This window comes from Pseudomonas sp. KCJK9016 (assembly GCF_046231795.1).
Classification (GTDB): domain Bacteria; phylum Pseudomonadota; class Gammaproteobacteria; order Pseudomonadales; family Pseudomonadaceae; genus Aquipseudomonas; species Aquipseudomonas bananamidigenes.
Genome location: NZ_JBJJMM010000002.1, coordinates 110,408 through 166,101, shown reverse-complemented (window position 1 = coordinate 166,101; position 55,694 = coordinate 110,408). Strand labels below are relative to the sequence as shown.

Sequence of the window (55,694 nt, the reverse complement as noted above, 5' to 3'; positions counted from 1 at the left end):
ATTCATGTACTGGTCATCGGGATCAATCAACAACAGGACTCGACCGCCAGCGCCCAGCACTTCGCCGGGTTCGGCCATGCGCAGCTGGATAACGCCGTCGATCGGTGCGCGCAAGCTGCTGTCATCGATTTCACTGGTCAATTGCGCTACCTGGGCCTGAGCTGCGCCGATGGCCGCGCTGACGGCGGCAACCTGCGCCCGGGCCGCGGCGACGGCTGCGTTGCCGGTGCCGATGCGCGATTGCAGTTGATCGATGACCTGCGCGCTGACAAAACCATGCTTGAACAACGACTGAGAGCGGCCGAGTTCCTGCTGGGCCAGCAGTTGTTCACTTTGGCGCAACTGTACGTTGGCCTGGGCGGCAGCCAGGTTTTCCCGGGCACGGATGACCTCGGCCTCGGCCTGGTTGCGCTGGGCCTCCAGGGTCCGGGTATCCATTCGGGCAAGCAACTGACCTTTTCTGACGTTGTCACCTTCATCGACCAGCACTTCGGCGAGACGTCCGGGCGTTTTACTGGCGATTTGCACTTCGGTGGCTTCCAGGCGCCCGTTGCCGGAGGACAGGCCCTCGGGCAGACGGCTGCTCACGGCCTTCCAGTAACCGAAACCGCCGGCGGCCACCAGCAACACGATGAGAGAACCGGCAAATAAAAGGGAGGAACGGCTGTGCGCTGACATGGGGGCATCCTGCGACTGTAGCGACCAGTTTGACGGTTCAAGGGCAGGTATCGATTGATATCAATCAAATGAGCGGCAAACCTGGTCCTTTTACCTTAAGTCGAGTATCGCCGCCCACTGCTCGGCCGTCACCGGCATCACCGACAGTCGCGAGCCTTTCTGCACCAGTGGCATTTCAGCCAGTGCGGCCTGCTGTTTCAGATAATCCAGCTTCAACACCCGGGAAAACGTCTCGACATGAGCGACGTCGATGGCGCTCCAGGCGTTTTTCTCCGGCGTGGCTTTCGGGTCGAAATAGTGGCTTTCCGGTTCCAGTGCGGTGGGATCCGGGTACGCGGCCTGGATGATTTTGCCGATCCCGGCAATCCCCGGCTCAGGACAGCTGGAGTGATAAAAAAAGAACTCATCTCCAGCCGCCATGGCCCGCAGGAAGTTGCGCGCCTGATAGTTGCGCACCCCGTCCCAGCGCGCTTTACCGAGTTTTTCCAGACCCTTGATCGAGAGTTCGTCGGGCTCGGATTTCATCAGCCAAAAGGCCATGTCGTGTGCTCCTGAAAGGGTCATTGGGCAGGTTGTCGGGCAATTTTATGACAAACCGACAGTCGGTTGACGCCAGCATTTGCGCAGCGGTTCACGTTGTCGCAAAATGCCGGCCTTTAAAGCTTGACGCTGCTGCACGGCCTACGAATGGAAACCGCTGCTGTCATCGTGATGATGTGCCTTGAGGGGGGCAATCGATGAAACGCAAACCGGATTTGCTGTGGACTTTGGTGATTTTGTTCGGCTTGGGCGTCGTGACCACCGGTTATGCGCAAAGCCTGTGGGCCAACAAGACCGATGCTCCGATCGAAGTAGCGCAACAGGTACAGCAGTCAACCGCATTCAAACGCTGAAACCGTCTTTCCGACGCCGCTGACTCCCTCGCGGCGTCTACCCTGCGAAATATCGCGCCCTGTCGGTCACCGTTCCCTGCAACGGTACATCCCAGCTGGCCTGCGCCAGCCGTTCGACTTTCTGACATTCATGGGCCAGGCCCAGCAGCGTCGGCTTGCGCCAGTTCTGGCGGCGGGCCAGATACGCCAGGCTGCGGTCGTAGAAACCGCCACCCATTCCCAGGCGCCCGCCGACGTCGTCGAATCCCACCAATGGCAACAACACCAGATCCAGTGCCCATATCTTGCGCTGGCGGGCCGGGTTGACCCGTGGCTCCAGAATTCGGAAGCGATTGCGCCGCAGTTTCTCGCCGGGGCTGATCTGCTGAAAGACCATTTTGGTACGTGGCCAGGCGCTCAGCACCGGCAGGTAGGTCTTCTTGCCTCGACGCTGGGCGGCGCGCAACAACAGGCGCGGATCGATTTCGCCGTCGGTGGGCAGGTACAGGGAAATGTGCTTCGCCCGGCGAAACTGCGGGTCCTGTGCGAGCTGTTTATACAGACCTTCGGCGGCCGCGCGTTGCTGGCTCGGCGTCAGGGAACGGCGGGCCTTGCGCAGCAGGCGGCGCAGTTGTGGGCGGGGCAGCAGCGCGGGTTCGGTCATGGTCGGCTTCGGCAGGATGGGGACGAAAACGTACGCATAAAAAATCCGATGCCGGCATGCACCGGCATCGGATTCGAATCAGGCTCCCCGGATGAGCCGCTGTCGACTTAGCCCTTGAACCCGAGAGTTCAAGGTGGAGGATGCAGTAGGCTTTAAGGCTTTCCGTCTGGCGGACATGCACACCAGCCCAACGTGCAACCCCCAGGGTAGTGCAAATCGGCTCAGGGACATCGTCAACTGGCAAGCACCCCAGGGAGTGCGGCGAGTATACCTCAAGCGGTCCGGTGAATCAGCCCTTGCTGATGTCCGGATCGTCGGCCAGCGCCAGATCGACACGATCGAGCAAGTCGCGTACCTGTTCACGGGTCGAGCCGCTGGTCTGGATGTCCGGGCGCTCTTCTTTGTGCAAGAGATCGTGGGTGATGTTCAGGGCGGCCATCACGGCGATGCGGTCGGCACCGATGACTTTGCCGCTGCTGCGGATCTCGCGCATCTTGCCGTCCAGATAGCGTGCGGCACTGACCAGGTTGCTGCGTTCTTCCTGGGGGCAGATGATCGAATATTCTTTGTCGAGGATCTGCACGGTAACGCTATTGCTTGAACTCATGAGTCTTGCTCCAGGGCCTTGAGGCGCGAAATCATCGATTCGACCTTACGCCGGGCGATTTCGTTTTTTTCAATGAGGTGAGCGCGTTCCTCGCGCCAGGTCTTTTCCTGAGCTAGTAAGAGTGCGTTTTGACTCTTTAGTTGCTCGACCCGAGTAATCAGCAGCTCGAGTCTGGCCATCAGCGCTTGCAGGTCGGTGTCTTCCATTGTGTCCACTGATTCGGTCTGATGGGTTTGGCCGGGAGGCAGCCTTTAATGGTCTTGGCGTGTCTGTCGATGTAGGATACAAGGCCTTCATTCTAGACATAGCGCCGTCTGGCGCCTAGCTGCCCATGCCCATTCAGAATTCCCCGTACCAAGCCTTTGCCACCCTGCTGACTGCCAGCGGTCACAACGTCTCGCCTGCCGAACTGCATGGCCTGCTGCTCGGCCGCAGCTGCGCCGGTGCCGGCTTCGATAATGAAGGCTGGCTGATCGATGCCGCCGAACTGCTCGAAGGCGACATTCAGGACAACGTCCGCAACGCCCTCGTCGGCCTGCAGGAGATGGTCAAGGGCGAGCTCACCGGCGACGACGTGACCGTCGTGCTGCTGTTGCCGACCGATGACGTGCCGCTGGCCGAACGTGCTGCCGCACTGGGCCAGTGGTGCCAGGGCTTCCTCACCGGTTTCGGTCTGAACTGCCGTGACAGCAGCATGCTGAGCACCGAGGCCACCGAGGTGTTGCAGGATCTGGCGGCGATCTCCCAGGTACAAGATGCTCTGGAAGAATCCGAAGACGGCGAAAGCGACTACATGGAAGTCATGGAGTACCTGCGTGTAGCGCCGCTGCTGCTGTTCTCCGAAACCAGGAAAGCCGACGTGCCGCCAGCGGCCAAGCCGTCGCTGCACTGATCGCGTGCCAGGGAAAGCCATCTGCCCATGATTCATATCCCGAAAGCGGAATACGCCCGTCGCCGCAAGGCGCTGATGGCGCAGATGGAACCCGACAGCATCGCCATCCTGCCTGCCGCCGCGGTTGCCATTCGCAACCGTGACGTCGAGCACGTCTACCGTCAGGACAGCGACTTCCAGTACCTCAGTGGTTTCCCCGAGCCGCAGGCGGTGATCGTGCTGATGCCCGGTCGCGAACATGGCGAGTACGTGCTGTTCTGCCGTGAACGCAACGCCGAACGGGAACTCTGGGACGGCCTGCGCGCCGGCCAGGAAGGCGCGATTCGTGATTACGGCGCCGACGACGCTTTCCCCATCACAGACATCGACGACATCCTGCCGGGCCTGATCGAAGGCCGCGACCGGGTGTATTCGGCGATGGGCAGCAACCCGGAATTCGACCGCCACCTGATGGACTGGATCAACGTGATCCGCTCCAAGGCCCACCTCGGCGCCCAGCCGCCGAACGAATTCGTTGCCCTGGATCACCTGCTGCACGACATGCGCCTGTATAAATCGGCGGCAGAAGTGAAGGTGATGCGCGAAGCGGCGCGGATTTCCGCCCAGGCTCATATCCGGGCGATGCAGGCCAGCCGCGCCGGATTGTACGAGTACAGCCTGGAAGCCGAACTCGATTACGAATTCCGCAAGGGCGGGGCGAAAATGCCGGCCTACGGATCGATCGTCGCGTCCGGGCGCAACAGCTGCATCCTGCATTACCAGCAGAATGACGCGCTGCTCAAGGACGGCGATCTGGTATTGATCGACGCCGGTTGCGAGATCGACTGCTATGCCAGCGACATCACTCGTACCTGGCCTGTGAATGGCAAGTTCTCGGCCGAGCAGAAGGCGATCTACGAACTGGTATTGGCCGCGCAGGAAGCCGCGTTCGCCGAAATCGCCCCGAACAGACACTGGAACCAGGCGCACGAAGCGACGGTTCGGGTCATTACCGCCGGATTGGTGAAGCTGGGATTGTTGCAGGGCGAGGTGGATGAGTTGATCGCTTCCGAGGCCTACAAGGCGTTTTACATGCACCGCGCCGGCCACTGGCTGGGCATGGATGTACATGACGTCGGCGAGTACAGGGTCGGTGGTGAATGGCGCGTGCTGGAGGTCGGCATGGCGCTGACCGTGGAACCGGGCATTTACATCGCCCCGGACAACCAGCATGTAGCGAAGAAATGGCGCGGCATTGGCGTGCGCATCGAGGACGACGTGGTAGTGACCAAGAGCGGTTGTGAAATCCTGACGGGTGGCGTGCCGAAAACCGTCGCCGAGATCGAAGCGCTGATGGCGCAGGCACGGACCGGTGCAGCATGAGCCGGGTCAATCTGGCAATCATCGGTGGTGGCCTGGTCGGCGCCAGTCTGGCGTTGGCGTTGCAGGCCGGGGCCAGGGCGCGTGGCTGGAAAATCGTGCTGATCGAACCTTTCGCCCCCGGCGACAGCTGGCAGCCAAGCTACGATGCCCGCTCTTCGGCGCTGTCATTTGGTTCCCGGCAGATTTATCAACGGCTGGGTGTGTGGCAGGAAATTTCCCGTCGCGCCGAGCCGATCAAGCAGATTCATGTGTCCGACCGTGGTCGTTTCTCCACCGCGCGATTGTCGGCGATGGAAGAGGGCGTACCGGCGCTGGGTTATGTGGTTGAAAACGCCTGGCTCGGTCATTGCCTGTGGCAGCACGTCGACAAGGACGTGATCAGCTGGCGTTGCCCGGCGGAAGTCACTCGCATGGAGCCGCTGCCGGACGGCTATCGCCTGACCCTCAACGATGAGACCACCCTCGAGTGCGATCTGGCGGTGCTCGCCGATGGTGGCCGCTCCGGTCTGCGCGAACAACTGGGCATCAACGTGCGCAAGCGTCCGTACAACCAGAGCGCGCTGATCGCCAACATCACCCCGAGCGAATCGCATAACGGCATGGCCTTCGAACGCTTCACCGACGAAGGCCCGATGGCGCTGCTGCCGCTGCCGGAAAACCGTTGCGCGCTGGTCTGGACCCGTCTGGGCATGGACGCGCAACGTCTGGCGCAACTGAATGAGCGCGACTTCCTCAGTGAGTTGCAAGGCGTGTTCGGTTACCGCCTCGGCACCCTGAAACAGGTCGGTGCGCGGCATCTGTATCCGTTGTCGCTGGTGGAAGCCGAAGAGCAAGTGCGTCCGCATCTGGCCGTGCTCGGCAATGCCGCCCACAGCCTGCATCCGATAGCCGGACAGGGTTTCAACCTGTCCCTGCGCGATGCCGATGCACTGGCCGCCGCACTGCTGGCCAGCGACAAACCGCTGGGGGACTTCGCCACGTTGCAGGCCTATCGCGAGCGTCAGCGTCTGGATCAGGACCTCACAGTAGGTTTCTCCGATCAGGTCACGCGCCTGTTCGGCAGTACCCAGCCACTGGTGTCGCTGGGACGCAACATCGGCCTGCTCGGCCTCGATCTGCTGCCACCGGCCAAACGCTGGTTCGCCCGTCAGGCCATGGGGCTGGGGACGCGGCCGGATGCGTGAGTGGCTGATCAACCGGTTTGGCAAGGCGCGGCTGATGCGCTGGATCATGACGTTCTACCCGCCGTACTTCGGCGCGGGTGTCCGGGTGAAGCATATCAGCGATGACTTTCGGGACATTCAGGTCTCGATGGGCCTGGGCTGGTACAACCGCAATTACGTCGGCACCCAGTTCGGCGGCAGTCTGTATTCGATGGTCGATCCGTTCTTCATGTTGATGCTCATGGAAAACCTCGGCTCGCGGTACATCGTCTGGGACAAGGCCGCCGACATTGACTTCATAGCGCCGGGCAAAGGCCCGGTGTTCGCCCGGTTCCACATCGACGACACGCTGCTCGACGAGATCCGTCGGCAGACCGCCAGTGGCGAAAAGTACCTGCCGCAGTTGCAGGTCGATATTCATGACGGCGCCGGCAACCTGGTGGCGCGGGTCGGTAAAACCCTTTACGTGCGGCTCAAGCCGCCAGCGAGACAGGTTTAAAGCATGGAAATGCGCGCGGATGTGCTGATTGTCGGAGCCGGAATGGTCGGCAGTGCCCTGGCGCTGGCGTTGCAGGGCAGCGGACTGGAAGTGCTGTTGCTCGACGGCAGCCCGCTGAGCGTCAAACCCTTCAATGGCGACGCGCCGTTCGAGCCACGGGTGAGCGCACTGTCGGCGGCCAGCCAGCGCATCCTCGATCGCCTCGGCGTGTGGGACGGCATCGTCAACCGACGCAGCAGCCCTTACACCGACATGCACGTCTGGGACGGCAGCGGCACCGGACAGATCCACTTCTCGGCCAGCAGCGTACACGCCGAGGTGCTCGGCCACATCGTCGAAAACCGCGTGGTGCAGGACGCCTTGCTCGACCGTTTGCACGATTGTGACCTGGGCCTGCTGGCCAATGCGCGGCTGGAGCAGATGCGCCGCTCCGGTGACGACTGGCTGCTGACCCTGGCCGACGGACGCACCCTGCGTGCGCCGCTGGTGATCGCGGCGGACGGCGCCCATTCCGCCGTGCGCCGTCTGACCGGTGTCGCCACCCGCGAATGGGATTATCTGCACCACGCCATCGTCACCAGCGTGCGCAGCAGCAAACCGCACCGCATGACCGCATGGCAGCGCTTCACCGATCACGGGCCGCTGGCGTTTCTACCGCTGGAGCGGGACGGGCAGCAGGACTGGTGCTCGATCGTCTGGTCGACCACGCCAAGCGAAGCCGAACGGCTGATGGCGCTGAATGAAGCGGATTTCTGCCGTGAGCTGGAACGCGCCTTCGAAGGCTGCCTCGGCGAGGTCATCAACGCCGACCCGCGGCTGTGCGTGCCACTGCGTCAACGTCACGCCAAGCGCTACGTGGCTGAAGGCCTCGCGCTGATCGGCGACGCGGCGCACACCATCCACCCGCTGGCGGGGCAGGGCGTGAACCTGGGTTTCCTCGATGCCGCCGTGCTGGCCGAGGTACTGCTGCAAGCCAACGAACGCGGCGAACGCTTGGCGGACGTGAAAGTGCTGAGCCGCTACGAGCGTCGGCGCATGCCGCACAACCTGGCGCTGATGGCGGCGATGGAAGGCTTCGAGCGGTTGTTCCAGGCCGATCCGCTGCCGCTGCGCTGGTTGCGCAATACCGGGTTGAAAATCGTCGAGCAGATGCCCGAGGCAAAGGCTCTTTTTGTGCGTGAGGCCCTCGGATTGACTGGTGATCTTCCGGCACTCGCAAAACCCTGAGATCTTCATCGCGGCTGATAACCTCTTCGCGAGCAGACTCGCTCCCACAGTTTGTAATGCATTCCAATGTGGGAGCGAGCCTGCTCGCGAAAGCGTCAGTCCAGCCACCGCAACATTCGCCCCGTGCAACATCTGGTAACTCCTTGGGAAAGTGATCGATTGAGCTGGTAAATGTGAGTCCTTATCATTTGGGCCACTTTTCCCGACCGAGAGATCACTCCCATGTTGGCATCCAAGCGTGTTCTGACCGCACTTGCCCTGACCCTGATCGGCAGCACCGCCGCCCAGGCCGCCGATGAGGTGGTGGTCTACTCGTCGCGCATCGATGAACTGATCAAACCGGTGTTCGATGCCTACACCGCCAGGACCGGCGTGAAGATCAAGTTCATCACCGACAAGGAAGCGCCGCTGATGCAACGGATCAAGGCCGAGGGCGAGAACGCCACCGCCGACCTGCTGCTGACCGTCGATGCCGGCAACCTGTGGCAGGCCGAGCAGATGGGCATTCTCCAGCCCTTCACCTCGAAAACCATCGACGCCAACATTCCCCTGCAATACCGCTCGTCCAGTCACGCCTGGACCGGCCTGAGCCTGCGCGCGCGGACCATCGCCTATTCCACCGAGCGCGTGAAACCAGGCGAACTGACCACCTACGAAGCGCTGGCCGACAAGAACTGGGAAGGCCGTCTGTGCCTGCGCACGGCGAAGAAGGTCTACAACCAGTCGCTGACCGCCACCATGATCGAAGTCCACGGCGCCGAGAAAACCGAAAAGATCCTCAAGGGCTGGGTCAACAACCTGTCCACCGATGTGTTCTCCGACGACGTCGCGGTGCTCGAAGCGATCAATGCCGGCCAGTGCGATGTGGGCATCGTCAACACCTACTACTACGGTCGCCTGCACAAGCAAAAGCCGGATCTTCCGGTGAAACTGTTCTGGCCGAACCAGGCGGACCGCGGTGTGCACGTCAACCTGTCGGGCATCGGTTTGACCAGACACGCGCCGCACCCGGAAGCGGCCAAGGCGCTGGTGGAGTGGATGACCACGCCTGAGGCGCAGAAGATCTTCGCCGACGTGAACCAGGAATTCCCGGCGAATCCGGCGGTAAAGCCTTCGGAGGAAGTGGCGGCTTGGGGGCAGTTCGTGGCCGATACGTTGCCGGTCGAAGTGGCGGGCAAGCGCCAGGCCGAAGCGATCCGGATGATGGATAGGGCGGGTTGGAACTGACGCCACGTATGGAAGCCTGCCGATTCATGGCAGGCTTCGTCATTTTCTAGAGAGCTTTTCCTTGTCCCACCCCGCCCAACGCCGCTGGTACCCCATCGTCTTCGCCATCGCCGCATTGGTGTTGCTCCCTCTCAGCGTCCTCCTGCTGTCGTGGGAGACCATCGACCAGCAGATCTGGTCGCACCTGTGGGAAACCCAGATGCCGCGCCTGTTGGGCAATACCCTGACGCTGGTCATCGGCGTCGGTGTCGGCGTGACCTTGCTGGGCGTCAGCCTCGCCTGGCTCACCAGCCTCTGCGAATTCCCCGGTCGGCGCTGGCTCGACTGGGCGTTGATGCTGCCGTTTGCGATCCCGGCCTATGTACTGGCATTCGTGTTCGTCGGTCTGCTGGACTTCGCCGGTCCCGTGCAAAGCCTGCTGCGTGAATGGTTCGGAACCGGTCTGCGCCTGCCCCGGGTGCGCTCCACCGGCGGGGTGATTCTGGTGTTGGTGCTGGTGTTCTATCCCTACGTTTACCTGTTGGCGCGTACCGCGTTTCTCGCTCAGGGCAAAGGCCTGATGGAAGCGGCGCGAGTGCTCGGACAATCACCGTGGCAGGCGTTCCGGCGGGTGGCATTGCCGATGGCGCGACCGGCCATCGGCGCTGGCGTGGCGCTGGCATTGATGGAAACCCTGGCGGATTTCGGCGCGGTGTCGGTGTTCAACTTCGACACCTTCACCACCGCGATCTACAAGACCTGGTATGGCTTCTTCAGTCTGTCCAGCGCCGCACAACTGGCCAGCCTGTTGCTGCTGGTGGTGATGCTGGTGCTGTACGGCGAACGTCGCGCCAGGGGCGCCAATCGGGCGAGCAACGAGCGGCCGCGGGTCAAGGCGCTGTATCACCTGCGCGGGGCCAAAGCCTGGGCAGCGGCCGGCTGGTGCGGTCTGGTGTTCGCCTGTGCGTTTGTGATTCCGGTGCTGCAACTGCTGGTGTGGTTCTGGCAGCGCGGGCGTTTCGATCTGGATGAGCGTTACGCCGGCCTGATTCTGCACACCCTGTACCTGGGCGGCATGGCGGCGCTGATCACGGTCAGCGTGGCGATGTTGCTGGTGTTCGCCCGACGTCTGGCACCGACCCCGGCAGTTCGCTCGGGCGTCAGTCTGGCCAACCTCGGCTATGCCTTGCCGGGTTCGGTGCTGGCGGTGTCGATCATGCTGGCGTTCAGTTATCTGGATCGGGAACTGGTGATTCCGTTGTCCGCTTGGCTCGGCGGTGCGGGCAAGCCTTTGTTGCTGGGCAGTCTGGCGGCGTTGCTGATGGCATATCTGGTGCGCTTCGTGGCGGTGGCCTACGGGCCGCTGGAAAGCAGTCTGGCGCGTATACGGCCCTCTTTGCCCGAAGCGGCACGTAGCCTGGGTGTCAGTGGGCCGCGACTGTTTTTCAAAGTGTATCTACCGTTGTTGCTGCCCGGTACGCTCAGCGCCGCGCTGCTGGTGTTCGTCGACGTGCTGAAGGAAATGCCGGCGACCCTGCTGATGCGCCCGTTTGGCTGGGACACGCTGGCCGTACGGATCTTCGAGATGACCAGCGAAGGCGAATGGGCGCGGGCATCGTTGCCGGCGCTGACGCTGGTGCTGGTCGGTTTGTTGCCGGTCATTGGACTTATTCGCCGCTCGGCACATCGAAACACTTAGTCGTCAGTCCTGAATCATGCGGCTACAATGCGCGGCATTCGGTGCGGTCCGTCTGACAGACCCTGTCGCTGAAATCGGCTGAAGGCCTTCTCTTTCGGGGCTTTCAAACCGTGCAGCAGCGCTCCGCACCTTCGCCACGCCCGGAAGGAGAAACCCATGGGACAGCGTACGCCTCTGTATGACCTGCATCTCGCCCTCGGCGCGAAGATGGTCGATTTTGGCGGTTGGGACATGCCACTGCATTACGGCTCGCAGGTCGAGGAACACCACGAGGTGAGACGCGATTGCGGGGTGTTCGATGTTTCCCACATGACCGTGATCGATGTCACGGGCCAACAGGCCAGGGCCTGGCTCCGGCATTTGCTGGCCAACGACGTCGAACGCCTGCACAGCCCGGGCCGGGCGTTGTACAGCACGATGCTCAACGAGCGCGGCGGCATTGTCGATGACATGATCGTCTATCGCCTCGATGAGGGTTACCGGCTGGTGGTCAATGCTTCGACGCGTGATCAGGATCTGGCCTGGATGCAGGCGCACCTTGCCGGCTTCGACGTGCAACTGCGCGAACGCACGGATCTGGCGATGCTCGCCATTCAAGGCCCTCATGCCCGGCAGAAGATTGCCGAACTGGTGACCCAGTCCCGCGCCAATCTGATCCAGATGCTCAAGCCTTTCGAAGGCCAGGTCGATGGCGACTGGTTCATTGCCCGTACCGGGTACACCGGCGAAGACGGGCTGGAAATCGCCCTGCCGGCCGATCAGGCCCCCGGATTTTTCAACGACCTGGTAGGCGCCGGCATTTCCCCCATCGGCCTCGGTGCCCGCGACACGTTGCGAGTGGAAGCCGGCATGAATCTCTACGGTCAGGACATTCATCAAGACGTTTCGCCGCTGGCCTCGAACATGGCCTGGAGCATCGCCTGGGAGCCGGCCACGCGCCGGTTCATCGGTCGTGATGCGCTGGAAGCGGAAAAAAACGCCGGCGTGCAGCACAAACTGGTGGGCCTGGTGCTCGAGGAACGCGGGGTTTTGCGTGCGCATCAGGTGGTTCGTATCGCTGATGTTGGCGAAGGAGAGATCACCAGTGGTAGTTTCTCTCCTACGCTTAGCAAGTCGATTGCCCTGGCGCGCGTACCGATGGCGACAGCCGACCGCGCCGAAGTGGAAATCCGTGGCAAGTGGTATCCGGTACGAGTGGTCAAACCGACCTTCGTCCGCCACGGCAAAACCTTGATCTAATCTTTCCCGGCGGGTACGACCGCTGACAATTTCTTGAGGACACCGAGCATGAGCAATATCCCCGCCGACCTGCGTTTTGCCGAAAGTCATGAATGGGCGCGCCTGGAAGCCGACGGCACCGTCACCGTGGGCATCAGCGATCACGCACAGCAAGCGCTGGGCGACGTGGTGTTCGTCGAGCTGACTGAAGTCGGCAAGGTGTTTGCTGCCGGTGATGCGGCGGGTGTTGTCGAGTCGGTCAAGGCCGCCTCCGACATCTACGCCCCGGTCGGCGGCGAAGTGATCGCAGTCAACGAGGAGTTGGCGGATTCGCCGGAACTGCTGAACGAAGAACCGTATGAGTCGTGGATCTTCAAGCTCAAGCCAAGCGACAAGTCCGAGCTGGACAAGCTGCTCGACGCCGATGCCTACCGGAAGTCCATCGGCGAATAAGCTTCACGCAACACCGAAAAGCCCCGATCCGTCGGGGCTTTTTTCTGGACGCAGCTTTTTATCGGGGACGGCTCAGGCGTTGCCCAGCACCGCTTTGACCGCCGCCACCGAACGCTCGACATCGGCTTTGCTCATGGCGGTGAACATCGGCAACGACACGATCAGCCTTCCGACCCGCTCGGCCACCGGCAACATGCCCTCCTTGAAACCGCGCTCACGGTACAGGCTCAGCAAGTGGATCGGCGGGTAGTGATAACCGATGCCGATGCCCAGCGCCTGCATCTGCTCCATGAATGTGGCCCGCGCCGGCAAACCGTCCTTGCGCTCCGGCAATACCAGCTGGAACAGGTGCCAGTTGCTGTTGGTGAAATCGGCCGGCGGCAGTTGCGCGCCGTATGTGGCTTCGAAGTCGTCGCCAAAGCACTTGAAGTAATGACGCGCCAGTGCCTGACGATGCGCAGTGAGGGCTTCGATGTGGGCGAACTGGCCGAGGCCGATGGTCGCTGCAACGTCGGTCATGTTGAATTTGCCGCCCAGCACATCGACATCCAGGCCGTCGAAGCCAGTGCGGGTGACGCCTTGCAGGCGATATTTCTCCGCCAGACGTGCTTCCTCGGGCGTGTTCAGCACCAGGCAACCACCCTCGGAGCAGGTCACGTTCTTGTTGGCCTGGAAGCTGAACGACACGAAGTCACCGGTGGCGCCGATGCGCTGGCCATTCCAGCTCGAACCGAGGGCCTGGGCGGCATCTTCGACGATGCGCAGGTTGTGCTTTTTGGCGATGGCGTACAGGCGGTCCATGTCCACCGGCAGCCCGGCAAGGTAGACCGGGATGACCGCTTTGGTGCGCGGCGTGATGGCCGCTTCCAGTTTATCCAGGTCGATGTTGCGGGTGACCGGGTCGATGTCGGCGAACACCGGGGTGGCGCCCACTTCAAGAATCACGTTGGCCGTGGCGACCCAGGAGATCGGCGTGGTGATCACTTCGTCACCCGGTCCGATGCCGGCGATGCGCAGGGCGATTTCCATGGTGCAGGTGCCGGAGTTGAAGGTGCGCACCGGGCGCCCGCCAAAATACTCCGACAGTTGCGCTTCGAAGGCCTGGACCTTCGGCCCGCTGGTGATCCAGCCGGAGCGCAGGACATCGCCGACGGCGGCGATGGTGGCTTCGTCGATGACAGGTTTGGAAAACGGCAGAAACGGCAGTTGGCTCATGAGGACTCGATCATCCAAGGGTTGGGCACGTGTTGCTGGTGCCACAGCATGCCCCGTTCGACCACCCGCCGCCAAGCCGTCCGCGACGGTATCGACTGCTATGCTGGTTTGACCGTGTTGCATTGACGCCGAGCGCCAGCCAGGAGAGAGACCGTCATGTCCCAGTTGCCGTCCTTGAGCCAGTTACGCGACCCCCAGGCCTTCCTGCGCCGTCATCTCGGCCCCGATGCCGCCGAACAGCAGGCGATGCTCGACAGCCTGGGCCTGGGCAGCCGGATCGAACTGATCGAGCAGACTGTCCCGCCCGCCATTCGTCTCAATCGTGCACTGGACCTGCCGCGGGCTCTGGACGAGCAGGCTGCGCTGGCGAAACTGCGCGGGTACGCCGAACAGAATCAGGTCTGGACCAGCCTGATCGGCATGGGCTACCACGGCACCCTCACGCCTACGGTCATTCTGCGCAACGTGCTGGAAAATCCCGGCTGGTACACCGCGTACACGCCGTACCAACCGGAGATCGCCCAGGGCCGGCTCGAAGCGTTGCTCAATTTCCAGCAACTGACCATCGACCTCACCGGCCTGGAGCTGGCCAACGCATCGTTGCTCGATGAAGCCACTGCGGCTGCCGAAGCCATGGCGCTGGCCAAGCGTGTGGCGAAGTCGAAGAGCAATCTGTTTTTCGTCGATGAAAACTGTCATCCGCAAACCCTTTCCGTGGTCCGGACTCGCGCCGAAGGCTTCGGTTTCGAGCTGATCGTCGACACTGTGGATAACTTGAAGCAGCACCAGGTATTCGGGGCACTGCTGCAATACCCCGACACCCACGGCGAGGTCCGCGATCTGCGTCCGTTGATCGATCATCTGCATGCGCAACAGGCGCTGGCTTGCGTGGCAGCCGATCTGTTGAGTCTGTTATTGCTGACGCCGCCGGGTGAGCTGGGCGCCGATGTGGTGTTCGGCTCATCCCAGCGCTTCGGTGTGCCGATGGGGTACGGCGGGCCGCACGCGGCGTTTTTTGCCAGTCGCGAGGAATACAAACGGGCGATTCCCGGGCGCATCATCGGTGTCTCGAAAGATGCGCGAGGCAACGTGGCGCTGCGCATGGCCCTGCAGACCCGCGAGCAGCACATTCGCCGGGAGAAGGCCAATTCGAACATCTGCACGGCCCAGGTGCTGTTGGCCAACATCGCCAGTTTCTACGCGGTGTATCACGGGCCGGAAGGGCTGAAACGTATTGCCCGGCGAGTCCATCGGCTGACCTGCATCCTCGCTGCCGGCCTCGAGCGTCACGGTATCAAGCGCATCAACCAGCAGTTTTTCGACACGCTTACCCTGGACGTTGGCGGCGCGCAGACCGCGATTATCGAAAGCGCTCAGGCTGCGCAGATCAACCTGCGTATTCTCGGGCGCGGTCACCTGGGTCTGAGCCTCGATGAAACTTGTGACGAGCGCACCGTCGGCAAACTGTTCGATGTGCTGTTGGGTGTCGATCATGGGCTCAACGTCGAAGAACTCGATGCCGAAGCACTGGTTTCCGGAATTCCCGAGAACCTGCAACGCAACTCGCCGTACCTGCGCCATCCGGTGTTCAACGCCCATCACAGCGAAACCGAAATGCTGCGTTACCTCAAGCAATTGGAGAACAAGGATCTGGCGCTCAACCAGTCGATGATCCCGTTGGGTTCCTGCACCATGAAACTTAACGCCACCAGCGAGATGATTCCGATCACCTGGCCGCAGTTCGCCAATCTGCACCCGTTCGTGCCCCGGGAGCAGGCCGTTGGTTACACGCTGATGATCGAGGAGCTGGAGCGCTGGTTGTGTGCGATCACCGGGTTTGACGCGATCTGCATGCAACCAAACTCCGGCGCTCAGGGCGAGTACGCCGGGTTGCTGGCCATCCGCAAATACCATGAAAGCCGTCAGCAGGGCGGGCGCGACATCTGCCTGATTCCGTCCTCGGCCCACGGCACCAACCCGGCCTCGGCACAGATGGCCGGGATGCGGGTGGTGATCGTCGAGTGCGACGAGGCGGGCAACGTCGATCTTGAGGATTTGAAGGCCAAGGCTGCCGAGGCGGGTGACAAATTGTCGTGCCTGATGGCGACCTATCCGTCGACCCACGGTGTGTACGAGGAAGGCATCAGCGAAATCTGCGACGTTATCCACAGGCACGGCGGTCAGGTGTACATGGATGGCGCCAACCTCAATGCCCAGGTCGGGCTGGCGCGGCCGGCAGATATTGGCGCCGATGTGTCGCACATGAACCTGCACAAGACTTTTTGCATTCCCCACGGTGGCGGCGGGCCGGGCATGGGGCCGATTGGTGTGCGGGCGCATCTGGCGCCATTCGTCGCCAATCATCCGGTGGTGCCGATCGACGGGCCGCAACCGCAGAACAGCGCGGTGAGCGCAGCACCCTGGGGCAGTGCGAGCATTTTGCCGATCAGCTGGATGTACATCGCCATGATGGGGCCGCAACTGGCGGACGCCAGCGAAGTGGCGATTCTCGCGGCGAATTACCTGGCGCAGCATTTGTCCGGTGCCTTCCCCGTGCTCTACACCGGGCGCAATGATCGGGTGGCTCATGAGTGCATTCTCGACCTGCGACCGCTGAAAGCGCAGACCGGCATCAGCGAGGAAGACATCGCCAAGCGCCTGATGGATTACGGCTTCCACGCACCGACCATGTCGTTCCCGGTGCCGGGCACGCTGATGGTCGAGCCGACCGAGAGTGAGTCCAAGGCAGAACTGGACCGCTTCATCGGCGCCATGTTGAGCATCCGTGCGGAAATCACCGAAGTGCAGAACGGCAACTGGCCGGCCGAGGATAACCCGCTCAAGCGGGCGCCCCATACGCTGGCCGATATCACCGGCGTCTGGGAGCGGCCTTACAGCATCGAGCAGGGCATCACGCCGGATGCGCACACCAAGGCGCACAAGTACTGGCCGGCGGTGAATCGGGTGGACAACGTCTATGGCGACCGCAACCTGTTCTGCGCCTGTGTGCCGGTGGACGATTACCGCTGATCGGCGGGCAAAAAAATGCCGCTCGTGTGAGCGGCATTTTTGTGGGCGACAGGTTTATTCCGAAGCCACGGCGTTCTTCGCCAGGATCGCGTTCGCCAGTTCCATGTCCGTGGCCTGCAGGCCCGGGTTGTCGGCGCGGACTTTCTGCATGGCGGCTTCCAGGTACGGGCCACGGATACCGCCATCGCTGGCAACGAAACTGCCGGCGTCGTCCTGGGCGGCGACAATCAGCTTGTGATCCTTGAAGGTCAGGTACGTCGAGCCGGTGGTGGCGCCGGACGAAATGACGTTACGCCAAAAGCTGTCGGCCATTGCCGAACCGACGGGCAGAGACAGCAGGGCGAGGGTGGCGACAGCAAGTTTGAGACGCATGAGGGGTGACTCCACTGGTGTTGAATAACGGCTTGGATTGCCATTTCGTCGATCCGGTTCCGTGCCGGGCTATTTCTGCTCGCTCTGCGGTGTCACCCGCAGCACTTCCTCGATGGTCGTCAGCCCCGCCGCGACTTTTTGCGCGCCGGACAGGCGCAGGCTGCGCATGCCTTCCTTGAAGGCCTGGCGCCGAAGTGCGGTCAGATCGGTATCCGAACTGATCAACGCCTTGAGGCTGTCGGTCAGTTGCATGATTTCGTAAACCCCGGCGCGCCCGTGATAACCGGTACCGCGGCACTCCAGGCAACCGATGGCCCGTTGCGCGTTGCCCGGCAGCGGAGCCTGCCACGGTCGGGTCAGGGTTTGCCAGTCCTCTTCGGCGACCGGCAGCGGCGCCTTGCAGTGCGGACACAGCGTGCGCACCAGGCGCTGGGCCATGACGCCGAGAACCGTGGCCTTGATCAGGTAATGCGGCACGCCGAGTTCCAGCAGACGGCTGATGGCGCTCGGCGCGTCGTTGGTGTGCAGGGTCGAGAGCACCAGGTGTCCGGTCAATGCTGCCTGGATCGCCATTTCGGCGGTTTCCAGGTCACGGATCTCACCGATCATGATGATGTCCGGGTCCTGCCGCATCAGTGCTCGCACCCCGGCGGCGAAGGTCAGGTCGATATTGTGTTGCACCTGCATCTGGTTGAAGGCCGGCTCGACCATCTCGATCGGATCCTCGATGGTGCAGAGGTTCACCTCCGGGGTCGCCAGTTTTTTCAGGGTCGTGTACAGCGTGGTGGTCTTGCCCGACCCGGTCGGGCCGGTCACCAGAATGATGCCGTTGGGCTGGCGGGTCATATCCTGCCAGCGGCGCAGGTCGTCGGCGGAAAACCCGAGCTGGTCGAAATCCTTGAGCAGCACTTCCGGGTCGAAGATCCGCATCACCATTTTTTCGCCGAACGCGGTGGGCAGGGTCGACAGGCGCAGTTCCACTTCACCGCCGTCCGGGGTCTTGGTCTTGACCCGCCCGTCCTGGGGTTTGCGCTTTTCGGCGACGTTCATCCGGCCGAGGCTCTTCAGGCGGCTGACGATGGCCATCGTCACCTGCGGTGGAAACTGATAGACGTTGTGCAGCACGCCGTCGATGCGAAAGCGCACCGTGCCTTGCTCGCGCCGTGGCTCGATGTGGATATCGCTGGCCCGTTGCTGGAAGGCGTACTGGAACAGCCAGTCGACGATGTTGACGATGTGCGCGTCGTTGGCGTCCGGCTCCTGGTCGCTGGCGCCCAGATTGAGCAGTTGTTCGAAGTTGCCGAGGTTGCTGCCCGGCTGGTCGGCGTTGCTGGCGCCGCTGACCGACTTGGCGAGGCGAAAAAACTCGACGCTGAAGCGCTGGATGTCCGTCGGGTTGGCCACCACCCGTTTGACCGGCAATTTCAGGACGTGGGTCAGATCGGCTTCCCAGCCCCTGACGTAAGGCTGGGCGCTGGCGACGGTTACCGCGTCGCGGTCGACCGACACCGCAAGAATCTTGTGGCGCTGGGCGAAGGCGTAGGACATCAGCGGCGTGACGGCGGCGACGTTGATCTTCAGCGGATCGATCCGCAGGTATGGCTGGCCGGCCTGCTGGGCCAGCCACAGGGTCAGGCTTTCGAGGTCCAGGTGTTTGCCCGGACGACTGAGGTCGTCGAGCTGCTGGCCGGCGATGAATTCCAGCGGATGCATCTGACCGTGGGGCGCCTGCCGACGACGGGCATTCAGCGCCTGCTCGGCGGAGTCCTGGCTGATGAAGCCCTGGGCGACCAGTTCACGCAATACATCATTGAGATCCAGCCAGCGGTCCTGAGTGGCAAGTTGAACGGACATGCGGGCTCCTTTTGAACGACAGTCCGCAAAGGATAGTCGCGGCCCCGCCGACCGTTGGGCCACTACCCCGACGAAGGCGTTTCGGCTTTTTTCAGCCGGCTGCCTGAGTCGGCGCATCCCACGCCGCATCGGGGTTTTGCAGATTCACCGAACACACGCAGATCAGGTTACGAAGTTTTTCCGCGATCACTTGGGCGCGGTGCCAGCTCAGGCCACCCATGATGATGTCGATGGACAGCAGGTCGTCCAGTCGCTGGACATTGACCTGTTCCGGGGTGAGGAACTGCAGGGCGAACAGATTCAGCACCCGCACCAGCAAATCCGGTTCGGCCTCGGCCAGTATCTGGTACTGCGCAAGGCAATGAGCGTTGCTGACGTTCCACACATCGGCACGGGGCGCTGGGGTATTGACGGCTTCGAGGTGTGGCATGACAGATCTCCGGAATCAGTGGAGAAATTTTTACATTCGATGCCGGGCATTTCTTGTCTAAGATGAGCCGATTGGCCGGGTTGTCGGGTAGAGCAATTCGGTATTGGCTGATTTTTAGGATTATTTATGCACAGTGAGCTGGACAGTTACGATCGGCGTATTCTCGCCCTGTTGCAAGAGGACGCTTCCCTGTCCAGCGCACAGATCGCCGAACAGGTGGGCCTGTCGCAGTCGCCGTGCTGGCGGCGGATTCAGCGGATGAAGGAGGAGGGGATCATTCGGGGTCAGGTGACCTTGCTCGATCGCAAGAAGATTGGCCTGAACACGCAGATCTTCGCCGAAATCAAACTCAACGCCCACGGTCGTTCGAACTTCACCGAATTCACCGAGGCGATTCGCGGCTTTCCCGAAGTGCTGGAGTGTTATGTACTGATGGGAGCGGTGGATTTCATGTTGCGCATCGTCGCGGCGGACATCGAGGCGTATGAGCGGTTCTTCTTCGAGAAGCTGTCGCTGGTGCCGGGTATTCAGGAAGTGAACTCGATTGTGGCGTTGTCGGAAATCAAGTCGACGACGAGTTTGCCGGTATTGCGCTGAATGCCTTTGTGGCGAGGGAGCTTGCTCCCGTTGGGTTGCGAAGCAGTCCCAACCGTCGCTTGCCGGAACTGGGAGTCCTTCGGCCTCCAGCGGGAGCAAGCTCTCTCGCCACAGTTTCTGTTGTCGGGGGATTACAGGCGCAGCAGCGTTTTCCAGGCACGATTCTGATAAACCGCAATCGCCTGATGCTTGCGCGCATCGAGCAGTTCATCGGTGATGGTCGGCTCGTTGGCCAGTTGCGCCAGTTTGTTCAGCTCGCCGTACAACCGGTCCATTTCCGGGATCTCCAGCACGTTGCGCGCGTGGTGCAGCCAGACCTGGATGCGTTCGATGCGCGGCAGTTGCTCGGCCAGATCTTCCGGCTGCTGCTGATAGCGCTGCAATTGCAGGGAAGTGGCTTCTTCGCCCAGCAGGCGCGGCAGCCAGCTTTGCAACTGCGCAGCGCCTTGGCGATTGCCACGAGTGTTGCGATCAGCGGTCCAGGTGCGAGCCAGCAACCAGCGCGAGGCGTTCAGCGAGAACAGGCCCCAGCGCGGGTCTTCCAGTTCTTCGAGGAATTGCTCCGGCGCGGCTTTGCGCACGTCTTCGTCCTCAATGCCGACTTGTACCAGCGGACGCCAGTCCTCCAGCAACGCATCTAGTGCCACACGCAGGTCGTGGGTCGATTGACGCGGTGCGGCCTGGCCAAGGCTGCTGAGCAGGGCGCGCATTTCCGCGAGGTTCTCGACCCAGTCCTGCAGCAGGCGCCAGTGGCCGTTGAAACGATACTGTTCGGCCAGGCGCTGGCTGCTGCCGAGCAAGTGCCAGCTCAGCGCGGCGAAGGCATCGTCCAGCGGGGTTTCGGCGGTGATGGCCGGCGCCGGCAGGCTCAGCGAATAGCTGTTGGCGTCGTACAGGCGATAGCCGCGCTCGGCCTTGCTGATGTCGCACGGCATCAGGGCCAGGGTTTCGGCCAGTTCGGCGGCCAGTTCCAACAGCGCGGCAGGCTCGCCTTCGCGCAGTTCCAGTTCCAGCTCGCAGATTTCTTCTTTCTGCTTGCCGACCACCACGTGGCCCAGGTCCAGTGCGGCTTCGATGACTACTTTGGTCTTGCCGCGGCCCCAGGCGATTTCAGCGCGTTCACGGACGAAATCGGTGGTGAAGATCGGTTTCAGGGTTTTCTTGTCCAGTTCGGCAAGGGACTCGGGCCAGCATTCGCCGTCGAGTTTCTTCACATCGAGTTTGGCTTTGGGCAGGTGCCAGTCGTACTCGTTACGCTCGGACAGACCGGCAACGCTCTGACCGCGGGTCTTGAGGGTCTGGATCACTTCTTCGCCGTCCTTGCGCAGGCGCAGGGCGACTTTGGCCCGGGCCAGGTCACGCTCGGGCGTGTCGAAGTACTGATTCATCAACTCACGGCGTTCCCAGCCACTTTTGTTGCGTTTTTTCAGGAGAGGGTGCTCGCGCAGGGCGGCGAGGGTTTCGCGGCTGACGCGGAGTTTGATTTCGGTTTCTTTCTGCATGGCCGGAAAATCCAGGATCGGGAGCGCAGCCGGGGAAAGTGTGGCTGCCAAGGCCGTGCAGTGTACAGGACTGAACCTTCCTACGCCTTGTGGCGGTTTATTCCTGTCGCCGGATGGTTCTATGATGGACTCCAATCCGGGAGTTGGAGTCAGCGATGCCTTTGCCATCCATGCAGGACCAGTTCGCTGCACTGATCGCCGTGCCGTCGGTCAGTTGCACCCAACCGAATCTGGATCAATCCAACCGGCCGGTGATCGATCTGCTCGCCGGATGGCTCGGCGACCTGGGCTTCAGCTGCGATATCCGGCAGGTCAGCCCCGGCAAGTTCAACCTGCTCGCCAGTTTTGGCAGCGGCCCCGGCGGGCTGGTGCTGGCCGGGCACAGCGACACGGTGCCTTACGATGACGCGCTGTGGAAAACCGACCCGCTGAAACTCACCGAAGTCGACGGCCGCTGGGTCGGCCTCGGCAGTTGCGACATGAAAGGCTTCTTCGCCCTGATCATCGAAGCCGTGCAGCCGTTGCTCGACCAGCCGTTCAAACAGCCGTTGCTGGTTCTCGCCACCTGCGATGAAGAAAGTTCGATGTCCGGCGCGCGGGCGCTGGCCGAAGCGGGGCAACCGCTGGGCCGGGCAGCGGTGATCGGCGAGCCGACCGGTCTCAAGCCGATCCGCATGCACAAGGGCATCATGATGGAGCGCATCGAGATCCTCGGGCAAAGCGGCCATTCGTCGGATCCTCGCCTGGGGCACAGCGCCCTCGAAGCCATGCACGATGCCATCGGCGAACTGCGCGGACTGCGTCTGCTGTGGCAGCGGGAATTCAACAACCCGCAGTTCAGCGTGCCGCAGCCGACCATGAACTTCGGCTGCATCCATGGTGGCGACAATCCCAACCGCATCTGCGGCCAGTGTTCGCTGGAGTTCGATCTGCGACCGTTGCCGGGCATGGACCCGAAAGTGCTGCGGGCCGAGATCCTGCGCAAGCTCAATCCGGTCGCCGAACGGCATCAGGTGAAGATCGATTACGCGCCGTTATTCCCTGAAGTGCCGCCGTTCGAGCAGTCCGAAGACGCCGAACTGGTGCGAATGGCCGAAAAACTCACCGGCCACCCGGCCGAAGCGGTAGCGTTCGGCACCGAAGCGCCTTATCTTCAGCGCCTTGGTTGCGAAACCATCGTACTCGGCCCCGGTGACATCGGCTGTGCCCACCAGCCGGACGAGTACCTTGAAATGTCACGTTTGCAGCCTACCGTGCATCTATTGCGGCAGTTGATCGAACATTACTGTCTCAAAACTGTATAAATTGCCGTCCTGCCAACCCGTATTCATGAGGAGAGCGCGCGTGTCGCCAAGCCTGTTCCGACGATAACCATCAGCCCGCTGTGCGTTTTCCGTTTCGCCCTTTTTCCGGCTGCTATTTATTACAGGCCCAGGTTCATGCCCGAATACGTCAATTGGCTTCGCCACGCGTCTCCCTATATCAATGCCCACCGCGACTGCACCTTCGTCGTCATGCTGCCCGGCGACGGCGTGGAGCATCCGAATTTCGGCAACATCGTCCATGACATCGTGCTGTTGCACAGCCTCGGTGTGCGACTGGTGCTGGTCCACGGCTCCCGTCCGCAGATCGAAACCCGTCTCGCCGCGCGCGGCCTGACCCCGCATTACCACCACGGCATGCGCATCACCGATGCCGCGACGCTCGAGTGCGTGATCGATGCGGTCGGCCAGTTGCGCATTGCCATCGAAGCGCGTTTGTCGATGGACATGGCTTCGTCGCCGATGCAGGGCTCGCGCCTGCGGGTGGCCAGCGGCAATCTGGTCACCGCACGACCGATCGGCGTGCTGGAAGGTGTCGATTATCACCACACCGGTGAAGTGCGCCGGGTCGATCGCAAAGGTATCAACCGCCTGCTCGACGAACGTTCCATTGTGTTGCTGTCGCCGCTGGGCTATTCGCCGACCGGTGAGATCTTCAACCTGGCCTGCGAAGACGTCGCCACTCGCGCCGCCATCGATCTGGGAGCCGACAAACTGCTGCTGTTTGGCGCTGACCTCGGCCTGATCGACGAAAACGGCAAGCTGGTGCGTGAGCTGCGCCCGCAACAGGTGCCGGCGCATTTGCAGCGTCTGGGCAGCAACTATCAGGCGGAATTGCTGGATGCCGCCGCCGAAGCCTGCCGTGGCGGTGTGGCGCGCAGTCATATCGTCAGTTATGCCGAGGACGGTGCGCTGCTGACCGAACTGTTCACCCGCGACGGTGGCGGTACGCTGGTGGCACAGGAGCAGTTCGAACTGGTGCGCGAGGCGGCGATCGAAGACGTCGGCGGCTTGCTGGACCTGATCAGTCCGCTGGAAGAGCAGGGGATTCTGGTGCGTCGCTCCCGTGAAGTGCTGGAGCGTGAGATCGAGCAGTTCAGCGTGGTCGAGCGCGAAGGGATGATCATCGCGTGCGCGGCGCTGTATCAGATTGCCGATTCCGATGCCGGTGAACTGGCGTGCCTGGCGGTGAATCCCGAGTATCGCCATGGCGGGCGCGGCGATGAACTGCTGGAGCGCATCGAGACCCGTGCCCGGGCGCAGGGCCTGAAGACCTTGTTCGTCCTCACGACCCGCACCGCTCACTGGTTCCGCGAGCGCGGCTTCGAACCGAGCAGCGTCGAGCGCCTGCCGGCAGCGCGGGCTTCTCTGTACAACTATCAGCGCAATTCGAAGATCTTCGAAAAGTCCCTCTGATAACCGGGGCCTGGCAAAACATTGTGGCGAGGGAACCAGCTCCCTCACCACAGGTTTAATCGGTGATGAACTTGGCGCTGACGTACGGCGAATAGTCCGGCAACACCGTCTCGACCTTGCCTTGTTCCTTCAGAAATTTCGCCGTCTCGCCAATCGCCTTCGCCGTACCACCGTCCAGCAACGCTGCGGTCCGTTGTGTCCTGGCATCGGGGAACGCAGAACCTGCGAGCAATTCCGGGACATCGGCGGCATTGGCACCGGTCAGTTTGGCGATTTTCTGCACCGGCACCGAGTCGGCCGTCCAGCTGTCTTTATGAGCGGCATAGTCGGCGAACGAGTCCAGGGTCACCTTGGCGAACTTGGCCACGACCTCTGGATGCTTCTCGGCAAAGTCCTTGCGCGCAACCCAGACTTCGAAGGTCGGTGCACCCCACTGGCCGACCTGTGCGGCATCGGTCAGGGGCTTGCCGGTCTTGCGGATTTCACCCAGTGCCGGCGACCAGACAAAGGCGCCATCGATGTCGCCACGTTTCCAGGCCGCCGCTATTTCTGCAGGTTGCAGGTTCACCACTTTGACTTTCGAAGCATCCAGGCCCCAGTGCTTGAGTGCGCCGAGCAGGCTGTAGTGAGAGGTGGACACGAAGGGTGTGGCGATGGTCTTGCCCACCAGATCTGCCGGTTTGTCGATGCCACTGCCATTGCGTACCACCAGTGCCTCGGCGGCATTGATCTGCGCCGAAACGATAAATGCGACGATCGGCAGATTGCGTGAAGCGGCGGCGGCCAGCGGGCTGGATCCGAGGTTGCCGATCTGGACGTCGCCGGAGGCAATCGCTGTCACGACTTCCGGACCGCTGTTGAAACGGCGCCAGTCGATTTTTTCGCCTATGGTCTTCTCGTAGATGCCGTCGGCCTGGGGGACTTTGCTTGGATCGATGCCGGTCTGATAGCCGACAGTGAGGCTGGAAGCATGGACAGAAAAAGAAATCAGTGTTGATACACAAACTGTAACAAATTGACTAGATAGTGTGCGTTTGGCCATGATGACGTCGCCTTTTCGATAGGGTTTGACGAATCGGGGTTTCGCCAAAGCTAAACGATCTAAAAAAAGGCTCACAAATACCATTTAGGAATGAGCTTAGTCGCCGATACGCTGTATCCCGGTACGGATGGCGACTGTTGTCTATATTCCTGAGTGATATTAAAAAGAATCAATAAATTCTTTTTGGATTTATCTGGAAGTCTCTACCCTGCAAGGACCGAATAACTGCGATTAGACCTTGGTCGTAGACACACAAGGTTGCGATTGACTTGTCAGTCACGGTCTGGCGCTAATCGCGCATCTTAGGATCCAGGGGCGTCAGATCCCGGACCAGGAACACAAGAATTAGAAACGAGAGGAGCGATACATGAACAAGTCCACCCTGGCTTTGGCCGTGGCGGTAGGGGTTATTGCGCAGCAGGCAGGCGCAGCCGGTTTCATCGAAGACAGCAAGGCCACCCTTGGCCTGCGTAACTTCTACATCAACACTGACAACCGTGATGGTACCGGTCCGAACAAGAACGAAGAGTGGGGCCAGGGCTTCGATCTGCGTTTCATCTCGGGCTACACCCAGGGCACCGTCCAGTTCGGCGTTGACGCCATCGGCCTGTACGGCCTGCGTCTGGACTCGAGCCCGGACAAGAGCGGCAACTCTTCGGGTTCCGCTTCCGGCGGCACCATTTTCCCGAGCGATGGCAACCGTGCCGTGCATGACTTCGCCAGCCTGGGTCTGACCGGCAAGGTCAAGATTTCCCAGACCGAGCTGAAGGTCGGTACGCTGATGCCGAACAACCCGGTCATCAAGTACAACGATGGTCGCCTGCTGCCACAGACCTTCACCGGTGGCGAGCTGAAGTCCAACGAGATCAAGGATCTGACCCTGACTGCCGGTCAGATCGAATCCGCCAAGGGCCGTAACTCCAGCAACGACGAAAACCTGTCGATTGCCGGCGCGAACGCCGGTTCGAACTACGACAAGGGCGTGTTCAGCAACAAGTTCTACTACGCCGGTGCCGACTACAAGATCACCAAGGATCTGACCGCCTCGTACTACTACGGCGAGCTGAAAGAGTTCTACTCGCAGAACTTCCTGGGTCTGGTACACAACTGGGCCATCGGTCCGGGCGTGCTGAAAAGCGACCTGCGCTACTACCGCAGCCGTGACAACGGCAACAACGGCGACACGCCTGCGTACTTCACCAGCGGCTATTACGGCGGCAAGACCGTCAAGGGCAAGGTCGACAACGATCTGTACAGCTACCTGGCACTGTACTCGGTCGAAGGTCACACCTTCGGTGCCGGCTACCAGTACACCAAGGGCGACAGCGATTTCCCTTGGCTGAACCAGGGTGACGGCTCGTCCAACAGCACCATCACCGACATGCAGATCCAGAAGTTCGCCCGTGCCGGCGAGCGTACCTGGCAGGCTCGCTACGCCTATGACTTCGCCAAAGTCGGCCTGCCAGGCTTGACCGCTGGTGTGATCTACCTGCGCGGCGACAACATCGACACTCCGCTGGGCGAGAAAACCGAGTGGGAACGTGACCTGACCGTGGGCTACGTGATTCCGGAAGGCCCGCTGAAAAACCTCGGCGTTGCCTGGAAGAACGCTATGTGGCGCACCGACCTGGCGAACACCCGTTCCCAGGACGAAAACCGTCTGATCGTCAGCTACTCGATCCCGCTGCTGTAATAGCGCTCGAACAGTTGACATAAAAAAAAGCCCCGTCCGGCATTGCGCCGGACGGGGCTTTTGCGTTTTCGGGTCCGGCCCACCCCCGTAGACCTTTCCCGACATTTCCCTCTTACAGCAACTCAAGGCCTTCTCGAACCTTGGGGCCGATGTTCGGCGCGTTGCCGGCGAGCGTCCAGTGAACAGAAGTTTAATATTCGTAAATGATCTAGATATCTAGTTATTTATTCTTTTTATGAATGGCAAATCCCGAGCTACAGTTGAGGTCTCCAACCACTCATCAGGAGCAGCACCATGAGCCTCAGACTCGGCGATATCGCCCCCGATTTCGAACAGGATTCCAGTGCCGGCAAGATTCGTTTTCACGAGTGGCTCGGCAACAGCTGGGGCGTGCTGTTTTCCCATCCGGCGGACTTCACTCCGGTGTGCACCACCGAGCTGGGTTTCACCGCCAAGCTCAAGGATGAGTTCGGCAAACGCGGTGTTAAAGCCATCGCGCTGTCGGTCGACCCGGTGGATTCGCACCACAAGTGGATCGAGGACATCAACGAAACCCAGAACACGATCGTCAACTTCCCGATCCTGGCCGATGCCGACCGCAAGGTGTCCGATCTCTACGATCTGATCCATCCGAATGCCAGCGACACCCTGACCGTGCGCTCTCTGTTCGTGATCGATCCGAACAAGAAGATCCGCCTGACCATTACCTACCCGGCGAGCACCGGGCGCAACTTCCACGAAATCCTGCGGGTGATCGACTCGCTGCAACTCACCGACAACTACAAGGTGGCCACGCCGGCCAACTGGCAGGATGGTGAAGAAGTGGTGATCGTGCCGTCGCTCAAGGACGAGGAGGAAATCAAGCAACGCTTTCCGAAGGGCTATCGCGCGGTGAAACCGTATCTGCGCCTGACACCGCAGCCGAACAAGTAACCTTTCGGCGCCCGTGCCGGGCGTGGGGACCATCAGCAAGAACCACGATGCAGGGTTTCAGGCCGTTTTAACGGCCTGTTTTTTTGCCCGAAAGAAAGTGAAATGCATAGCTCAATAAAGAATAACCAAATGAATAAATATGATTTATGGATATATGAATCAGCTGTTAAGGTCACTGACATTGAAGCGAGATCGCAACCCGCGAATCGCCGGTAACGCGCAAGGAATCGTCTGAATGCTGGTCGTCTCACTCGGTGGCAGTCCCAGTCAACGCTCCCGTTCCGGAGTGTTGCTGGAGCGCTCGCAACGCTGGTTGCAGCAGCAAGGGGTGGAAGTGGTGAGTTATCAGGTACGGGATTTCCCGGCCGAGGACCTGCTCCATGCCCGCTTCAACAGCCCGAAGGTGCTCGACCTGCTGCAACAGATTGAAAACGCCGACGGCTTGCTGATCGCCACGCCGGTCTACAAGGCGTCGTTCTCGGGCGCGCTGAAGACCCTGCTGGATCTGTTGCCGGAACGTGCCTTGAGTCACAAGATCGTTTTGCCGATGGCCACCGGCGGCAGCATCGCCCACATGCTGGTGGTCGACTACGCGCTCAAACCGGTGCTGTCGGCGTTGAAAGCCCAGGAAATGCTGCAAGGGATTTTTGCCGAGGACAGCCAGATCGCCTACGGCGAAGGCAGTGCCGCGGCGCAGCTGGCGCCGGCTCTGGAACAGCGGCTGCACGAAGCGCTGGATCAGTTTGTCAGCGCCATGGCCCGCCGGCCGAAGCCGCTGGAGCCGGGGCTGTTGAATGAACGTTTGTTGAGTGCTCGCTGGAGCATTTGAGCCACATCGAAACTTGATGAAGTACTGGCCTTACTCGCCCGCCAACGGGCAAGCAGGTGCAGCCAAAACCCAACAGCAAAAAGGAGAGCGCTATGCGCACTGTATTTTTGCGTCGCGGTCTGGTCGCTCTGTTTGCTGCGGCTGTGTCCTTCGGCGCTATCACTCAAGCTCAAGCCGAGACGCTCAGAATCGGTTATCAGAAGTACGGCACCTTGGTGCTGCTCAAAGCCAAAGGCACCCTGGAAAAACGCCTCGCCGCCCAAGGTGTCGACGTGCAATGGACCGAGTTCCCCGGCGGCCCGCAACTGCTGGAAGGCCTGAACGTCGGCTCGATCGACTTCGGTGTCACCGGTGAAACCCCGCCGGTCTTCGCTCAGGCGGCGGGTGCCGACCTGCTCTACGTAGCCTACGAGCCGCCCGCGCCCAACAGTGAGGCGATCCTCGTGCCGAAAGATTCGCCGATCAAGTCGGTGGCGGATCTGAAGGGCAAGAAAGTCGCCCTGAACAAAGGCTCCAACGTCCACTACCTGCTGGTGCGTGCGCTGGAAGACGCCGGCCTCAAGTACACCGACATTCAAACCGTATTCCTGCCGCCTGCCGATGCCCGCGCTGCGTTCGAACGTGGCAGCGTCGACGCCTGGGTCATCTGGGACCCGTACCAGGCCGCCGCCGAACAACAACTGCAAGCACACACCCTGCGTGACGGCAAAGGCATCGTCGACAACCACCAGTTCTACCTGGCGACCAAACCCTACGCACAGAAACATCCCGAGGTGATCAAGACCCTCGTGGAAGAAGTGCGCGCCGTGGGCGAATGGTCGAAAGCCAACCCGCAAGACGTGACCCAACAGGTCGCGCCACTGCTCGGCCTGCCGGCGGACATCACCCTGACCTCGGTGAAACGCCAGGGCTACGGCGCGTTGTTCCTGACTCCGGAAGTGGTCGCCGCACAACAGAAAATCGCCGACACCTTCTACCAGCTCAAGCTGATTCCCAAGCCGCTGAGCATCAAGGACGTGATCTGGACCCCGCCGGCCGCTGTAGCCCAAAGCTCGGTTACCCAAGCCCGGTAAATTGAATCCCCAAGGAGACCACTCCATGAGCCTCAACATCTTCTGGTTCCTGCCTACCCACGGCGACGGCCATTACCTTGGCACCGCCGAAGGCGCCCGCGCCGTCGACCACGGCTATCTGCAACAGGTCGCTCAAGCGGCGGATCGTCTGGGCTTCGGCGGCGTGCTGATTCCCACCGGCCGCTCCTGCGAGGACTCGTGGCTGGTGGCGGCATCGCTGATTCCGGTGACCCAGCGCCTTAAATTTCTGGTCGCCCTGCGCCCCGGGATCATTTCCCCGACGGTGGCGGCGCGTCAGGCGGCGACACTGGATCGTCTGTCCGGGGGGCGTGCGCTGTTCAATCTGGTGACCGGTGGTGATCCGGAAGAGCTGGCTGGCGACGGTCTGTTCCTCGATCACGAAGCGCGCTATCAGGCTTCTGTGGAATTCACCCGCATCTGGCGCCGGGTGCTGGAAGGCGAAACCGTGGATTACGACGGTGAGCACATCAGCGTGAAGGGCGCCAAATTGCTCTATCCACCACTTCAGCAGCCGCGCCCGCCACTGTACTTCGGCGGCTCGTCGGAAGCCGCGCAGGATCTGGCCGCCGAACAGGTGGAAATGGTGCTGACCTGGGGCGAGCCGCCAGCGGCAGTGGCGGAGAAAATCGAACAGGTTCGCGCCAAAGCCGCGAAACTGGGTCGCACCGTGCGCTTCGGCATCCGCCTGCATGTGATCGTACGGGAAACCAACACCGAAGCCTGGCAGGCGGCGGATCGTCTGATTTCGCATCTGGACGATGACACCATCAAACGTGCCCAGGCCTCGCTGGCGCGGTTCGATTCGGTCGGTCAGCAGCGCATGGCCGCGCTGCACGGAGGCAGTCGCGACAACCTCGAAGTCAGCCCCAACCTGTGGGCCGGCGTCGGTCTGGTGCGCGGCGGTGCCGGGACGGCACTGGTGGGCGACGGCCCGACCGTGGCGGCACGGGTGAAGGAGTACGCGGCACTGGGCATCGATACCTTCATCTTCTCCGGTTATCCACACCTCGAAGAATCGTATCGGGTGGCCGAGCTGTTGTTCCCGCACCTCGATGTCGAGCGTCCGGAACTGCCGAAAAGCGCTGGTTACGTCAGCCCGTTCGGCGAGATGGTGGCCAACGACATTCTTCCCAAAGCCGCGTCCCAGAGCTGAGGCGCCGCCATGAAGAAATTTATCCACAGCCTCGCGCCCTGGGCGTTGCCGGTGTTGCTGCTGGCGGTGTGGCAGTTGTCGGTGTCGGCCGGTTGGCTGTCGACGCGGATTCTGCCGGCACCGGTGGCCGTGATCGAAGCCGGCGTGAGCCTGGTGCGCAGCGGCGAAATCTGGACGCACCTGGCAATCAGCGGCTGGCGCGCAGCGCTGGGTTTCACCATCGGCGGCAGCATCGGCCTGGTGCTGGGGTTCATCACCGGGCTGTCGAAGTGGGGCGAGCGCCTGCTCGACAGCTCGGTGCAGATGATCCGCAACGTGCCGCACCTGGCGCTGATTCCGCTGGTGATCCTGTGGTTCGGCATTGATGAGTCGGCGAAGATTTTCCTCGTGGCGCTGGGCACGTTGTTCCCGATCTACCTCAACACTTATCACGGCATCCGCAACGTCGATCCGGCGCTGGTGGAGATGGCGCGCAGTTACGGCCTGTCCGGTTTCAGCCTGTTCTGGCAGGTGATTCTGCCGGGGGCGTTGCCTTCGATTCTGGTCGGCGTGCGCTTCGCCCTGGGTTTCATGTGGCTGACGCTGATCGTGGCGGAAACCATCTCTGCCAGTTCCGGCATCGGTTACCTGGCGATGAACGCCCGGGAGTTTTTGCAGACCGATGTGGTGGTGCTGGCGATTCTGCTTTACGCGGTGCTCGGCAAACTGGCCGATCTTGCGGCCCGGGGGCTTGAACGCGTGTGGTTGCGCTGGCATCCGGCCTATCAAGCGGCGAAAGGAGGTGCGGCATGACCGCTCAACAACCTCCACGCCTGCTGCGCGGAATTCCGCTGGTGGTGCGCAACCTGCAAAAGACCTTCGGCGCGCGGCAGGTGCTGCGTGATATCGACCTGCACATTCCGGCGGGGCAGTTCGTTGCTGTGGTCGGGCGCAGCGGATGCGGCAAGAGCACCTTGCTGCGTTTGCTCGCCGGCCTCGACCAGCCCACCGGCGGCGATCTGCTGGCAGGTGCCGCGCCGCTCGGCGATGCCCGGGAAGATACCCGGCTGATGTTCCAGGAGGCGCGGCTGCTGCCATGGAAAAAGATCATCGACAACGTCGGGCTCGGCCTGAAAGGCAATTGGCGCCCGCAGGCATTGGAAGCGCTGGAGGCGGTGGGCCTGGCCGATCGTGCCAATGAGTGGCCGGCGGCGTTGTCCGGCGGGCAGAAGCAGCGTGTGGCGCTGGCGCGGGCCCTGATTCATCAACCGCGTCTGCTGTTGCTCGACGAGCCGCTGGGTGCGCTGGACGCCCTGACCCGCATCGAGATGCAGCAACTGATTGAGCGTCTCTGGCAGCAGCACGGTTTCACCGTATTGCTGGTGACCCACGACGTCAGCGAGGCGGTGGCGATTGCCGACCGGGTGATTCTGATCGAGGACGGCGAAGTCGGTCTCGACCTGCTGGTCGAACTGCCGCGCCCTCGGGTGCGTGGCTCCCATCGGCTGGCCGCGCTGGAAACCGAAGTGCTCAACCGTGTGTTGTCCCTGCCCGGCGAGCCGCCGTCGCCGGAACCCGTTTCACCCTTGCCTACGCAGTTGCGCTGGGCTCAATAACTCAAGCAAACGACAGGAATCAATGCCATGACTATCAAAGCCATCAACGTACGCAACCAGTTCAAGGGCTCGATCAAGGAGATCGTTCTTGGCGACGTGCTGTCGGAAATCGACGTGCAGACCGCCTCCGGCATCGTCACATCGGTCATCACCACCCGTTCGGTCAAGGAGCTGGAGCTGGAGGTCGGCAGCGAAGTGATCGCCTTCGTGAAATCCACCGAGGTGTCCATCGCCAAGTTGTAAGCCTGTGAGTCAAAAACAACCCCGGAGGGTGTGAGCCCTTCGGGGTTTTTTGTGCTTGTTGCGTGCGGAGCTAGAGAATTCGCTTGGGCAGATAGGGTGGCAGATACAGCCCGATGTAGGCGTCGAACACGCGCATTCCCTCTTCGGCCATCCGCGGTGTGATCTGTCCGTGCTGCTGCACCGAGCGGGCGTAGACGCGGTCGCCCAGTTCCATGGCCAGCGCGAACACATCGACGTCATCCGGCAGCTTCGGCAGTTCGAAGTGATGGTCGAACAGTTTGTGCATCAAGTCGCCGAGTTCGAGGTCATGCTGGCGGTCGGCCTGGGTGACTTCGGTCAGGCCGTGCTGCGCGAGGATCAACTGGCGGGCGGCGGCGTCTTCGTCGTAGATCTCCAGCATCCGCTGCTCGACCAGCCGTGACAGGTCGCGCCAGTCGCGCAGGGCGTCGTGATCGATCGGTGCTTGCAGGCAGGCACGGAACGCGGCGTGAACATCTGCCGTCAGACCTTCGAGCAACGCCGGGACGCTGGCAAAGAAATGGTAGACCGAGGAGGGCGGGATCTGCGCGCGCTCGGCGACGCTGTAGATCGACAGGCTCGCCACGCCCTCGGCGGCCAGCAGCGTACGCGCGGCGTCGAGTATCGAATCGATCCGCGCCTGGCTGCGGGCGCGGGGTTTGCGTACGGGGGCGGGACGCGTCATGAATGTCTCCTGCGGGGCAGCGGGCATTGTACGCAGAGCTTGAATCTCTGCCACAGAGGCCAATAAAAAAACGCCGCGGGCTGAAGCAGCCAACGGCGTTTTCATTTGCTGCAATCCGCTTAAACGGTGTGCAGATACCAGTTGTACTCGAGGTCGGAGATGGAGTGTTCGAACTCCTCCAGCTCGCTTTCCTTGCAGGCGACGAAGATGTCGATGTATTTCGGATCGATGTACTTCGCCATGACTTCGCTGTCGTCCAGCTCGCGCAGGGCATCGCGCAGGTTGTTCGGCAGGCTCTGCTCGTTCTGCTCGTAGCTGTTGCCTTCGGTCGGGGCCGGTGGCTCGATCTTGTTGGTCAGGCCGTGATGCACGCCCGCCAGCACCGAAGCCATCAGCAGGTACGGGTTGGCGTCGGCGCCGGCAACGCGGTGTTCCAGGCGGACCGCGTCGGCGGAGCCGGTCGGTACGCGCAGGGCAACGGTGCGGTTGTCCAGGCCCCAGCTCGGCGAGTTCGGCACGTAGAACTGCGCGCCGAAACGACGGTAGGAGTTGACGTTCGGGCAGAGGAACGCCATCTGCGCGGGCAGGGTCTCGAGCACACCGCCGATCGCGTGACGCAGCGCGGCGTTCTGCTCGGGATCCTCACTGGCAAAAATGTTTTTGCCGGCTTTGTCGAGAACCGAAATATGCACATGCAGACCATTGCCTGCCTGACCAGGGTACGGCTTGGCCATGAAAGTGGTGTCCATTTCATGGTCGTAGGCGATGTTCTTGATCAGACGCTTGAGCAATACCGCGTAGTCGCAGGCCTTGATCGGGTCGGCGACGTGGTGCAGGTTCACTTCGAACTGCGCCGGGGCACTTTCCTTGACGATGGCGTCGGCAGGGATGCCTTGCTCTTTCGCACCTTCCAGAATGTCCTGGAGGCAGTCGACGTATTCGTCGAGGTCGTCGATCAGGTAGACCTGGGTCGAATGCGGGCGTTTGCCTGAGATCGGCGAGCGTGGCGGCTGAGGGCGGCCGTTCACGTTTTCCTGGTCGATGAGGTAGAACTCGAGTTCAAAGGCTGCGCAGATGGTCAAGCCAAGCTCGTCAAACTTTGCAACAACTTGACGGAGCACTTCACGCGGATCGGCGAAGAAAGGGTCGCCTTCGAGTTCGTGCATGGTCATCAGCAGCTGCGCGGTTGGACGCTTCTGCCAGGGTTCGTTGCTCAGGGTGCCGGGGATCGGATAGCAGATTCGATCGGCGTCGCCGATGTCCAGGCCCAGGCCGGTGCTTTCCACCGTCGAACCGTTGATATCCAGGGCAAACAGGGAGGCCGGCAGGTTGATGCCTTTCTCGTAAACCTTGTGGAGGCTGGTGCGTTCGATGCGCTTGCCGCGCACCACACCATTCATATCCGCAATCAGAAGGTCAACGTACAGAACCTCAGGATGTTCCTTAAGGAACGCGTTCGCTTCGTTAAGCTGAACGGCACGCGGGGGTACCGACATGATGCAACACCTTTTTTGTTAAAAATATCAATCATTGATCTTTTCTGGTTTCAGTCAACCCGAACGGCATGCCGAAGTCAAGCGAGGCCTTTTCTGCCCCGAAAAAGCGCCGCGAGGGCATTTATGGGGCACTTTGGGGCATTTTTTTATCCGCGAAAGACGTGCCACCCGCAGGCTTGAGCAGGCCGTGTTGTATTTTTTACGGAGGTGTTGTGTAAAAAAATGAACAAGGCTAAGCTCGGGTCAAACCCATAACAGCAATAATACCGGGGTGCTTCATGTATCGCCTGCCGTTAATCGGCGTCACCGACTGCTCCGCGCAGTGCGGTCTGCATGCTTATCACATCAGTGGCGACACGTCCGTTCGCAGCGCAGTCGGCAACCAGGCCCGCATTCTGCCAGTGATCTCTTTGTCCGTGGCGGATCAGGCGCCGGCGTCCGATATTCTGGACGCGGGAATGGGCATCCCTTTCAGTGGTTCTTCTTTCAATATAGATCTCTTTCCGGCTCCCGACCGGCACCGCGCCCGTCGCCGTGCCCGTGATTCTGCACACTCTGAATGTGCACAGGAAATGCAACGCCAGCGTAAAGGGCAGGTAAGCTCCTCCTTCATTGTCCATGCGCGGTGCCGGGCGTAAGCCGGCACTGCGCGCAAACAAGCCCCCTTTAACGCGACGCCCCGTGCGTCAAACCTGCCTGACACCTGTCAGGAGACTCAGCCCAGAGGCATTTATGAGCAACAACCTCGACCAGCTCACCGATTGGTTGAAAGACCACAAGATCACAGAAGTCGAATGCATGATCAGCGACCTGACCGGCATCACCCGGGGCAAGATCTCGCCGACCAACAAGTTCATCGCCGAAAAAGGCATGCGCCTGCCGGAGAGCGTTCTGCTGCAGACGGTGACCGGCGACTACGTCGAAGACGACATCTATTACGAACTGCTCGACCCGGCCGACATCGACATGGTCTGCCGTCCCGATCAAAGCGCCGTGTATCTGGTGCCATGGGCCATCGAGCCGACCGCCCAGGTGATCCACGACACTTACGACAAGCAAGGCAACCCGATCGAGCTGTCGCCGCGCAACGTGCTCAAGAAAGTCCTGAAGCTCTATGCCGACAAAGGCTGGCAGCCGATCGTGGCGCCGGAAATGGAGTTCTACCTGACCAAGCGCAGTGACGACCCTGACTATCCGCTGCAGCCGCCGGTCGGTCGTTCCGGGCGCCCGGAAATCGGTCGCCAGTCGTTCTCCATCGAAGCGGCAAACGAATTCGATCCGCTGTTCGAAGACGTCTACGACTGGTGCGAACTGCAGGAACTGGACCTCGACACGCTGATCCACGAGGACGGCACCGCGCAGATGGAAATCAACTTCCGTCACGGCGATGCCCTGTCCCTGGCCGACCAGATCCTGGTGTTCAAGCGCACCATGCGCGAGGCCGCGCTAAAACACGATGTGGCCGCGACCTTCATGGCCAAACCGATGACCGGCGAGCCGGGCAGCGCGATGCACCTGCACCAGAGCATCATCGACATCGAGACCGGCAAAAACATTTTCTCCAATGACGACGGCACCATGAGCCAGCTGTTCCTGCACCACATCGGTGGCCTGCAGAAACTGATTCCGGAGCTGTTGCCGCTGTTCGCCCCGAACGTCAACTCGTTCCGCCGCTTCCTGCCGGACACCTCGGCACCGGTGAACGTGGAGTGGGGCGAAGAAAACCGCACCGTGGGCCTGCGCGTTCCGGATGCCGGCCCGCAGAACCGTCGAGTGGAAAACCGCCTGCCGGGCGCCGACGCCAACCCGTATCTGGCGATTGCCGCGAGCCTGCTCTGCGGTTACATCGGCATGATCGAGGGGATCAACCCGAGCGCGCCGGTGGTGGGCCGTGGTTACGAGCGCCGCAACCTGCGCCTGCCGCTGACCATCGAGGACGCCCTGGAGCGCATGGAGAAGAGCGCCACCATCGAGAAATACCTGGGCAAGAACTTCATCACCGGCTACGTCGCGGTCAAGCGGGCCGAGCATGAAAACTTCAAGCGCGTCATCAGTTCGTGGGAGCGCGAATACCTGCTGTTCGCCGTCTGATACGCCCGGCGCGGCGCACGCACGCCGCGCCTTCACCGATAACAAGGAGAATTGGCATGACCAGCAACAACCCGCAAACCCGTGAGTGGCAAACCCTCAGCAGCGATCACCACCTGGCCCCGTTCAGCGACTTCAAACAGCTGAAAGAGAAGGGCCCGCGGATCATTACCAATGCCAAGGGCGTGTACCTCTGGGACAGCGAAGGCAACAAGATCCTCGATGGCATGGCCGGCCTGTGGTGCGTGGCGATCGGTTACGGTCGCGATGAGCTGGCCGATGCTGCCGCTAAGCAGATGCGCGAACTGCCTTACTACAACCTGTTCTTCCAGACCGCGCACCCGCCGGCGCTGGAACTGGCCAAGGCCATCGCCGACGTCGCGCCGGAAGGCATGAACCATGTGTTTTTCACCGGTTCGGGCTCCGAAGGCAACGACACCATGCTGCGCATGGTTCGCCACTACTGGGCGATCAAGGGCCAGCCGAACAAGAAAGTCATCATCAGCCGCAAGAACGGCTACCACGGCTCCACCGTGGCCGGCGCCAGCCTGGGTGGCATGACGTATATGCACGAACAGGGCGATCTGCCGATCCCGGGCATCGTCCACATCGCCCAGCCGTACTGGTTCGCCGAAGGCGGCGACATGACCCCGGAAGAGTTCGGCATCTGGGCGGCCAATCAGCTGGAAGAGAAGATTCTGGAAGTCGGCGTCGACAACGTCGGTGCCTTCATTGCCGAGCCGATCCAGGGCGCCGGCGGCGTGATCATTCCGCCAGACACCTACTGGCCGCGCATCAAGGAAATCCTCGCCAAATACGACATCCTGTTCGTGGCGGACGAAGTGATCTGCGGTTTCGGCCGTACCGGCGAATGGTTCGGCAGCGATTTCTACGACCTCAAGCCGCACATGATGACCATCGCCAAAGGCCTGACGTCCGGCTACATCCCGATGGGTGGCCTGATCGTGCGTGACGAGGTGGTGAAGGTGCTCAACGAGGGCGGCGATTTCAACCACGGCTTCACCTATTCCGGGCACCCGGTGGCGGCGGCGGTGGGTCTGGAAAACATCCGGATTCTGCGCGAAGAAAAAATCATCGAGCGCGCCCATGAAGAAACGGCACCGTATTTGCAGAAACGTCTGCGCGAACTGAACGATCACCCGTTGGTGGGGGAAGTGCGCGGGGTCGGTCTGCTGGGGGCCATCGAGCTGGTGCAGGACAAGGCCACTCGCAAGCGCTACGAAGGCAAGGGTGTGGGCATGATCTGCCGCCAGTTCTGTTTCGACAACGGTCTGATCATGCGTGCCGTGGGCGACACCATGATCATTGCGCCGCCGCTGGTGATCAGCAAGGCGGAGATCGATGAGCTGGTGACCAAGGCCCGCAAGTGCCTGGACCTGACCCTCAGTGCATTGCAGGGCTAAGTGCTAGGCTCTGAGCGATGGAACTGTCGTGCTGTCGCTCGGAGCCGTTGCAAAGGCGGGTCTTTTCTTGAAAGACCGCCTCGTATCTTGCCAGACTAGCCGCGGTTCCAGTTGTCGGGGTTCGGCCGCTGAACAAAGTGGTTCAAAAAAGAAAAATTTGGAGCATGACGCATGAAGGCATTAGGTAAAAAGCTTGCTGGCAAGACTCTTCTGGCCCTGTCCGTCGCGGGCATGATGGCGGGCGCGGTGCACGCGGACGACAAAGTGCTGCACGTCTACAACTGGTCTGACTATATCGCTCCGGACACCATCGCGAACTTCGAGAAAGAGTCGGGGATCAAGGTGGTCTACGACGTATTCGATTCCAACGAAACCCTGGAAGCCAAACTGCTGGCGGGCAAGTCCGGCTACGACGTCGTCGTGCCTTCGAACAACTTCCTGGCCAAGCAGATCAAGGCCGGCGTGTACCAGGAACTGGATCGCTCCAAGCTGCCCAACTGGAAGAACCTGAACCAGGACCTGCTCAAGGCCGTGTCGGTCAGCGACCCGGACAACAAACACGCGTTCCCGTACATGTGGGGTTCGATCGGCATCGGCTACAACCCGGAGAAGGTCAAGGCTGCGCTGGGCGTCGACAAGATCGATTCCTGGGACGTACTGCTGAAGCCGGAAAACATCGCCAAGCTCAAGGGCTGCGGCGTGAGCTTCCTCGATTCACCGACCGAAATGCTCCCGGTCGCGCTGCACTACCTGGGTCTGCCAACCGACAGCCAGAAGAAAGATGACATCAAGAAAGCCGAAGACCTGTTCCTCAAGATTCGTCCTTCGATCACCTACTTCCACTCCTCCAAGTACATCTCGGACCTGGCAAACGGCAACATCTGCGTAGCGGTCGGCTACTCGGGTGACGTGCAGCAGGCCAAGTCCCGTGCCGCCGAGGCCGGTGACAAGGTGAAAGTCAGCTACGCCATTCCGAAGGAAGGCGCCGGCAGCTTCTTCGACATGGTCGCCATTCCGAAGGATGCCGAAAACGTTGAAGGCGCCTACAAGTTCATGACCTTCCTGCAGAAGCCTGAAGTCATGGCCGGCATCACCAACGCCGTACGCTTCCCGAACGGTAACGCCGCTGCAACACCACTGGTAGAGAAAGAAATCACCAGCGATCCGGGCATCTACCCGCCAGCCGATGTGCAGGCCAAGCTGTATGCCATCGCCGATCTGCCGGCGGCGACCCAGCGTGAAATGACTCGCAGCTGGACCAAGATCAAATCCGGTAAATAAGCCGGTTTGAGGCCGTCACCGCTGGCCGTCGCCTTCATTTGGGCGGCCAGCGGTGCAATTAAATGACAGAAAGTTTTGCTGCAACGGTTTTTCGAAGGTAAGTTGCGCGCCGGTTTTGTTGCCGGGCAACCGTGACTGTCATGCAGTACGGGGCAACTTGGGCCCAACTGAATTAGAGGACCTCCACTTGCCTATTTTTTCTTCCTTGCGCAATGCCCTGCTGGCCGCTGCCGGCCTGACGTTCGCTGTCGGTGCCCAGGCTGCCGGTACTGTGCATATTTATAACTGGTCGGATTACATCGGCGAGAACACCCTGGCCGATTTCCAGAAAGAAACCGGGATCAAACCGGTCTACGACGTATTCGATTCCAATGAGACTTTGGAAGGCAAACTGCTCGCCGGACGTACCGGTTACGACGTGGTCGTGCCGTCGAACCACTTCCTCGGCAAACAGATCAAGGCCGGCGCGTTCCAGAAGCTCGACAAGGCGCAACTGACGAACTACGCCAATCTGGATCCGGTGCTGCTCAAACGCCTGGAACAGAACGACCCGGGCAACCAGTACGCCGTGCCTTACCTGTGGGGCACCAACGGCATCGGTTACAACGTCGACAAGGTCAAGGCCGTGCTCGGCATCGACAGGATCGACTCCTGGAGCGTGCTGTTCGAGCCGGAGAACATCAAGAAGCTGCACAGCTGTGGCGTCGCGTTCCTCGATTCGGCCGATGAAATGATGCCGACCGTGCTCAACTACATGGGCCTGAATGCCAACAGCACCAATCCCAAGGATTACGAGAAAGCCACGGCCAAGTTGCTGGCGGTGCGCCCATACGTCACCTACTTCCATTCCTCGAAATACATCGGCGACCTGGCCAATGGCGATATCTGCGTGGCCATCGGTTTCTCCGGCGACATCTTCCAGGCCAAGCATCGCGCCGAAGAAGCCAAGAAGGGCGTGAACATCGCCTACTCGATTCCGAAAGAGGGTGGTGCGCTCTGGTTCGACATGCTGGCGATCCCGAAGGATTCGTCGAACGTCAAGGAAGCCCACGCCTTCATCAACTATTTGCTGAAACCTGAGGTCATCGCCCAGGTCAGTGATTACGTCGGTTACGCCAACCCCAACCCGGGTTCGGACAAGCTGATGGAACAGTCCATCCGCACCGACGAAGCGGTTTATCCACCGCAGGCCGTGCTCGACAAGACTTACGTGTCCATCGAGTTGCCACCGAACATTCAGCGTTTGATGACCCGCAGTTGGACCAAGGTCAAGTCGGGTAAATAACGCGCAAACCATCCTGGGTTCGTCTTGCGTGGGCGAACTGCACTGTTTTTTTTCTGGGAGTTTCGTAAATGGCAGTTGCCTCCGGCGCCTATAAGAAAGCCCTCGAGGGCGACCAGACACCCAAGCAGGTGCTGGTTAAAATCGACCGGGTCACGAAGAAGTTCGACGAGACGGTTGCCGTGGACGATGTGTCCCTGGAAATCAAGAAGGGCGAGATCTTCGCCCTGCTCGGCGGTTCGGGATCGGGCAAATCCACTCTGCTGCGGATGCTGGCAGGGTTCGAACGGCCCACGGAGGGGCGCATTTTCCTCGACGGCGTCGACATCACCGACATGCCGCCGTACGAGCGACCGATCAACATGATGTTCCAGTCCTACGCCCTGTTCCCGCACATGACCGTGGCGCAGAACATCGCGTTCGGTCTCAAGCAGGACAAGATCCCGGCGCCCGAGATCGATGCCCGCGTGGCCGAGATGCTCAAGCTGGTGCAGATGAGCCAGTACGCCAAGCGCAAACCGCATCAACTGTCCGGCGGTCAACGTCAGCGTGTGGCGCTGGCGCGTTCGCTGGCCAAGCGGCCGAAGCTGTTGCTGCTCGACGAGCCGATGGGCGCGCTGGACAAGAAACTGCGTTCGCAGATGCAGCTGGAACTGGTGGAAATCATCGAGCGCGTGGGTGTGACCTGCGTGATGGTGACCCACGATCAGGAAGAGGCCATGACCATGGCCGAGCGCATCGCGATCATGCACCTGGGCTGGATCGCCCAGATCGGCAGTCCTATCGACATCTACGAAACCCCGACCAGCCGTCTGGTCTGTGAATTCATCGGCAACGTGAACATCTTCGAAGGCGAAGTGATCGACGACGCCGAAGGCCACGCGACCATCACCTGCAAGGACCTCGACCGGCAGATCTACGTCGGCCACGGCATCAGCACCTCGGTGCAGGACAAGTCCGTGACCTACGCAATCCGTCCGGAAAAACTGCTGGTCACCGCCGAAATGCCGACCTGCGAATACAACTGGTCCAGCGGCAAGGTGCATGACATCGCCTACCTCGGCGGGCACTCGGTGTTCTACGTCGAATTGCCGAGCGGCAAGCTGGTGCAGTCGTTCGTGGCCAACGCCGAACGCCGTGGCGCACGTCCGACCTGGGGCGATCAGGTGTACGTGTACTGGGAAGATGACAGCGGCGTGGTACTTCGCTCATGAACATGCGCAAATTCAAACGCCGGCTCAATCGAATAATTCCCGGTGGCCGTCAACTGGTCATCGGGGTTCCGTTCATCTGGCTGTTTCTGTTCTTCATGCTGCCGTTCTTCATCGTCTTGAAGATCAGCTTCGCCGAAGCGGACGTGGCCATCCCGCCGTACACCGAGATCTACACCTACGCCGAGCAGAAACTGCAGCTGCTGCTGAATCTGGGCAACTACGCGATGCTCGGCGACGACGAGTTGTACCTCTCGGCGTACCTGGGTTCGTTGAAGATGGCGTTCTTCAGTACGCTGCTGTGTCTGTTGATCGGCTATCCGATGGCCTACGGCATCGCCACTGCCCGCAAGGAAACGCAGACGGTGCTGGTGCTGCTGATCATGATGCCGACCTGGACCGCGATCCTGATCCGCGTCTACGCGTGGATGGGCATCCTCAGCAACAACGGCCTGCTCAACGGGTTCCTGATGAGCATGGGCCTGATCGACGAGCCGCTGCAGATCCTCAACACCAACCTGGCGGTGTACATCGGTGTCGTCTATTCGTACCTGCCGTTCATGATCCTGCCGCTGTACGCCAACCTGGTGAAGCATGATCCAAGCTTGCTGGAGGCAGCGTCCGACCTCGGCTCGAGCACCTTCAACAGTTTCTGGAAAATCACCGTGCCGCTGTCCAAGAACGGCATCATCGCCGGCTGCATGCTGGTGTTCATCCCGGTGGTGGGCGAGTTCGTGATTCCGGAACTGCTGGGCGGCCCGGAGACCCTGATGATCGGTAAAGTGCTCTGGCAAGAGTTCTTCAACAACCGTGACTGGCCGGTGGCATCCGCCCTGGCGGTGGTGATGCTGGCGATCCTGATCGTGCCGATCATCCTGTTCAACCGCAGTCAGGCCAAGGAAATGGAGGGTAAAGAATGAAGCGCTTCCGTTTCTCCAGCCTGATGCTGGTGCTCGGCCTGTTGTTCATCTACTTGCCGATGCTGATTCTGGTGATCTACTCGTTCAACGCCTCGAAACTGGTGACGGTGTGGGGCGGCTGGTCGGTGAAGTGGTATGTCGGCCTGCTCGACAACACGCAACTGATGGGCTCGGTGGTGCGTTCGCTGGAAATCGCCTGCTACACCGCCGTCGCGGCAGTGGCGCTGGGTACGCTGGCGGCGTTCGTGCTGACCCGCATCACCCGTTTCAAGGGCCGTACGCTGTTCGGCGGCTTGGTGACCGCGCCGCTCGTTATGCCTGAGGTGATCACCGGTCTGTCGCTGTTGCTGCTGTTTGTGGCGATGGCGCAGATGATCGGCTGGCCGCAGGAGCGCGGTATCGTCACCATCTGGATCGCTCACACCACGTTCTGTGCGGCGTATGTGGCGGTGGTGGTGTCGGCGCGTCTGCGTGAGCTGGACCTGTCGATCGAAGAGGCCGCCATGGATCTGGGGGCGCGGCCGTGGAAGGTGTTCATCCTGATCACCATCCCGATGATCGCGCCGTCGCTGGCGGCGGGCGGCATGATGTCCTTCGCCCTGTCGCTGGATGACCTGGTATTGGCGAGCTTCGTTTCCGGCCCTGGTTCGACGACCCTGCCGATGGAAGTGTTCTCGGCGGTGCGTCTGGGTGTGAAGCCGGAAATCAACGCTGTGGCCAGCCTGATTCTGCTGGCGGTGTCGCTGGTGACCTTCATGGTCTGGTTCTTCAGCCGTCGTGCTGAAGAGGCGCGCCGCAAGGCGATCCAGCAGGCCATTGAAGAAAGTGCCGCCGATTCGTGGAAGCAACCGGACGTGCGCCGGGCGCCGACGCCGGAAGTGGCTTGAGCAAAACGGGTTGGCCCCTCCCTCAAGGCCAACCCGAATCCCGATGTGGGAGCGAGCCTGCTCGCGAAGACGGAGTGTCAGTCGACTCAAATGTTGGCTGACACAGCGCTTTCGCGAGCAGGCTCACTCCCACATTTCGTTTATGCAGACCAGGGAGAACTGCGGATGACTTCAACGAAATTCATCGGCTTGAACCCAGGCATCTGATCTTTCAGCACATCGGTCTTCACATTGCCGAACGTCGTCTGCGGACGATGACGCAAGCCATCGGCAAACGCGCAGATGATGCACTCCTTGAAGCCTTCACCCCGCGGGTGCGCATGCACCACCGCTTCACGCTGCACGGTGGTGAACGCCGCGTAATCCAGGCCCAGCACGTCCATTTCGACGCCTGCGGTCACCAGCGCCACGGTCGGTCGCAAATGCTTCGGCACGCCCGGCGTGGTGTGCAGGGCGATCGACAGCCAGACCTGTTCGATGTCGTCGTCGCTCAATCCGTAAGGTTTGAGAAACGCGGCGGCTGCGTTGGCGCCATCGACTTCGAAGCGTTCGTCATCGCTGCGGTGACCTTCGACCAGACCCAGGTCATGGAACATCGCGCCGACGTACAGCAGCTCAGGATCGTAGGCCAATTGCTTGCGTTCACCGCTCAAGGCACCAAACAGAAAAACCCGGCGCGAGTGGTGGTAAAGCAGGTCGGATTCGATGTCGCGGATGTATTCGGTGGTGGCTCGCGCCAGGGCGCTGTCAGGGATCTTGATGCCGGCAATGGTCGTGGTCATGTTGAGCTTCCTCGTCGAAAACGCCGTTGCGGCGCTGGTGAGGAAAGTCTGTTCCCCAGGGCAGAACCGGACAATCGATCCATGGCTGCGATCCTTGCCATTCCACCTGCAAATCGTGCCAGCTCGCTTCTGCGACGAGGATTGGCTAGGGTTGGCGCTGATCCGCCATTCCAGGGAGCCGACATCGCCATGAACAGAACCGTTGCCATTGTGGTGTTCCCCGGCGTGCAGGCGCTGGACGTCAGCGGTCCCATGGATGTGTTCGCCGAGGCCAATCGTTTTCTGGCGCCGGAGGATCACTATCGGCTGGAAGTGATCGGTGTGGAGCGCGGGCCGATGGCGTGTTCGAACGGGCTGACACTGAGTGCCCATCGGCATTTCAGCGACGTGCGGGAAACGTATGACTTGCTGCTGGTGGCCGGTGGGCCGCAGCTGCCGTTCCTGAATTTCGGCGAGGCGTTTGATGCATGGTTGCGCGAGGCTTGTGGGCGGGCACGGCGGTTCGGCTCGATCTGCAACGGTGCGTTCATGCTCGCCCGTGCCGGGTTGCTGGAGGGACGCACGGTCACCACTCACTGGAACGACGCCGGAGCGCTGGCAAAGTTGTGCCCGTCGAGCCGGGTCGAGGCCGATCGCTTGTACGTCGAGGATGATCAGCTCTACACCTCGGCGGGTGTGACGGCCGGGATCGATCTGTCGCTGTACCTGCTGGCGCGTGACTACGGGGCCGACGTGGCGCTGAGCGTGGCCAAGCGGCTGGTGGTGTTTACCCAGCGCTCGGGCGGGCAGTCGCAGTTCAGCCCGTTCCTCACGCCCCACGCCGAACCGACGTCGGTGGTGGCGATGGTGCAGTTGTACGTGCTGGCCAACCTCACCGGTGACCTGACCATCGCCGACCTTGCGCATGCCGCGAACATGAGTGCGAGGAACTTCTCCCGGGTGTTTGCCCGAGAGGCGAAAGTCACCCCGGCGGAGTTCGTCGAGCGGGCGCGGGTGGATGCGGCGCGGGTCATGCTCGAAAGCACTACGGCGCCGCTGAAGACCGTGGCATATCAGTGCGGGTTTCGCGATGCGCAGCACATGCGCAGCGTATTCAACCGGCGGCTGGGGGTGACGCCGCAGCAGTTTCGGATGAATTTTGCGGCGATGGTTTGAGCTGCGCTTACTGCGCTGCCCGCGCCGGCAACAGTTTCAGCGTACTGCGCGTATTCGCCGTCACTTCTTCATCACTGAAATGCGCCTGCACATACAGCCCGTCCACATACGCCTCCGCCTGATCGTCATAGTGGCTGTCGAACGGTACGCCGCTCTGGCCGACCGGGTTGATGGTCAGGCTGTGAGCCGGATCCGCGAAGTCCACCAGCCGCCGGGTCGATGGACCATAGGTCACCGGCCACGGCGCCGGGCCGATCTTCGCCGAGAGGTTGTTCGGTACTTCATGGGAGCCGGGTGCGGCGAACGGGCCGACGTTGAAAATCCGGTCCAGCGGTTTCTGCTGACCCAGCGGATGACCGTGGGTCAGCGTGTGTGCCTTGCCCCATTGCCAGTCGGCGGCATCATCGCCGAGGGTCTGCTTCAGGTGCGTCATGCTGGCCTGCCACGCAGCGCGTACGGTATCGGCGCGGGTCTCCTTGCCCGGCGTGTTGCGGTTGTCCCACCACGGTGAATCGGCATTCGCCGCAAGGCGCGGTAAGGCCGCATCGATCACGCGGGTCGACAGCAGGGTCTCGAACATGTCGTTGCCCAGCTCATCACGCATTGCCGCGTCGGCCAGGTCATAGAGGAACTGGTTGAACACGGTCGCGCTGACCGAATCCAGCGGGTAATCGCCTTGCCACTGCGCCAGTTGCCCGACCAGTTTCAGTTGCGCCGGGTCGGTCACCACTTCATGCAATACCGGCAGCAGCGGCGCCAGCACGCGCGGGCCATAACCGGTGGTGGTGCCCAGTTGCAGCTTCTGATTGGCCTCGTTGTCCCACTTCACATTCTTGTCGGCGAGCTGACGGTTGAGCTGTTGGCCACGGTCGGCAAGGTTGTAATAGCCGGGAATCTCCAGGCCGGTCGGCGACACGGGCTGGAAGTTGGCGGAAACGATATAGCCCCGGGCCGGGTTCTCTTCCTGCGGGTTGGCGCTGAACGGGAAGTAACCGTCCTTGTCGGCCTGATTGCCGCTGCCGTCGAGGATGAACGCCGGTTTGACCCCGGCCGGACGCTTGGGCAACAGCGCCGAAGCCCACCAGGCGATATCGCCCCTGGCGTTGGCGTAGACGATGTTCAATCCTGGCGCCTGCACCTTGGCCGCTGCGGCGCGGGCCTTGGCCAGAGTGTCGGCGCGGTTGAGCTGGTAGAAACCATCGAGGATCGGGTTCGGCGTTTCGAGGAACGCCCACCACATGGCAATCGGGGTTTTTCCGGCAGCGGTGCCAAGTGCATCGTTGACGATCGGCCCGTGGGGAGACTGGCGCAGGGTGATGGTCACCGGGGCCTGACCCTTTACGGCGATCTGCTGCTCGGTGCTGACCATGTCCGTCCACTGACCGTGATACCAGACCTGATTCGGGTTGTCCGGGTTGACCTTTTCGGCGATCAGGTCGAGGTCATCGTTCTGGAACATGGTCAGGCTCCAGCCGAAATCCAGGTTGTGTCCCAGAAACGCAAACGGCACCAGCGCCTGATGATGGCCGTAGAGTTCAAAGCCCGGCGCCGACAGCTGCGCTTCGTACCACACCGACGGCACCGAGAACCGGATGTGCGGGTCGCCGGCCAGCAAGGCCTTGCCGCTCTTGCTGCGACTGCCGGCAATCACCCAGGCGTTGCTGCCTTCGAACTGTGGCAGGCCGTTGTCGGTCAGTGCCTGTTCGCTGAGGCGGGCGAGGGCGTTCAAGTCTTTCCAGTCTGAGGCAGCGAGTGTGGGTGCGCTGTTGGCGCGGCCCTTGGCGAGCACACCCTTGGGCTGCCAGTCGAGGTCGAAGACGTTGAGGTAGTCGGCGCCGAGCTGATCGCGCACATACGTCAGCAACGGTTCGGTGCGAAACGCAGCGGCGAAGCTGTAGGCCATGTAGCCGGCGACGCTGATGGTGTCTTCGGCGGTGAAAGGTCGCTTGGGGATGCCCAGTACGTCGAACTCGACGGGCGCGGCGTGCGACTCCTGATACTGGTTGATGCCGTCCAGATAGGCTTGCAGGGCCTTCCACGCCGGTGACTGCTTGTCCAGGCCGGCCACGTAACTGGCGGCGCGTTCGCGGATGCGCAGGCTGCGAAACAGTTTGTCGGTATCGAGCAGCTTCGGCCCGAGCACTTCGGCCAGTTCGCCCCGGGCCAGGCGGCGCATGGCTTCCATCTGAAACAGCCGGTCCTGGGCCTGCACATAACCGAGGGCGCGATAGAGGTCGGTTTCGTTTTCGGCACGGATGTGCGGCACCCCGCGCTCGTCGTAACGCACGGTCACCGAGCCTTGCAGGTTGCGCAACTCCACCTGGCCCTGACGCGTCGGTTGCTTGCTGTAGACGTATCCGCCAACTCCGATGGCAGGAATGACGATCAGCAGCGCAAGTACGGTCAGGCCTTTTTTCATGAAAATTCTGCTCCCTGTCGTTCTATTTATATGAAGGCATTGATGGTGCTGATCCAGTTGAAGCGCGCGACCGGGATTTCATAACACAGTATTTCTGGAATAGGAAGTTTCCTTCAGGTTTCCGGGAAGTGCACTACAGGTCTGTTGTTGCGACGTTTAACCGGGCAGGCCTATAAAAGACCTCGAGAAAAAAGCGGAGGACTAAAACGAAGTTTGCGAATTCGATACATGGAATAACTGACATGGAGAAGTCGTATGAGTGATATTGAAAACTATCTTGGACCGCACAAGCAGACCGCACCGGGGAAATATGAACTGGCACCGATACCCATCCAGACAACTGCGCCGGTTCGATTGGCGCAAGGTGGGTTTTTTTCGGGAAGTTGGGGATTGAATGAAGGGCCGCATAGAGGCACCGGTCAAGGTTCTGGTCAACTGGATCCGTTAACTCCGTTTATTTGGGATGACTTGATGCATGAGCAGCAGAATGCTCAGGCACATATTGATCTTGAGTACGCTGGAGTATTCAGCAATCTCGGAGCTGTCGCCACTAATGAAGTAGAGCAGGCCAGGCAGGCGGCCAGTGTCGGACTTTCATTGCTTCAGAAAGTCAAGGCCGATCAGGAAGTAACCATTCAGGTTATTCACGCGAAGTTGCTGGAGTATCGTGCCCATACCGAGGGCGCTTATTCCTTGTATGGTCATAATCCTTTTTTCCTGATGAAGGATTTGTCCTTCAGGAAAATACGGGAAAGTCTGGCTTCGCCGGTGCCGGATGTTTCCATCGCTTATGCGGCCATCGACAGGGCCTATCGTTCGGCCATGGAACTGCGGCGCCTTGCATGGGTGATGGCCATTATCGGCAATCAACTGCCGGGCCTGGCTGCACAAAGAAGTCAGGTGGAGGGGGCAGCGCAACTGACCAGGGACGCTCGGGAGATTCTTGCTGCCGAAAGGCTGTCCGTGGTCAATCTGGAAACGAATATCCGCTTTCAGTTTCTGCCGGGATTTCTCGTTGAAAGAATCGCTGCGGCGGCGGGGTCAACCGGAGGCAGTCTTTCTCAAACACTCACGAATTATAAAATCGCAGCGGACAACATTCGCGCCGCCGAGCAAGCCGCCGTCCGGCCCTATGCGATCGCCAACCCGGCGATCAACGCCCCGTTGAGCAAGCCCGAGCTCGAGGCGTTGAAAAACCTGGTGGACCTGCAGGCCACTACGGATCTGGGCACGCGCTGGCAGGACTATCACGCTTCGCTTCTGCATTCGGAAAACGCCCGGCATATGGTCGCGGCGGCGGACGCATTTGCCGGTCTGATCACCCGGGCTCAGGAGGCGGAGCGGTTGCAGCGGGAGATCCGCCTTGCCCGGGAGCAGGAAGCCTGGCATTTGCAGGAGCAGGCACGCCTGCGGGAAGAGGCGCGAATTGCCGCCGAGGCAGAAGCAAGACGCATAGCCGATGAGCAAGCGCGGGCAGCGGCAGAGGCTCTTCGTTCCGCCCATACCTTCCGCGCACCGGGTGCCACTTCTGCCGCCGGGCCACTGTTCATGACGTCGGCCGGAGTCCTGGCGGTTGCCGAGGCCGCTTCGGTCAGCCTGCAAGCGGCCGTTCGCAGCGCCATTACGGCTGTGGGCAGTCTGGCGGCCAGCGTCGGGGCAGGTGCGGTGGTCGGTGTCAGCGCATTGGTCTACTCCTCGAAACTGGGTAACGGCGAACTGCCGGACCGTTATGCGTTCAGTACGCCGCTGTCAGACATCGCGCCTGTTCCAGCGCCAGACCTGCACGCCATTGCGGCTGCCGGGGGCGTGGTCGATCTGCCTTACCGGTTCAGTTCGAAGACTGATGCGAACGGGCAGTCAGAGGTCTTTGTCGTCAGGACCGATGGCCTGAACGTTCCGTCGACTGTCAGGGTGCTGGCGGCTTCCTACGACGCCGAACGCAACGTCTACACCGCAACCACAGCCGATGTTCCGCCACGCACCCTGACCTGGACGCCGATCGTAAACCCGGGCAACAGCTCGACAATCTCACCGGCCGAACCGACGGATCCACCTGTCTATACCGGAGCGACGGTGATACCGGTCGAGGGACGCCTCGATTCGTTCCCGGCGGTTTCCGAAGCCGGATTCGATGACTATGTCCTGGTGTTCCCGCTGGACTCCGGGCTGCCGCCGAACTACATCATGTTTCGGGACCGGCGGGAGGATCCGGGCGTCGCGACAGGGGTGGGTCAGGTGGTGTCGGGGAACTGGCTTGCCAGCGCATCGCAAGGCGAAGGCGCGCCGGTGCCAGTGCAGATTGCCGATCAGTTGCGAGGGCGGGAGTTCAGGAATTTTCGGGCGTTTCGGGAGGCGTACTGGAAGGCGGTGGCCGGGGATCCGGAGTTGTCTCGTCAATTTAAAACAGTAAACATCCTTGAAATGGCAAATGGAAATGCTCCTTTTGCTCCAGAAATAGAACGGGCAGGAGGAGCCGGGAAATTCGAGCTACATCATAAAATTTATATTTCGAATAATGGCAGTGTCTATGGTTTGGAAAATATTACTGTGGTCACGCCTAGCCGACATAAAGAAATCCACAGAGGACAGCGGCCAAATGATTAACAAGACGATTTCAGACTTTACGGAGAGAGAGTTTTTGGAGTTTGTTTCCGCAATATTCGATCCAAGCTCACGCACGGAGGAGGAAGGTGTTGCACTGGTTTCGGAGTTTAGGCGTTTGACAGAGCATCCGAGTGGTTCAGATTTGATCTATTACCCACGGGAAGGTAGGGAAGATAGCCCGGAAGGAGTTGTGCAGGAAGTTAAAGAGTGGCGGGCTTCGAACGGAAAGTCTGGATTTAAATCGGAGTAAATTCTTGGCAGTGCCCTTGTTGTCTGAGTAGCGGTAAGGGCACTTTTTTGTGGTGAGACATTAATTAGGTTGGTGATTGTCATGTCAATAAGTAGTAAGCGTATAAGTGATCTGTTGGAGTCTGAATTTTTGAGCTTTGTTACAAGGGTTTATAATAATGACTACGATACTGAGGAACAGCATATTGATGCTGTTTTAGAGTTCAAGGCTTTGAGCGAGCACCCCTCCGGTTCAGACCTGATCTTTTATCCGGAGCCAGGAAAAAGTGGGCCAACAGAAGTGGTTAAAGAGGTGAAGGCATGGCGGGCCGCCAACGGCAAGCCTGGGTTTAAAGTGGTTTAGTTGTGGAGTGTGGCGAAACTCTCACTCCCCACTCAACCATGGGCAGTAGCAACCGACCGCCAGCGTATGGGTCGCATTGACCGGACGATCATCACTCAACGCCTGCAGGATCGGTTCGATAAAACTGTTGCTGGAATTACAGGTCAGCCCTTCGCTGTAAGGCCCGAAATACGCCAGTTTGCCGCTGCGGTCCCAGATCGCTACGGCGGGGCTCGCGGGAATCTGTTCGGCGCCGGGCAGCACCGCGATGGTCTTGAGGTTGCTGAGGGTGGCGGGCAACTGGCCGTGGCTGCCGGCTTTCTGCACGGCAAAGAACTCCACGCCTTTGGGGCCGAACTGTTCGACCATTTCGGTCAGGTGCTGCTGATTGCCGACGTTGCACGGGCAGGCCGGGTCCCAGAAGTGCACCAGGCGGATATTGCCGGGGCCGGCGAGGTCGTCGGGCAGACGCAGCGGATCGCCGGAAAACACCGCGGTATGTTCGCTGAACGCCCGCAGATAGCGACCCTGAAACCAGTCGTACGCAGCCCACAGCACGCCGGCACACACGATGGCGAGCAGGCTGGCAAACAGTGCGGTGCGGTAGGGCGAGCGCATGGTTTTCGATCCTCGGGAGCGCGCTAGCTTGCCATGCTTGCCGCGACAGATGAATATCGCAGGCCGATAAAGTCCGTTTACCGTTCTGGAATTGCCCATGTCTGTTGCTTTCGATCCCGATCATCTGCGTGCGAGCCTCAAGCCGTTGGCCGAGTGGCAGCCGTTGTCCGAGGAGGCGAAAGCGTATCAGCGGTTCTACAAGACCGACTTCCCGGAGCGCGATGTCTGGCGCGGCATGGGCCGCTTCGACGTCGATGGTTATGAACTCGTCAGCCATTGCTGGTGGCCGGCGGAAACGGCCAGGGCCACGCTGTTTCTGGTGCACGGTTTTTACGATCACACCGGCCTCTATCGGCATGTGATCGAGTGGGCGCTGGATCTGGGGTTTGCGGTGATTGCCTGTGACTTGCCCGGGCATGGTCTGTCGAGCGGGCCACGGGCGAGCATCCGTGATTTCTCCGAATATCAGGATGCGCTGCAAGGTCTGTTTGCCGAGGCGCGTTCGATTGCGCTGCCGCAACCGTGGCACCTGTGCGGGCAAAGCACGGGCGGGGCGATCATTGTCGATCACGTGCTCAACCACGGTGAGAACAGCCCTGCCCAAGGCCAGTTGATTTTGCTGGCGCCGCTGGTGCGGCCGCGGGCCTGGGGCTGGTCGCAACTCAGTTACTACCTGCTGCGGCCTTTCGTGCGGGGTATTGCCCGGCGCTTCAGCGAGAACTCCAACGACCCGGATTTCCTGCCGTTCCTGCAAGCCGACCCACTACAGCCCAAGCGTTTGCCGACGGCTTGGGTCGGTGCATTGTCACGCTGGATCAAACGGGTGGAATACGCGAAAAAGAGTCCGCGTCGGCCGTTGATCGTCCAGGGCCAGGCGGACATGACCGTGGACTGGCAACACAACCTGCAAGTGATGAAGTGGAAGTTCGACCGGCCGCAGATTCTGCTGCTGGCCGAGGCGCGGCATCACCTGGCCAATGAAACGGCACCGATGCGCGAGGAGTATTTCGAGTTCTTGAGCAAGCGGATCAAGGGCCGCAATCCCTAGATCACTGGCTTGGGTTCGAGGTGCTCTGGCCGACGGCCAGCCCGGCGCGAATCGCTGCCAGCGCGGCCTGATAGTAGGCTTTGCCTTCGGTGGATTCGGCAAAGGTCGCGAACTCTTCCAGCTCTTCGTCCGACAGGTCGCGATAGACATACAGCAGCGTGTTGTTCAGGTCGGCACCGATCTGATCCATCAGGCGCTGACGTTGACTGTTCAGCATCCCCTGGGCCTGACCGCCGCCGAGCAGGCCGGGAATCATCGAACTCAGGCTGTCCGCCGCCACGCCGGCAATCGCCAGGCTCACTTCGGCGCCGGCCTCGCGGGCGGGCAAGGCCTGGGCGAGATGGCCGATAATCAGCAGGCGACTGTCGCTGGCCTGCATCTTCGGCAGACCCTTGGCGTTTTTCGCCAATTGATCGCGGCGGGTCGCCAGCAGTTCGGCGGCGACGATTTTCTTGCCCAGCGGCGACTGGAAAAATGCGAGGGCCGGTTTCGGATCGGCGAGGTTTCTGCGCAGTTGCGACTCGGCCCGCTGGTCCACGGCCTGAGGGGCGAAGCGCTGGTTGCTGTTGTTCACCAGCGCCTGAAACACCGCCGGAGGCAGGCTGCTCTGGTAACGCTGTTGCGCGGCGCTCAGGGCGTCATTGAAATGCGCGCGTTGGTCCGGCCAGCCGGCGACCTTGTACAACTGGTCGTGGCCGTCTGCCCAGGCGGGCAAAACGCAGAACATCAACAGTGAAAAAAGCAAACGGCGCATAGGGACTCCTGTCGGCAGCGGACTATTCTCCGTGCGGTGCCGGTACTTGTCGAGAATTCGTATCAAGCCGCCGCGTGGCTCTGTCGCAATTCTTGCCGCAGGCATACTATGCGCGCCATGCAAATATCCTCTGAACACCCGCTGCTGTTACGTATCGTCGACGACCTGGCCGAGCGTGGCTGGTCGCAGCAGAACATTTTCCTGCCTGCGGATCTGACCCGCGCGCTGGCCGCCGAGTGCCGCAAACGCGAGGCCGAAGGTGAACTGGCGCCGGCGGGCGTCGGGCGCGGGCCGTTTACGGAGGTCCGCGAGGGCATTCGTGGCGACCATATCCAATGGATCGACCCGGGTCAGGCCGAGGCCAGTGACCATTATCTGAACCTGATGGACAGCCTGCGCGAGGCGCTCAATCGCGGACTTTTCCTCGGTCTGGAAGACTTCGAATGCCATTTCGCCCTGTACCCGCCGGGTGCGTTTTACCGCAAGCATGTCGACCGGTTTCGCGACGATGACCGGCGCATGGTCTCGGCAGTGATCTACCTCAACGACGGCTGGCTGCCGGAGGATGGCGGGCAGTTGCGCATGTATCTGGAGAACGACCGCATCCATGACGTGCAACCCACCGGTGGCTGCCTGGTGGTGTTTCTTTCCGGCGAAGTGCCTCACGAAGTATTGCCGGCCAGCCGTGAGCGATTGTCGCTGACCGGCTGGTTCCGTCGTCGTGGCAATGAGCCGTTCTGAGATGCACAGGATCCTCGTGAGTCGCTGCCTGCTGGGTCATCGCGTGCGTTACGACGGTGGTGCCAGCGGGCCGTTCGATCTGCTGGAACAGTGGATCGCCGAAGGTCGCGTCGTACCGCTGTGCCCGGAAGTGGCCGGCGGTTTGCCGACACCCCGGGCAGCGGCGGAGATTCCGGGCGGGCAGGGCGGCGAAGTGCTCGATGGCCTTGCGGCGGTGATCACCACCGAGGGCGAGGACGTCAGTGCGCAGTTTCTCGATGGCGCCCGCCAGGCATTGGAGCTGGTGCGAAAACACGGAATTCGCGTGGCGGTGCTCAAGGCCAACAGTCCTTCCTGCGGGAACCTGTTCACCTATGACGGGACGTTCAGTGGGGTGAAAGTGAGTGGCGAGGGGGTTACTGCCGCGTTGCTCAAGCGCCATGGCGTGCAGGTCTTCAGCGAACTCGAACTGCCGCAGGCTGCACATGCCCTGACACAACTCAATTAATTACACGCCAGAAAACACTGTGGGAGCGAGCCTGCTCGCGATTGCGCTTTGTCAGTACCGGTATTGGTGGCTGACAGGTCGCTTTCGCTAGCAGGCTCGCTCCCACATGGAAATTGTGTTCACTTCAGGTTTTCAGAGGCCTGCACGCTCAACCACTTCTGCGACAACGCCTCCAGCCGCCCATCCGCCCTGATCCGCTGCAACGCATTCTCAAGGCTCGCGTGAAACGCCGGATTGCCCTTCTGAAACGGAATCGCCAGATTCACCGGCGGCCCGACCTTCGGTTTCTCTTCCGTCAGGGTCTGGATCAGCACCAGAGGGCGGGGCTGTTCATCCTTTTTCGCCAGCAACTGCGCATTGACC

55 protein-coding genes and 1 other RNA gene (2 of these 56 running past the window's edge) are annotated in these 55,694 nt (G+C 61.1%); 37 read left to right on the top strand and 19 right to left on the bottom strand.

Going from position 1 to position 55,694, the window contains the following annotated elements; genetic code table 11:
• Positions 1–678, bottom strand: partial view of an HlyD family secretion protein gene (locus tag ACK6BI_RS02420; protein WP_409315863.1) — the 5' portion only. The gene continues 288 nt to the left of window position 1, outside the view; the window shows 678 of its 966 coding nt (coding positions 1–678); the start codon lies at positions 676–678; the stop codon falls past the left edge of the window.
• Between the two features lie 90 nt (positions 679–768).
• Entirely contained in the window at positions 769–1,218 is a 450-nt protein-coding gene (locus tag ACK6BI_RS02415) for an EVE domain-containing protein (RefSeq protein ID WP_409315862.1), read from the bottom strand.
• A gap of 197 nt (positions 1,219–1,415) precedes the next feature.
• On the opposite strand from ACK6BI_RS02415, the gene ACK6BI_RS02410 reads away from it, so the two are divergent.
• The gene (locus ACK6BI_RS02410; protein ID WP_024014743.1) at positions 1,416–1,571 is read left to right on the top strand and encodes a hypothetical protein; all 156 of its coding nucleotides are present in this window, start codon (positions 1,416–1,418) and stop codon (positions 1,569–1,571) included.
• 37 nt (positions 1,572–1,608) lie between these two features.
• Here the strand turns inward: ACK6BI_RS02410 and ACK6BI_RS02405 are convergent, their stop codons facing one another.
• From ACK6BI_RS02405 to ACK6BI_RS02390, 4 genes are all read right to left on the bottom strand, one after another.
• Positions 1,609–2,214, bottom strand: coding sequence for a 5-formyltetrahydrofolate cyclo-ligase (locus ACK6BI_RS02405; protein WP_409315861.1), 606 nt, complete (start codon positions 2,212–2,214; stop codon positions 1,609–1,611).
• A gap of 80 nt (positions 2,215–2,294) precedes the next feature.
• A non-coding RNA gene (gene ssrS / locus ACK6BI_RS02400) (6S RNA) lies at positions 2,295–2,473 on the bottom strand.
• 30 nt (positions 2,474–2,503) lie between these two features.
• Positions 2,504–2,821, bottom strand: a complete 318-nt coding sequence (locus ACK6BI_RS02395) for a cell division protein ZapA (protein WP_065259919.1) — start codon at positions 2,819–2,821, stop codon at positions 2,504–2,506.
• Positions 2,818–3,027: a TIGR02449 family protein gene (locus ACK6BI_RS02390; RefSeq protein ID WP_007940359.1), complete on the bottom strand. Its 210-nt coding sequence runs from the start codon at positions 3,025–3,027 to the stop codon at positions 2,818–2,820. Before ACK6BI_RS02390 ends, ACK6BI_RS02395 begins: the two co-directional genes overlap by 4 nt.
• A gap of 125 nt (positions 3,028–3,152) precedes the next feature.
• Between ACK6BI_RS02390 and ACK6BI_RS02385 the strand changes: the two genes are divergently transcribed.
• The 9 genes from ACK6BI_RS02385 to gcvH all read left to right on the top strand — a co-directional run bounded on the left by ACK6BI_RS02385 (position 3,153) and on the right by gcvH (position 12,540).
• Positions 3,153–3,713 (top strand): YecA family protein, encoded by a 561-nt coding sequence (locus ACK6BI_RS02385; protein WP_409315860.1) that lies wholly within the window; start codon positions 3,153–3,155, stop codon positions 3,711–3,713.
• A 27-nt stretch (positions 3,714–3,740) separates the two neighbouring features.
• The gene (gene pepP / locus ACK6BI_RS02380) at positions 3,741–5,075 is read left to right on the top strand and encodes a Xaa-Pro aminopeptidase (RefSeq protein WP_409315859.1); all 1,335 of its coding nucleotides are present in this window, start codon (positions 3,741–3,743) and stop codon (positions 5,073–5,075) included.
• Positions 5,072–6,259 carry a 2-octaprenyl-6-methoxyphenyl hydroxylase gene (ubiH, locus tag ACK6BI_RS02375; protein ID WP_409315858.1) on the top strand — a complete coding sequence of 396 codons (1,188 nt, stop codon included), beginning with the start codon at positions 5,072–5,074 and terminating at the stop codon, positions 6,257–6,259. Before pepP ends, ubiH begins: the two co-directional genes overlap by 4 nt.
• Complete coding sequence (locus ACK6BI_RS02370) at positions 6,252–6,737, top strand: DUF4442 domain-containing protein (RefSeq protein ID WP_409315857.1); 486 nt, start codon at positions 6,252–6,254, stop codon at positions 6,735–6,737. Before ubiH ends, ACK6BI_RS02370 begins: the two co-directional genes overlap by 8 nt.
• Before the next feature lie 9 nt (positions 6,738–6,746).
• Complete coding sequence (locus ACK6BI_RS02365) at positions 6,747–7,964, top strand: 2-octaprenyl-3-methyl-6-methoxy-1,4-benzoquinol hydroxylase (RefSeq protein ID WP_409315950.1); 1,218 nt, start codon at positions 6,747–6,749, stop codon at positions 7,962–7,964.
• Between the two features lie 222 nt (positions 7,965–8,186).
• Positions 8,187–9,191: an extracellular solute-binding protein gene (locus ACK6BI_RS02360; RefSeq protein ID WP_409315856.1), complete on the top strand. Its 1,005-nt coding sequence runs from the start codon at positions 8,187–8,189 to the stop codon at positions 9,189–9,191.
• 61 nt (positions 9,192–9,252) lie between these two features.
• On the top strand, positions 9,253–10,869 hold the full coding sequence (locus tag ACK6BI_RS02355; RefSeq protein ID WP_409315855.1) for an ABC transporter permease: 1,617 nt from the start codon (positions 9,253–9,255) through the stop codon (positions 10,867–10,869).
• A gap of 156 nt (positions 10,870–11,025) precedes the next feature.
• A complete protein-coding gene (gene gcvT, locus ACK6BI_RS02350; protein ID WP_409315854.1) occupies positions 11,026–12,108 on the top strand; it encodes a glycine cleavage system aminomethyltransferase GcvT in 1,083 nt (360 codons plus the stop codon).
• 48 nt (positions 12,109–12,156) lie between these two features.
• On the top strand, positions 12,157–12,540 hold the full coding sequence (gene gcvH / locus ACK6BI_RS02345; protein WP_065259911.1) for a glycine cleavage system protein GcvH: 384 nt from the start codon (positions 12,157–12,159) through the stop codon (positions 12,538–12,540).
• A gap of 72 nt (positions 12,541–12,612) precedes the next feature.
• Here the strand turns inward: gcvH and ACK6BI_RS02340 are convergent, their stop codons facing one another.
• A complete protein-coding gene (locus ACK6BI_RS02340; RefSeq protein ID WP_409315853.1) occupies positions 12,613–13,755 on the bottom strand; it encodes a DegT/DnrJ/EryC1/StrS family aminotransferase in 1,143 nt (380 codons plus the stop codon).
• Between the two features lie 156 nt (positions 13,756–13,911).
• Here ACK6BI_RS02340 and gcvP point away from each other — a divergent pair, with 156 nt between their 5' ends.
• Positions 13,912–16,785 (top strand): aminomethyl-transferring glycine dehydrogenase, encoded by a 2,874-nt coding sequence (gcvP, locus tag ACK6BI_RS02335; RefSeq protein ID WP_409315852.1) that lies wholly within the window; start codon positions 13,912–13,914, stop codon positions 16,783–16,785.
• Between the two features lie 54 nt (positions 16,786–16,839).
• Here gcvP and ACK6BI_RS02330 read toward each other — a convergent pair whose 3' ends face one another.
• From ACK6BI_RS02330 to ACK6BI_RS02320, 3 genes are all read right to left on the bottom strand, one after another.
• On the bottom strand, positions 16,840–17,157 hold the full coding sequence (locus ACK6BI_RS02330) for a DUF2388 domain-containing protein (RefSeq protein ID WP_007951791.1): 318 nt from the start codon (positions 17,155–17,157) through the stop codon (positions 16,840–16,842).
• Between the two features lie 69 nt (positions 17,158–17,226).
• A complete protein-coding gene (locus ACK6BI_RS02325; RefSeq protein WP_409315851.1) occupies positions 17,227–19,011 on the bottom strand; it encodes a GspE/PulE family protein in 1,785 nt (594 codons plus the stop codon).
• Between the two features lie 91 nt (positions 19,012–19,102).
• Entirely contained in the window at positions 19,103–19,441 is a 339-nt protein-coding gene (locus ACK6BI_RS02320) for a hypothetical protein (RefSeq protein ID WP_409315850.1), read from the bottom strand.
• Between the two features lie 126 nt (positions 19,442–19,567).
• Here ACK6BI_RS02320 and ACK6BI_RS02315 point away from each other — a divergent pair, with 126 nt between their 5' ends.
• The gene (locus ACK6BI_RS02315; protein ID WP_409315849.1) at positions 19,568–20,038 is read left to right on the top strand and encodes an Lrp/AsnC family transcriptional regulator; all 471 of its coding nucleotides are present in this window, start codon (positions 19,568–19,570) and stop codon (positions 20,036–20,038) included.
• Positions 20,039–20,169: 131 nt separating this feature from the next.
• Here ACK6BI_RS02315 and ACK6BI_RS02310 read toward each other — a convergent pair whose 3' ends face one another.
• Positions 20,170–21,540 carry an inorganic triphosphatase gene (locus tag ACK6BI_RS02310; protein ID WP_409315848.1) on the bottom strand — a complete coding sequence of 457 codons (1,371 nt, stop codon included), beginning with the start codon at positions 21,538–21,540 and terminating at the stop codon, positions 20,170–20,172.
• A 155-nt stretch (positions 21,541–21,695) separates the two neighbouring features.
• On the opposite strand from ACK6BI_RS02310, the gene argE reads away from it, so the two are divergent.
• On the top strand, positions 21,696–22,844 hold the full coding sequence (gene argE / locus ACK6BI_RS02305; RefSeq protein WP_409315847.1) for an acetylornithine deacetylase: 1,149 nt from the start codon (positions 21,696–21,698) through the stop codon (positions 22,842–22,844).
• Positions 22,845–22,979: 135 nt separating this feature from the next.
• Entirely contained in the window at positions 22,980–24,278 is a 1,299-nt protein-coding gene (gene argA / locus ACK6BI_RS02300; protein WP_007951778.1) for an amino-acid N-acetyltransferase, read from the top strand.
• Positions 24,279–24,333: 55 nt separating this feature from the next.
• Here the strand turns inward: argA and tauA are convergent, their stop codons facing one another.
• Complete coding sequence (tauA, locus tag ACK6BI_RS02295) at positions 24,334–25,323, bottom strand: taurine ABC transporter substrate-binding protein (protein ID WP_409315949.1); 990 nt, start codon at positions 25,321–25,323, stop codon at positions 24,334–24,336.
• Positions 25,324–25,687: 364 nt separating this feature from the next.
• Here tauA and ACK6BI_RS02290 point away from each other — a divergent pair, with 364 nt between their 5' ends.
• The 8 genes from ACK6BI_RS02290 to ACK6BI_RS02255 all read left to right on the top strand — a co-directional run bounded on the left by ACK6BI_RS02290 (position 25,688) and on the right by ACK6BI_RS02255 (position 32,860).
• On the top strand, positions 25,688–27,013 hold the full coding sequence (locus tag ACK6BI_RS02290; protein ID WP_409315846.1) for an OprD family porin: 1,326 nt from the start codon (positions 25,688–25,690) through the stop codon (positions 27,011–27,013).
• A gap of 294 nt (positions 27,014–27,307) precedes the next feature.
• Positions 27,308–27,946 (top strand): peroxiredoxin, encoded by a 639-nt coding sequence (locus ACK6BI_RS02285; RefSeq protein WP_409315845.1) that lies wholly within the window; start codon positions 27,308–27,310, stop codon positions 27,944–27,946.
• 235 nt (positions 27,947–28,181) lie between these two features.
• Positions 28,182–28,775 (top strand): NADPH-dependent FMN reductase, encoded by a 594-nt coding sequence (ssuE, locus tag ACK6BI_RS02280; protein WP_065259901.1) that lies wholly within the window; start codon positions 28,182–28,184, stop codon positions 28,773–28,775.
• A gap of 92 nt (positions 28,776–28,867) precedes the next feature.
• On the top strand, positions 28,868–29,848 hold the full coding sequence (locus ACK6BI_RS02275; RefSeq protein ID WP_409315844.1) for a sulfonate ABC transporter substrate-binding protein: 981 nt from the start codon (positions 28,868–28,870) through the stop codon (positions 29,846–29,848).
• Positions 29,849–29,873: 25 nt separating this feature from the next.
• Entirely contained in the window at positions 29,874–31,022 is a 1,149-nt protein-coding gene (gene ssuD, locus ACK6BI_RS02270; RefSeq protein ID WP_409315843.1) for an FMNH2-dependent alkanesulfonate monooxygenase, read from the top strand.
• Between the two features lie 9 nt (positions 31,023–31,031).
• On the top strand, positions 31,032–31,814 hold the full coding sequence (gene ssuC / locus ACK6BI_RS02265; RefSeq protein WP_409315842.1) for an aliphatic sulfonate ABC transporter permease SsuC: 783 nt from the start codon (positions 31,032–31,034) through the stop codon (positions 31,812–31,814).
• The gene (gene ssuB / locus ACK6BI_RS02260) at positions 31,811–32,617 is read left to right on the top strand and encodes an aliphatic sulfonates ABC transporter ATP-binding protein (protein WP_409315841.1); all 807 of its coding nucleotides are present in this window, start codon (positions 31,811–31,813) and stop codon (positions 32,615–32,617) included. Before ssuC ends, ssuB begins: the two co-directional genes overlap by 4 nt.
• 27 nt (positions 32,618–32,644) lie before the next feature.
• Entirely contained in the window at positions 32,645–32,860 is a 216-nt protein-coding gene (locus ACK6BI_RS02255) for a molybdopterin-binding protein (protein ID WP_065259896.1), read from the top strand.
• A gap of 70 nt (positions 32,861–32,930) precedes the next feature.
• On the opposite strand, the gene ACK6BI_RS02250 is transcribed toward ACK6BI_RS02255, so the two are convergent.
• Together ACK6BI_RS02250 and ACK6BI_RS02245 are read right to left on the bottom strand one after the other, a co-directional pair.
• A complete protein-coding gene (locus ACK6BI_RS02250; protein WP_260521430.1) occupies positions 32,931–33,563 on the bottom strand; it encodes a TetR/AcrR family transcriptional regulator in 633 nt (210 codons plus the stop codon).
• 119 nt (positions 33,564–33,682) lie between these two features.
• Complete coding sequence (locus ACK6BI_RS02245) at positions 33,683–35,059, bottom strand: glutamine synthetase family protein (RefSeq protein WP_065259894.1); 1,377 nt, start codon at positions 35,057–35,059, stop codon at positions 33,683–33,685.
• Between the two features lie 278 nt (positions 35,060–35,337).
• Here ACK6BI_RS02245 and ACK6BI_RS02240 point away from each other — a divergent pair, with 278 nt between their 5' ends.
• From ACK6BI_RS02240 to ACK6BI_RS02205, 8 genes are all read left to right on the top strand, one after another.
• Positions 35,338–35,697, top strand: coding sequence for a hypothetical protein (locus ACK6BI_RS02240; protein ID WP_409315840.1), 360 nt, complete (start codon positions 35,338–35,340; stop codon positions 35,695–35,697).
• Positions 35,698–35,791: 94 nt separating this feature from the next.
• Positions 35,792–37,150, top strand: coding sequence for a glutamine synthetase family protein (locus tag ACK6BI_RS02235; RefSeq protein ID WP_065259893.1), 1,359 nt, complete (start codon positions 35,792–35,794; stop codon positions 37,148–37,150).
• Between the two features lie 56 nt (positions 37,151–37,206).
• Positions 37,207–38,571, top strand: coding sequence for an aspartate aminotransferase family protein (locus ACK6BI_RS02230; protein WP_409315839.1), 1,365 nt, complete (start codon positions 37,207–37,209; stop codon positions 38,569–38,571).
• A gap of 171 nt (positions 38,572–38,742) precedes the next feature.
• Positions 38,743–39,852, top strand: a complete 1,110-nt coding sequence (locus tag ACK6BI_RS02225) for a polyamine ABC transporter substrate-binding protein (protein WP_065259891.1) — start codon at positions 38,743–38,745, stop codon at positions 39,850–39,852.
• A 187-nt stretch (positions 39,853–40,039) separates the two neighbouring features.
• Entirely contained in the window at positions 40,040–41,137 is a 1,098-nt protein-coding gene (locus tag ACK6BI_RS02220) for a polyamine ABC transporter substrate-binding protein (protein ID WP_409315838.1), read from the top strand.
• A gap of 68 nt (positions 41,138–41,205) precedes the next feature.
• A complete protein-coding gene (locus ACK6BI_RS02215) occupies positions 41,206–42,348 on the top strand; it encodes an ABC transporter ATP-binding protein (RefSeq protein ID WP_260521427.1) in 1,143 nt (380 codons plus the stop codon).
• 35 nt (positions 42,349–42,383) lie between these two features.
• Positions 42,384–43,265 (top strand): ABC transporter permease subunit, encoded by an 882-nt coding sequence (locus ACK6BI_RS02210; RefSeq protein ID WP_260523589.1) that lies wholly within the window; start codon positions 42,384–42,386, stop codon positions 43,263–43,265.
• Positions 43,262–44,152 (top strand): ABC transporter permease subunit, encoded by an 891-nt coding sequence (locus tag ACK6BI_RS02205; RefSeq protein ID WP_065259888.1) that lies wholly within the window; start codon positions 43,262–43,264, stop codon positions 44,150–44,152. Before ACK6BI_RS02210 ends, ACK6BI_RS02205 begins: the two co-directional genes overlap by 4 nt.
• Positions 44,153–44,292: 140 nt before the next feature.
• On the opposite strand, the gene ACK6BI_RS02200 is transcribed toward ACK6BI_RS02205, so the two are convergent.
• A complete protein-coding gene (locus ACK6BI_RS02200; protein ID WP_409315837.1) occupies positions 44,293–44,934 on the bottom strand; it encodes an HD domain-containing protein in 642 nt (213 codons plus the stop codon).
• A gap of 189 nt (positions 44,935–45,123) precedes the next feature.
• Here ACK6BI_RS02200 and ACK6BI_RS02195 point away from each other — a divergent pair, with 189 nt between their 5' ends.
• The gene (locus ACK6BI_RS02195) at positions 45,124–46,089 is read left to right on the top strand and encodes a GlxA family transcriptional regulator (protein WP_409315836.1); all 966 of its coding nucleotides are present in this window, start codon (positions 45,124–45,126) and stop codon (positions 46,087–46,089) included.
• A gap of 7 nt (positions 46,090–46,096) precedes the next feature.
• Here ACK6BI_RS02195 and ACK6BI_RS02190 read toward each other — a convergent pair whose 3' ends face one another.
• A complete protein-coding gene (locus ACK6BI_RS02190; protein WP_409315835.1) occupies positions 46,097–48,508 on the bottom strand; it encodes a penicillin acylase family protein in 2,412 nt (803 codons plus the stop codon).
• A 255-nt stretch (positions 48,509–48,763) separates the two neighbouring features.
• Here ACK6BI_RS02190 and ACK6BI_RS02185 point away from each other — a divergent pair, with 255 nt between their 5' ends.
• From ACK6BI_RS02185 to ACK6BI_RS02175, 3 genes are all read left to right on the top strand, one after another.
• Complete coding sequence (locus ACK6BI_RS02185; RefSeq protein ID WP_409315834.1) at positions 48,764–51,112, top strand: S-type pyocin domain-containing protein; 2,349 nt, start codon at positions 48,764–48,766, stop codon at positions 51,110–51,112.
• On the top strand, positions 51,105–51,362 hold the full coding sequence (locus ACK6BI_RS02180) for a bacteriocin immunity protein (protein WP_409315833.1): 258 nt from the start codon (positions 51,105–51,107) through the stop codon (positions 51,360–51,362). Before ACK6BI_RS02185 ends, ACK6BI_RS02180 begins: the two co-directional genes overlap by 8 nt.
• 81 nt (positions 51,363–51,443) lie before the next feature.
• Positions 51,444–51,704 (top strand): bacteriocin immunity protein, encoded by a 261-nt coding sequence (locus ACK6BI_RS02175; protein ID WP_409315832.1) that lies wholly within the window; start codon positions 51,444–51,446, stop codon positions 51,702–51,704.
• Between the two features lie 21 nt (positions 51,705–51,725).
• Here ACK6BI_RS02175 and ACK6BI_RS02170 read toward each other — a convergent pair whose 3' ends face one another.
• The gene (locus ACK6BI_RS02170; protein ID WP_409315831.1) at positions 51,726–52,301 is read right to left on the bottom strand and encodes a DUF6436 domain-containing protein; all 576 of its coding nucleotides are present in this window, start codon (positions 52,299–52,301) and stop codon (positions 51,726–51,728) included.
• 97 nt (positions 52,302–52,398) lie between these two features.
• Between ACK6BI_RS02170 and ACK6BI_RS02165 the strand changes: the two genes are divergently transcribed.
• Complete coding sequence (locus tag ACK6BI_RS02165; protein ID WP_409315830.1) at positions 52,399–53,349, top strand: alpha/beta hydrolase; 951 nt, start codon at positions 52,399–52,401, stop codon at positions 53,347–53,349.
• 1 nt (position 53,350) lies between these two features.
• Here ACK6BI_RS02165 and ACK6BI_RS02160 read toward each other — a convergent pair whose 3' ends face one another.
• Positions 53,351–54,103: a DUF2059 domain-containing protein gene (locus ACK6BI_RS02160; protein WP_409315829.1), complete on the bottom strand. Its 753-nt coding sequence runs from the start codon at positions 54,101–54,103 to the stop codon at positions 53,351–53,353.
• 108 nt (positions 54,104–54,211) lie between these two features.
• Here ACK6BI_RS02160 and ACK6BI_RS02155 point away from each other — a divergent pair, with 108 nt between their 5' ends.
• Both ACK6BI_RS02155 and ACK6BI_RS02150 read left to right on the top strand, forming a co-directional pair.
• A complete protein-coding gene (locus ACK6BI_RS02155) occupies positions 54,212–54,844 on the top strand; it encodes a 2OG-Fe(II) oxygenase (RefSeq protein ID WP_409315828.1) in 633 nt (210 codons plus the stop codon).
• Position 54,845: 1 nt separating this feature from the next.
• Entirely contained in the window at positions 54,846–55,331 is a 486-nt protein-coding gene (locus ACK6BI_RS02150; RefSeq protein WP_409315827.1) for a DUF523 domain-containing protein, read from the top strand.
• 119 nt (positions 55,332–55,450) lie between these two features.
• Here ACK6BI_RS02150 and ACK6BI_RS02145 read toward each other — a convergent pair whose 3' ends face one another.
• Positions 55,451–55,694, bottom strand: partial view of a transporter substrate-binding domain-containing protein gene (locus tag ACK6BI_RS02145; protein WP_409315826.1) — the 3' portion only. It continues 341 nt past the right edge of the window; only the last 244 of its 585 coding nucleotides appear in the window; its start codon lies off the right edge, out of view — the gene reads right to left on this strand; it ends in the stop codon at positions 55,451–55,453.

Coding starts and splice junctions, on each gene's coding strand:
- ACK6BI_RS02235 (WP_065259893.1), top strand. CDS start 35,792: ATGAGCAACAACCTCGACCAGCTCACCGATTGGTTGAAAGACCACAAG.
- ssuB (WP_409315841.1), top strand. CDS start 31,811: ATGACCGCTCAACAACCTCCACGCCTGCTGCGCGGAATTCCGCTGGTG.
- ACK6BI_RS02245 (WP_065259894.1), bottom strand. CDS start 35,059: ATGTCGGTACCCCCGCGTGCCGTTCAGCTTAACGAAGCGAACGCGTTC.
- ACK6BI_RS02200 (WP_409315837.1), bottom strand. CDS start 44,934: ATGACCACGACCATTGCCGGCATCAAGATCCCTGACAGCGCCCTGGCG.
- gcvP (WP_409315852.1), top strand. CDS start 13,912: ATGTCCCAGTTGCCGTCCTTGAGCCAGTTACGCGACCCCCAGGCCTTC.
- ACK6BI_RS02175 (WP_409315832.1), top strand. CDS start 51,444: ATGTCAATAAGTAGTAAGCGTATAAGTGATCTGTTGGAGTCTGAATTT.
- ACK6BI_RS02290 (WP_409315846.1), top strand. CDS start 25,688: ATGAACAAGTCCACCCTGGCTTTGGCCGTGGCGGTAGGGGTTATTGCG.
- ACK6BI_RS02405 (WP_409315861.1), bottom strand. CDS start 2,214: ATGACCGAACCCGCGCTGCTGCCCCGCCCACAACTGCGCCGCCTGCTG.
- ACK6BI_RS02360 (WP_409315856.1), top strand. CDS start 8,187: ATGTTGGCATCCAAGCGTGTTCTGACCGCACTTGCCCTGACCCTGATC.
- ACK6BI_RS02275 (WP_409315844.1), top strand. CDS start 28,868: ATGCGCACTGTATTTTTGCGTCGCGGTCTGGTCGCTCTGTTTGCTGCG.
- ubiH (WP_409315858.1), top strand. CDS start 5,072: ATGAGCCGGGTCAATCTGGCAATCATCGGTGGTGGCCTGGTCGGCGCC.
- argE (WP_409315847.1), top strand. CDS start 21,696: ATGCCTTTGCCATCCATGCAGGACCAGTTCGCTGCACTGATCGCCGTG.
- ACK6BI_RS02255 (WP_065259896.1), top strand. CDS start 32,645: ATGACTATCAAAGCCATCAACGTACGCAACCAGTTCAAGGGCTCGATC.
- ACK6BI_RS02385 (WP_409315860.1), top strand. CDS start 3,153: ATGCCCATTCAGAATTCCCCGTACCAAGCCTTTGCCACCCTGCTGACT.
- ACK6BI_RS02390 (WP_007940359.1), bottom strand. CDS start 3,027: ATGGAAGACACCGACCTGCAAGCGCTGATGGCCAGACTCGAGCTGCTG.
- ACK6BI_RS02205 (WP_065259888.1), top strand. CDS start 43,262: ATGAAGCGCTTCCGTTTCTCCAGCCTGATGCTGGTGCTCGGCCTGTTG.
- ACK6BI_RS02165 (WP_409315830.1), top strand. CDS start 52,399: ATGTCTGTTGCTTTCGATCCCGATCATCTGCGTGCGAGCCTCAAGCCG.
- ACK6BI_RS02325 (WP_409315851.1), bottom strand. CDS start 19,011: ATGTCCGTTCAACTTGCCACTCAGGACCGCTGGCTGGATCTCAATGAT.
- ACK6BI_RS02170 (WP_409315831.1), bottom strand. CDS start 52,301: ATGCGCTCGCCCTACCGCACCGCACTGTTTGCCAGCCTGCTCGCCATC.
- ACK6BI_RS02215 (WP_260521427.1), top strand. CDS start 41,206: ATGGCAGTTGCCTCCGGCGCCTATAAGAAAGCCCTCGAGGGCGACCAG.
- ACK6BI_RS02155 (WP_409315828.1), top strand. CDS start 54,212: ATGCGCGCCATGCAAATATCCTCTGAACACCCGCTGCTGTTACGTATC.
- ACK6BI_RS02410 (WP_024014743.1), top strand. CDS start 1,416: ATGAAACGCAAACCGGATTTGCTGTGGACTTTGGTGATTTTGTTCGGC.
- ACK6BI_RS02365 (WP_409315950.1), top strand. CDS start 6,747: ATGCGCGCGGATGTGCTGATTGTCGGAGCCGGAATGGTCGGCAGTGCC.
- ACK6BI_RS02285 (WP_409315845.1), top strand. CDS start 27,308: ATGAGCCTCAGACTCGGCGATATCGCCCCCGATTTCGAACAGGATTCC.
- ACK6BI_RS02250 (WP_260521430.1), bottom strand. CDS start 33,563: ATGACGCGTCCCGCCCCCGTACGCAAACCCCGCGCCCGCAGCCAGGCG.
- argA (WP_007951778.1), top strand. CDS start 22,980: ATGCCCGAATACGTCAATTGGCTTCGCCACGCGTCTCCCTATATCAAT.
- pepP (WP_409315859.1), top strand. CDS start 3,741: ATGATTCATATCCCGAAAGCGGAATACGCCCGTCGCCGCAAGGCGCTG.
- ACK6BI_RS02190 (WP_409315835.1), bottom strand. CDS start 48,508: ATGAAAAAAGGCCTGACCGTACTTGCGCTGCTGATCGTCATTCCTGCC.
- ACK6BI_RS02230 (WP_409315839.1), top strand. CDS start 37,207: ATGACCAGCAACAACCCGCAAACCCGTGAGTGGCAAACCCTCAGCAGC.
- ACK6BI_RS02315 (WP_409315849.1), top strand. CDS start 19,568: ATGCACAGTGAGCTGGACAGTTACGATCGGCGTATTCTCGCCCTGTTG.
- ssuE (WP_065259901.1), top strand. CDS start 28,182: ATGCTGGTCGTCTCACTCGGTGGCAGTCCCAGTCAACGCTCCCGTTCC.
- ACK6BI_RS02310 (WP_409315848.1), bottom strand. CDS start 21,540: ATGCAGAAAGAAACCGAAATCAAACTCCGCGTCAGCCGCGAAACCCTC.
- ACK6BI_RS02320 (WP_409315850.1), bottom strand. CDS start 19,441: ATGCCACACCTCGAAGCCGTCAATACCCCAGCGCCCCGTGCCGATGTG.
- ACK6BI_RS02415 (WP_409315862.1), bottom strand. CDS start 1,218: ATGGCCTTTTGGCTGATGAAATCCGAGCCCGACGAACTCTCGATCAAG.
- ACK6BI_RS02395 (WP_065259919.1), bottom strand. CDS start 2,821: ATGAGTTCAAGCAATAGCGTTACCGTGCAGATCCTCGACAAAGAATAT.
- ssuC (WP_409315842.1), top strand. CDS start 31,032: ATGAAGAAATTTATCCACAGCCTCGCGCCCTGGGCGTTGCCGGTGTTG.
- ACK6BI_RS02180 (WP_409315833.1), top strand. CDS start 51,105: ATGATTAACAAGACGATTTCAGACTTTACGGAGAGAGAGTTTTTGGAG.
- gcvH (WP_065259911.1), top strand. CDS start 12,157: ATGAGCAATATCCCCGCCGACCTGCGTTTTGCCGAAAGTCATGAATGG.
- ACK6BI_RS02160 (WP_409315829.1), bottom strand. CDS start 54,103: ATGCGCCGTTTGCTTTTTTCACTGTTGATGTTCTGCGTTTTGCCCGCC.
- ACK6BI_RS02330 (WP_007951791.1), bottom strand. CDS start 17,157: ATGCGTCTCAAACTTGCTGTCGCCACCCTCGCCCTGCTGTCTCTGCCC.
- ACK6BI_RS02225 (WP_065259891.1), top strand. CDS start 38,743: ATGAAGGCATTAGGTAAAAAGCTTGCTGGCAAGACTCTTCTGGCCCTG.
- gcvT (WP_409315854.1), top strand. CDS start 11,026: ATGGGACAGCGTACGCCTCTGTATGACCTGCATCTCGCCCTCGGCGCG.
- ACK6BI_RS02195 (WP_409315836.1), top strand. CDS start 45,124: ATGAACAGAACCGTTGCCATTGTGGTGTTCCCCGGCGTGCAGGCGCTG.
- ACK6BI_RS02370 (WP_409315857.1), top strand. CDS start 6,252: ATGCGTGAGTGGCTGATCAACCGGTTTGGCAAGGCGCGGCTGATGCGC.
- ACK6BI_RS02185 (WP_409315834.1), top strand. CDS start 48,764: ATGAGTGATATTGAAAACTATCTTGGACCGCACAAGCAGACCGCACCG.
- ACK6BI_RS02150 (WP_409315827.1), top strand. CDS start 54,846: ATGCACAGGATCCTCGTGAGTCGCTGCCTGCTGGGTCATCGCGTGCGT.
- ACK6BI_RS02240 (WP_409315840.1), top strand. CDS start 35,338: ATGTATCGCCTGCCGTTAATCGGCGTCACCGACTGCTCCGCGCAGTGC.
- ssuD (WP_409315843.1), top strand. CDS start 29,874: ATGAGCCTCAACATCTTCTGGTTCCTGCCTACCCACGGCGACGGCCAT.
- ACK6BI_RS02340 (WP_409315853.1), bottom strand. CDS start 13,755: ATGAGCCAACTGCCGTTTCTGCCGTTTTCCAAACCTGTCATCGACGAA.